Annotated in this window: 56 protein-coding genes, 1 tRNA gene, 2 pseudogenes and 1 riboswitch (1 of these 60 cut by a window edge); of the genes and pseudogenes, 25 read left to right on the top strand and 34 right to left on the bottom strand. The window is 72.1% G+C overall.

Annotated features, from left to right (window positions below):
• A protein-coding gene (locus L1785_RS19940; protein ID WP_308113387.1) for a sigma-70 family RNA polymerase sigma factor crosses the window boundary here: on the top strand, positions 1-2,927 show its 3' portion. The gene continues 853 nt to the left of window position 1, outside the view; the window shows 2,927 of its 3,780 coding nt (coding positions 854-3,780); its start codon lies off the left edge, out of view; it ends in the stop codon at positions 2,925-2,927.
• Positions 2,928-2,946: 19 nt separating this feature from the next.
• On the opposite strand, the gene upp is transcribed toward L1785_RS19940, so the two are convergent.
• On the bottom strand, positions 2,947-3,582 hold the full coding sequence (gene upp / locus L1785_RS19935; protein WP_236091055.1) for a uracil phosphoribosyltransferase: 636 nt from the start codon (positions 3,580-3,582) through the stop codon (positions 2,947-2,949).
• Between the two features lie 166 nt (positions 3,583-3,748).
• Between upp and L1785_RS19930 the strand changes: the two genes are divergently transcribed.
• From L1785_RS19930 to L1785_RS19915, 4 genes are all read left to right on the top strand, one after another.
• Positions 3,749-4,186 (top strand): nucleoside deaminase, encoded by a 438-nt coding sequence (locus tag L1785_RS19930; RefSeq protein ID WP_236091065.1) that lies wholly within the window; start codon positions 3,749-3,751, stop codon positions 4,184-4,186.
• Between the two features lie 56 nt (positions 4,187-4,242).
• Positions 4,243-5,217 (top strand): transglutaminase-like domain-containing protein, encoded by a 975-nt coding sequence (locus L1785_RS19925; RefSeq protein ID WP_236091054.1) that lies wholly within the window; start codon positions 4,243-4,245, stop codon positions 5,215-5,217.
• A 108-nt stretch (positions 5,218-5,325) separates the two neighbouring features.
• Positions 5,326-6,471, top strand: coding sequence for an L-histidine N(alpha)-methyltransferase (locus L1785_RS19920; RefSeq protein WP_236091053.1), 1,146 nt, complete (start codon positions 5,326-5,328; stop codon positions 6,469-6,471).
• Entirely contained in the window at positions 6,471-7,127 is a 657-nt protein-coding gene (locus tag L1785_RS19915; RefSeq protein WP_236091052.1) for a Rossmann-fold NAD(P)-binding domain-containing protein, read from the top strand. Before L1785_RS19920 ends, L1785_RS19915 begins: the two co-directional genes overlap by 1 nt.
• Here L1785_RS19915 and L1785_RS19910 read toward each other — a convergent pair whose 3' ends face one another.
• The gene (locus L1785_RS19910; protein ID WP_236091064.1) at positions 7,128-7,940 is read right to left on the bottom strand and encodes a Sir2 family NAD-dependent protein deacetylase; all 813 of its coding nucleotides are present in this window, start codon (positions 7,938-7,940) and stop codon (positions 7,128-7,130) included.
• Positions 7,941-8,151: 211 nt separating this feature from the next.
• On the opposite strand from L1785_RS19910, the gene L1785_RS19905 reads away from it, so the two are divergent.
• Complete coding sequence (locus L1785_RS19905) at positions 8,152-9,600, top strand: family 43 glycosylhydrolase (protein ID WP_236091051.1); 1,449 nt, start codon at positions 8,152-8,154, stop codon at positions 9,598-9,600.
• A gap of 70 nt (positions 9,601-9,670) precedes the next feature.
• Here L1785_RS19905 and L1785_RS19900 read toward each other — a convergent pair whose 3' ends face one another.
• From L1785_RS19900 to L1785_RS19890, 3 genes are read right to left on the bottom strand one after another with little or no spacing between them, the layout of a single operon-like run.
• Positions 9,671-11,287, bottom strand: a complete 1,617-nt coding sequence (locus L1785_RS19900; protein ID WP_236091050.1) for a carbohydrate-binding domain-containing protein — start codon at positions 11,285-11,287, stop codon at positions 9,671-9,673.
• Entirely contained in the window at positions 11,287-12,078 is a 792-nt protein-coding gene (locus L1785_RS19895; RefSeq protein WP_236091049.1) for a polyphosphate polymerase domain-containing protein, read from the bottom strand. Before L1785_RS19895 ends, L1785_RS19900 begins: the two co-directional genes overlap by 1 nt.
• Complete coding sequence (locus L1785_RS19890) at positions 12,075-12,710, bottom strand: DUF4956 domain-containing protein (protein ID WP_236091048.1); 636 nt, start codon at positions 12,708-12,710, stop codon at positions 12,075-12,077. The genes L1785_RS19895 and L1785_RS19890 overlap by 4 nt, the downstream gene beginning before the upstream one ends.
• Positions 12,711-13,109: 399 nt before the next feature.
• Between L1785_RS19890 and L1785_RS19885 the strand changes: the two genes are divergently transcribed.
• Positions 13,110-14,855: a glycosyl hydrolase family 18 protein gene (locus tag L1785_RS19885; protein WP_236091047.1), complete on the top strand. Its 1,746-nt coding sequence runs from the start codon at positions 13,110-13,112 to the stop codon at positions 14,853-14,855.
• 99 nt (positions 14,856-14,954) lie between these two features.
• Here L1785_RS19885 and L1785_RS19880 read toward each other — a convergent pair whose 3' ends face one another.
• Positions 14,955-16,379 carry a glycoside hydrolase family 43 protein gene (locus L1785_RS19880; RefSeq protein ID WP_236091046.1) on the bottom strand — a complete coding sequence of 475 codons (1,425 nt, stop codon included), beginning with the start codon at positions 16,377-16,379 and terminating at the stop codon, positions 14,955-14,957.
• Positions 16,380-16,578: 199 nt separating this feature from the next.
• Here L1785_RS19880 and L1785_RS19875 point away from each other — a divergent pair.
• A tRNA-Ser gene (locus L1785_RS19875) sits at positions 16,579-16,665 on the top strand.
• A gap of 69 nt (positions 16,666-16,734) precedes the next feature.
• On the opposite strand, the gene L1785_RS19870 is transcribed toward L1785_RS19875, so the two are convergent.
• The 10 genes from L1785_RS19870 to L1785_RS19825 all read right to left on the bottom strand — a co-directional run bounded on the left by L1785_RS19870 (position 16,735) and on the right by L1785_RS19825 (position 23,644).
• Positions 16,735-17,979: a tyrosine-type recombinase/integrase gene (locus tag L1785_RS19870; protein ID WP_236091045.1), complete on the bottom strand. Its 1,245-nt coding sequence runs from the start codon at positions 17,977-17,979 to the stop codon at positions 16,735-16,737.
• A 1-nt stretch (position 17,980) separates the two neighbouring features.
• A complete protein-coding gene (locus L1785_RS19865; RefSeq protein ID WP_236091044.1) occupies positions 17,981-18,187 on the bottom strand; it encodes a helix-turn-helix domain-containing protein in 207 nt (68 codons plus the stop codon).
• A 20-nt stretch (positions 18,188-18,207) separates the two neighbouring features.
• Positions 18,208-19,782 (bottom strand): replication initiator, encoded by a 1,575-nt coding sequence (locus L1785_RS19860; RefSeq protein WP_308113390.1) that lies wholly within the window; start codon positions 19,780-19,782, stop codon positions 18,208-18,210.
• Between the two features lie 2 nt (positions 19,783-19,784).
• Complete coding sequence (locus L1785_RS19855; RefSeq protein WP_236091042.1) at positions 19,785-20,069, bottom strand: WhiB family transcriptional regulator; 285 nt, start codon at positions 20,067-20,069, stop codon at positions 19,785-19,787.
• On the bottom strand, positions 20,066-20,743 hold the full coding sequence (locus L1785_RS19850; RefSeq protein ID WP_236091041.1) for a DUF2637 domain-containing protein: 678 nt from the start codon (positions 20,741-20,743) through the stop codon (positions 20,066-20,068). The genes L1785_RS19855 and L1785_RS19850 overlap by 4 nt, the downstream gene beginning before the upstream one ends.
• Complete coding sequence (locus L1785_RS19845) at positions 20,740-22,383, bottom strand: ATP-binding protein (RefSeq protein ID WP_236091040.1); 1,644 nt, start codon at positions 22,381-22,383, stop codon at positions 20,740-20,742. The genes L1785_RS19850 and L1785_RS19845 overlap by 4 nt, the downstream gene beginning before the upstream one ends.
• On the bottom strand, positions 22,380-22,628 hold the full coding sequence (locus tag L1785_RS19840) for a hypothetical protein (protein WP_236091039.1): 249 nt from the start codon (positions 22,626-22,628) through the stop codon (positions 22,380-22,382). The genes L1785_RS19845 and L1785_RS19840 overlap by 4 nt, the downstream gene beginning before the upstream one ends.
• The gene (locus L1785_RS19835) at positions 22,628-22,888 is read right to left on the bottom strand and encodes a hypothetical protein (protein WP_236091038.1); all 261 of its coding nucleotides are present in this window, start codon (positions 22,886-22,888) and stop codon (positions 22,628-22,630) included. Before L1785_RS19835 ends, L1785_RS19840 begins: the two co-directional genes overlap by 1 nt.
• Position 22,889: 1 nt before the next feature.
• Positions 22,890-23,108, bottom strand: coding sequence for a hypothetical protein (locus tag L1785_RS19830; protein ID WP_236091037.1), 219 nt, complete (start codon positions 23,106-23,108; stop codon positions 22,890-22,892).
• Between the two features lie 158 nt (positions 23,109-23,266).
• Positions 23,267-23,644, bottom strand: a complete 378-nt coding sequence (locus L1785_RS19825; RefSeq protein WP_236091036.1) for a hypothetical protein — start codon at positions 23,642-23,644, stop codon at positions 23,267-23,269.
• Positions 23,645-23,788: 144 nt separating this feature from the next.
• On the opposite strand from L1785_RS19825, the gene L1785_RS19820 reads away from it, so the two are divergent.
• Both L1785_RS19820 and L1785_RS19815 read left to right on the top strand, forming a co-directional pair.
• The gene (locus tag L1785_RS19820; protein ID WP_236091035.1) at positions 23,789-24,526 is read left to right on the top strand and encodes a helix-turn-helix domain-containing protein; all 738 of its coding nucleotides are present in this window, start codon (positions 23,789-23,791) and stop codon (positions 24,524-24,526) included.
• 20 nt (positions 24,527-24,546) lie between these two features.
• The gene (locus L1785_RS19815) at positions 24,547-25,017 is read left to right on the top strand and encodes an NUDIX hydrolase (RefSeq protein ID WP_236091034.1); all 471 of its coding nucleotides are present in this window, start codon (positions 24,547-24,549) and stop codon (positions 25,015-25,017) included.
• Here L1785_RS19815 and L1785_RS19810 read toward each other — a convergent pair.
• Positions 24,976-25,545 carry an HD domain-containing protein gene (locus L1785_RS19810; RefSeq protein WP_236091033.1) on the bottom strand — a complete coding sequence of 190 codons (570 nt, stop codon included), beginning with the start codon at positions 25,543-25,545 and terminating at the stop codon, positions 24,976-24,978. The two genes, L1785_RS19815 and L1785_RS19810, sit on opposite strands and share 42 nt — an antisense overlap.
• A 279-nt stretch (positions 25,546-25,824) precedes the next feature.
• On the opposite strand from L1785_RS19810, the gene L1785_RS19805 reads away from it, so the two are divergent.
• A complete protein-coding gene (locus tag L1785_RS19805; RefSeq protein ID WP_236091032.1) occupies positions 25,825-26,463 on the top strand; it encodes a hypothetical protein in 639 nt (212 codons plus the stop codon).
• A 207-nt stretch (positions 26,464-26,670) separates the two neighbouring features.
• Here the strand turns inward: L1785_RS19805 and L1785_RS19800 are convergent, their stop codons facing one another.
• On the bottom strand, positions 26,671-26,907 hold the full coding sequence (locus L1785_RS19800) for a hypothetical protein (protein ID WP_236091031.1): 237 nt from the start codon (positions 26,905-26,907) through the stop codon (positions 26,671-26,673).
• A gap of 390 nt (positions 26,908-27,297) precedes the next feature.
• Here L1785_RS19800 and L1785_RS19795 point away from each other — a divergent pair, with 390 nt between their 5' ends.
• The 3 genes from L1785_RS19795 to L1785_RS19785 all read left to right on the top strand — a co-directional run bounded on the left by L1785_RS19795 (position 27,298) and on the right by L1785_RS19785 (position 31,331).
• The gene (locus tag L1785_RS19795) at positions 27,298-27,897 is read left to right on the top strand and encodes a hypothetical protein (protein WP_236091030.1); all 600 of its coding nucleotides are present in this window, start codon (positions 27,298-27,300) and stop codon (positions 27,895-27,897) included.
• A 608-nt stretch (positions 27,898-28,505) separates the two neighbouring features.
• Positions 28,506-28,880: a cupin domain-containing protein gene (locus L1785_RS19790; RefSeq protein WP_236091029.1), complete on the top strand. Its 375-nt coding sequence runs from the start codon at positions 28,506-28,508 to the stop codon at positions 28,878-28,880.
• Between the two features lie 435 nt (positions 28,881-29,315).
• The gene (locus L1785_RS19785) at positions 29,316-31,331 is read left to right on the top strand and encodes an HNH endonuclease signature motif containing protein (protein WP_236091028.1); all 2,016 of its coding nucleotides are present in this window, start codon (positions 29,316-29,318) and stop codon (positions 31,329-31,331) included.
• 154 nt (positions 31,332-31,485) lie between these two features.
• Here L1785_RS19785 and L1785_RS19780 read toward each other — a convergent pair whose 3' ends face one another.
• The 16 genes from L1785_RS19780 to L1785_RS19710 all read right to left on the bottom strand — a co-directional run bounded on the left by L1785_RS19780 (position 31,486) and on the right by L1785_RS19710 (position 46,443).
• Positions 31,486-31,926 (bottom strand): VOC family protein, encoded by a 441-nt coding sequence (locus tag L1785_RS19780; protein ID WP_236091027.1) that lies wholly within the window; start codon positions 31,924-31,926, stop codon positions 31,486-31,488.
• Positions 31,927-31,992: 66 nt separating this feature from the next.
• Positions 31,993-32,727 carry a MerR family transcriptional regulator gene (locus L1785_RS19775; RefSeq protein WP_236091026.1) on the bottom strand — a complete coding sequence of 245 codons (735 nt, stop codon included), beginning with the start codon at positions 32,725-32,727 and terminating at the stop codon, positions 31,993-31,995.
• Positions 32,728-32,928: 201 nt separating this feature from the next.
• Positions 32,929-33,351 carry a choice-of-anchor I domain-containing protein gene (locus L1785_RS19770; protein WP_236091025.1) on the bottom strand — a complete coding sequence of 141 codons (423 nt, stop codon included), beginning with the start codon at positions 33,349-33,351 and terminating at the stop codon, positions 32,929-32,931.
• Entirely contained in the window at positions 33,272-33,448 is a 177-nt protein-coding gene (locus L1785_RS23425) for a choice-of-anchor I domain-containing protein (RefSeq protein ID WP_372461891.1), read from the bottom strand. The genes L1785_RS19770 and L1785_RS23425 overlap by 80 nt, the downstream gene beginning before the upstream one ends.
• Positions 33,449-33,698: 250 nt before the next feature.
• Positions 33,699-34,604: an SGNH/GDSL hydrolase family protein gene (locus tag L1785_RS19765; protein ID WP_236091024.1), complete on the bottom strand. Its 906-nt coding sequence runs from the start codon at positions 34,602-34,604 to the stop codon at positions 33,699-33,701.
• Positions 34,601-35,839, bottom strand: a complete 1,239-nt coding sequence (locus L1785_RS19760; RefSeq protein WP_236091023.1) for a glycosyltransferase — start codon at positions 35,837-35,839, stop codon at positions 34,601-34,603. Before L1785_RS19760 ends, L1785_RS19765 begins: the two co-directional genes overlap by 4 nt.
• A gap of 23 nt (positions 35,840-35,862) precedes the next feature.
• Positions 35,863-36,996, bottom strand: coding sequence for a glycosyltransferase family 4 protein (locus L1785_RS19755; protein ID WP_236091022.1), 1,134 nt, complete (start codon positions 36,994-36,996; stop codon positions 35,863-35,865).
• A 121-nt stretch (positions 36,997-37,117) separates the two neighbouring features.
• A complete protein-coding gene (locus L1785_RS19750) occupies positions 37,118-38,623 on the bottom strand; it encodes a hypothetical protein (RefSeq protein WP_236091021.1) in 1,506 nt (501 codons plus the stop codon).
• 70 nt (positions 38,624-38,693) lie between these two features.
• Positions 38,694-39,698, bottom strand: a complete 1,005-nt coding sequence (locus L1785_RS19745) for a DUF4097 family beta strand repeat-containing protein (protein ID WP_236091020.1) — start codon at positions 39,696-39,698, stop codon at positions 38,694-38,696.
• Positions 39,695-40,396, bottom strand: coding sequence for a response regulator transcription factor (locus tag L1785_RS19740; protein ID WP_236091019.1), 702 nt, complete (start codon positions 40,394-40,396; stop codon positions 39,695-39,697). The genes L1785_RS19745 and L1785_RS19740 overlap by 4 nt, the downstream gene beginning before the upstream one ends.
• Positions 40,384-41,745, bottom strand: a complete 1,362-nt coding sequence (locus L1785_RS19735) for a sensor histidine kinase (protein WP_236091018.1) — start codon at positions 41,743-41,745, stop codon at positions 40,384-40,386. Before L1785_RS19735 ends, L1785_RS19740 begins: the two co-directional genes overlap by 13 nt.
• Before the next feature lie 258 nt (positions 41,746-42,003).
• The gene (locus tag L1785_RS19730) at positions 42,004-43,236 is read right to left on the bottom strand and encodes an acyl-CoA dehydrogenase family protein (RefSeq protein ID WP_236091017.1); all 1,233 of its coding nucleotides are present in this window, start codon (positions 43,234-43,236) and stop codon (positions 42,004-42,006) included.
• Positions 43,237-43,285: 49 nt separating this feature from the next.
• The gene (locus L1785_RS19725) at positions 43,286-44,422 is read right to left on the bottom strand and encodes a Gfo/Idh/MocA family oxidoreductase (RefSeq protein ID WP_236091016.1); all 1,137 of its coding nucleotides are present in this window, start codon (positions 44,420-44,422) and stop codon (positions 43,286-43,288) included.
• A 20-nt stretch (positions 44,423-44,442) separates the two neighbouring features.
• Positions 44,443-45,138 (bottom strand): nicotinamide mononucleotide transporter family protein, encoded by a 696-nt coding sequence (locus tag L1785_RS19720; RefSeq protein WP_236091015.1) that lies wholly within the window; start codon positions 45,136-45,138, stop codon positions 44,443-44,445.
• An 85-nt stretch (positions 45,139-45,223) separates the two neighbouring features.
• Positions 45,224-45,349: riboswitch (FMN riboswitch) on the bottom strand.
• 85 nt (positions 45,350-45,434) lie between these two features.
• Entirely contained in the window at positions 45,435-46,184 is a 750-nt protein-coding gene (locus tag L1785_RS19715) for a TetR/AcrR family transcriptional regulator (protein WP_236091014.1), read from the bottom strand.
• A 10-nt stretch (positions 46,185-46,194) separates the two neighbouring features.
• A complete protein-coding gene (locus L1785_RS19710) occupies positions 46,195-46,443 on the bottom strand; it encodes a hypothetical protein (protein WP_236091013.1) in 249 nt (82 codons plus the stop codon).
• 89 nt (positions 46,444-46,532) lie between these two features.
• Between L1785_RS19710 and L1785_RS19705 the strand changes: the two genes are divergently transcribed.
• The 11 genes and pseudogenes from L1785_RS19705 (at position 46,533) to L1785_RS19665 (ending at position 55,611) form a co-directional block, all read left to right on the top strand.
• The gene (locus L1785_RS19705) at positions 46,533-47,168 is read left to right on the top strand and encodes a mycothiol-dependent nitroreductase Rv2466c family protein (protein ID WP_443627195.1); all 636 of its coding nucleotides are present in this window, start codon (positions 46,533-46,535) and stop codon (positions 47,166-47,168) included.
• A 51-nt stretch (positions 47,169-47,219) separates the two neighbouring features.
• Positions 47,220-48,149, top strand: coding sequence for an LLM class F420-dependent oxidoreductase (locus L1785_RS19700; RefSeq protein WP_236091012.1), 930 nt, complete (start codon positions 47,220-47,222; stop codon positions 48,147-48,149).
• 135 nt (positions 48,150-48,284) lie between these two features.
• Positions 48,285-49,577 (top strand): uracil-xanthine permease family protein, encoded by a 1,293-nt coding sequence (locus L1785_RS19695; protein WP_236091011.1) that lies wholly within the window; start codon positions 48,285-48,287, stop codon positions 49,575-49,577.
• A 53-nt stretch (positions 49,578-49,630) separates the two neighbouring features.
• Positions 49,631-50,320: a TetR/AcrR family transcriptional regulator gene (locus L1785_RS19690; protein WP_236091010.1), complete on the top strand. Its 690-nt coding sequence runs from the start codon at positions 49,631-49,633 to the stop codon at positions 50,318-50,320.
• 141 nt (positions 50,321-50,461) lie between these two features.
• A pseudogene (locus L1785_RS23515) lies at positions 50,462-50,806 on the top strand (ATP-binding cassette domain-containing protein); the annotation flags it as partial.
• Positions 50,807-50,830: 24 nt separating this feature from the next.
• Positions 50,831-50,905, top strand: a pseudogene (locus L1785_RS23510) (hypothetical protein); the annotation flags it as partial.
• The gene (locus L1785_RS23505) at positions 50,882-51,364 is read left to right on the top strand and encodes an ATP-binding protein DrrA1-3 family domain-containing protein (RefSeq protein ID WP_443627196.1); all 483 of its coding nucleotides are present in this window, start codon (positions 50,882-50,884) and stop codon (positions 51,362-51,364) included. The pseudogene L1785_RS23510 and the gene L1785_RS23505, both read left to right, overlap by 24 nt.
• A complete protein-coding gene (locus L1785_RS19680; protein WP_236091008.1) occupies positions 51,361-53,019 on the top strand; it encodes an ABC transporter permease in 1,659 nt (552 codons plus the stop codon). Before L1785_RS23505 ends, L1785_RS19680 begins: the two co-directional genes overlap by 4 nt.
• A gap of 96 nt (positions 53,020-53,115) precedes the next feature.
• Positions 53,116-53,412: a type II toxin-antitoxin system VapB family antitoxin gene (locus L1785_RS19675; protein WP_236091007.1), complete on the top strand. Its 297-nt coding sequence runs from the start codon at positions 53,116-53,118 to the stop codon at positions 53,410-53,412.
• A 58-nt stretch (positions 53,413-53,470) separates the two neighbouring features.
• Positions 53,471-54,136, top strand: a complete 666-nt coding sequence (locus tag L1785_RS19670) for a LytR C-terminal domain-containing protein (protein ID WP_236091006.1) — start codon at positions 53,471-53,473, stop codon at positions 54,134-54,136.
• Between the two features lie 155 nt (positions 54,137-54,291).
• Complete coding sequence (locus L1785_RS19665; protein WP_236091005.1) at positions 54,292-55,611, top strand: glycoside hydrolase family 6 protein; 1,320 nt, start codon at positions 54,292-54,294, stop codon at positions 55,609-55,611.
• Positions 55,612-55,696 lie beyond the last annotated feature (85 nt).

Raw genomic sequence — 55,696 nt, 5'->3', positions numbered from 1 at the left:
CGGCGGGCTTCGCGAAGGTCGGCGCGGCCTCGTCCGCGGCCGGCGGCGCGGGCACGACGGCGACGCTCGCGCCCTCGGGCACGCTCTCGGCGGGCGCCACGACCACCGCGGGGAGCACGGCGATCAGCTCGTCGGCGGCGACCTCGACGGCGGCGGGCACGACGGCGGCGGGCACGACGGCGGCGGGCACGACGGCGTCCGCCGGCGCGAGCGCGTCCGTCGCCACAGCCACGACCGGCGCCGCCGCCGCGACCACCGGTGCCGCCGCCGCGACCGGCACGGGCGCGGTCGTTGCCGGTGCCGCGGGCGTGACCGTGATGTCCGGCGGCGCGGCCGCCGCAGGCGTGATCACGGCCGCGACCGTCGGTGTCGCCGCGATCCTCCAGGTCCTCGCCCCCACTGCGGGTGCGGGCGTCTCGGACGCGGCCGGCGCGGCCGTGACGATGTCCACCGAGCGGTGGGCGCAGGGCAACCCGCTGCCCGGCTACCTCGACCCGTCGTCGCCCTCGAACCTGCTCGCTCCGCTCACGACGCTCCTGCCGCCGGAGCCCCCGGAGATCGGTCTCGGGTACGCCGACCCGGCGGTCGTGCTGGAGCCGCGCACACCGCAGGACGTCGTCCTGTCGGTGTCCAACACCGGCGGCGACGCGACCGGGACCTTCGTGCGCCTGACGCTGCCCGACGGCCTCACGGCGTCGTTCGACGAGGCGCCGTTCGGCGCCGGCACGGGCACCGTCGCGGACGGTTCGTCGCTCGCCACGGGCGACACGGAGACCGAGGCCGGGACGGCGTCCGGCACGACGGCGGGCCCCTCGGTGATCCTCGGCCCGCCCACGACGGCGGACCCGCTCGCGTGCACGCCCGCCACGAACGACGGCGGCCGCACGGTGCTCTGCTCCCTCGGCACGGTCGCCGGCGGCACGCAGCAGCATGTCGTCGTGGGCGTGAAGGCGGAAGCCGGCGGCGCGTACGCGATCGGGGCCGAGGTGTGGGCGGAGGGCGTCACGCCCGCGTCGGTGGAGCTCCCGGCGCGCAGCGTCGCCGCGTTCGGGCCGGAGCTGTCTGCCACGGCTGGGTCCCTGCATCTCGCGAACCCGGGCTCCGGCTCCCTGCCCATCGAGGTGGGCAACACCGGGGACGTCGCCGCCGAGCCCGGCTGGTCCGTGATCGTGACGCTGCCCGCCGGCGTCGCACCCGCGTCGGCGCAGTCGATCCTGTCCTGCGCGGCGGTCGATGTCACCGCCGCGAACGACTGGTCGTGCGCACCGGTCGCCGGCTCTGCCGCCGGGTCGACCCCGCTCGCTGCCGGCGCGTGGCGCACCCTGCCGCTGACGGTTCTCGCGGACGGGACGACGCCGACCGCGGAGGCCGGCACCTCCTCGGCCTCCGCGAGCGTGCTGCCGGTGCTGCCGGGGTCCTCGAAGGTGCTGTCGGGCTCGGCCACGCTGTCCGTGGCGTCCGCCTGGGCGGGCGCGGCAGCCGGTGCCGGAGCCGTGGTGACCCAGTGCCTCGCCAGGGGTGGAGTCGGTACGGCGGACGCCGTCGTGCAGGGCACCTACACGAACACGACGGGCCAGACGGTCTCGGTCCGCCTCGAGGCCGCGGGCAGCGGCAACGCGACGGTGCACTATCTCGCGCCCGGCGAGCAGGCGCCGCTGATCCTCCATGACGGCCTGCGACTGCCCGCCGGTGAGGGTACGTACGTGCTCTCGGCGGTGGTGGACGAACGCACCTTCTCGACCCGCGTGCCCGCCGGCTGGTACGGGGCGCAGGACTGCTACGACCCGGCGTGGACGGCGAACGCGAGCGCCCGGACCGTCAACGAGGGCGGCACCGTCGCCGTCGAGGGGACGTTGACCAACACGACCGGCGAGCCGTTGCAGGCCACCATGGAGATCGTGGTCGACGGGACGCGCCTCGAGTCGCAGCCGCTGCGGGTCGAGGCAGGTGCCACGGTCACGACGTCGGTGGCCACCGGGCAGACCCGGCTCCACCCCGGCGACGTGACGTTCCGCCTGTCCCGCTGGACGGTGGACTCCGACGGTGACGCGCCCGCCGCCGCCTCCGTGGCTGCCGGTCCGTCCGCCGCCTACAACGGGGCCGTGATCGCGCCGCAGGTGGGCGACCTGCAGTGGGAGGACGCCTGCCAGTTCGACGACACCGCGGGCACCTCCGAGCGGACCTTCCGCGTTCCGGTCGACAACCGTGACTCGACGCTCCCCGTGGTGTTCGAGGCCGCGGGTGTGTCCGTCCTGGTCCGTGGCGGCCACAAGGACGTCCTCGTGGTCACGGTGCCGTGGGGGACGGGCACGGTGGACGTCCGGGCCGACGGCCGGCCGCTGGCCACCCTCATGGTCGGCTTCGAGTCGTGCGCGCAGGTCTCGTGGCCGCAGGACATGGTCGTGACGGCGGGCGTGCAGTGCGTGGACGGTCACGTCCAGGTCTTCGCGGACCTGCAGAACCCCGGTGGGATCACGTGGTCGGGCTGGCTCGTCCGTGGCTCTGGGATCACCGAGGGTGAGGGGCCCGCGAAGGAGGTGCCGGCCGGCGGCACCGCGCAGCTCGTGCTCGACCGGCCGCTGGCCGCGTCGGCGGGCAGCCACGTGACGGTGCGGCTCAGCCGGGTCCTCGAGGGAACGGCGTGGACGGTCGAGCAGACCCACGACGTGCCCGGGATCTACTGCCCGCCCGCGCCCATCGAGAACGTGGCGGACGAGTCCGGGACCTCCACCGGGACCAGCGACGTCGCCGCCGACTCCGGCGATACCTCCCCGGCGGCGGCCTGGTGGGCCGGCCTGTTCGGGACCTCGCAGCAGTGCGGCGCGGTGTCAGCCGGGGGCCGCGGCGAGACCGCCGCGAGCCGCGGCGGCCCCCGCTCCGGCTGGTCGCCGTTCGAGTGGTTCGCCGAGTGCGAGCCCACGTCCTAGCTCAGACGACGACCATGGCTCAGACGACGCCGTAGAGGCGGTCGCCTGCATCGCCGAGGCCGGGCACGATGTACGCCTTCTCGTTGAGGCGCTCGTCCACGGCGGCGACGACGACCTGCACGTCGACCCGGTCGCCGACCGCGTCGTCGACGACCCTCAGGCCCTCCGGCGCCGCGAGCAGGCACACGGCGGTGACCTCGCGCGCCCCCCGCGCGAAGACGTAGTCGATGGCGGCGACGAGCGTGCCGCCCGTGGCGAGCATCGGGTCGAGCAGGAACACGTGGCGGCCGGTCAGGTCCTCGGGCAGGCGGTTCGCGTACGTGACGGCCTGGAAGGTCTTCTCGTCGCGCTGCAGGCCGAGGAAGCCGACCTCCGCCGTCGGCAGCAGGCGCGTCATACCGTCGAGCATGCCGAGGCCCGCGCGCAGGATCGGCACGACCAGCGGCCGGGGCGACGTCATGCGAACGCCCGTCGTGGTGGTGACCGGGGTGCGCACCTCGTGCGGCTCGACCTGCACGTCCCGCGTCGCCTCGTAGGCAAGGAGCGTGACGAGCTCGTCGACGAGACGACGGAACGTCGGGGAGTCGGTGCGCTCGTCACGCAGGATGGTCAGCTTGTGGGCCACCAGCGGGTGGTCGGCGACGTGCAGGCGCATGGCCTCAACGCTACCGGGTCGGGGGTGCGTCCAGCCGCCGGAACGAGGTGACGTCTATCGTGACGTTGTGCGTCGAACGTTGCCCGACGGCGGAGCTCACCCCTCCCCGGACCCCGCCTTCCCGCCTGCGACGGTGGCGGGCCGTGACGCCGCATGGGACTCGGCGATGGGTCGCGCGCTCGACGAGGCGCGGCTCGCGCTGGGCAGCGGGGACGTCCCCGTGGGCGCCGTGGTCCTCGACGGGTCGGGGCGCGCGATCGCCGTCGGGCACAACGAGCGGGAGGCGACGGGTGATCCGACGGCCCATGCCGAGGTCGTCGCCCTGCGAGCGGCCGCGGCCGCGCGCGGAGAGTGGCGCCTGGAGGGCTGCACGCTCGTGGTGACGCTCGAGCCGTGCGCGATGTGCGCCGGGGCGCTCCTCCTCTCACGGGTGTCGCGCCTCGTGATCGGCGCCTGGGACCCCAAGGCGGGCGCCACCGGTTCGGTCTGGGACCTCGTGCGGGACGCTCGGGCGCTGCACCGCGTCGAGGTGGTCGGCGGCGTGCGCGCCGACGAGTGCGGCGCGCTGCTGCGCGACTTCTTCGAGGCGCGCCGGGGTTCGTAGCCGCTGGTCACAACATTTTGCTAGCGTCCTGGCACCGCCGAGGAAAGGACGCCGTCGTGCCCGCACCGACGCTTGCCGACTACGCCAGCCACAGCCCGTACTCCGACCCGGGTCGCCACCGCGACCTCCTCGCAGCCGTCGAACCCGACCCGGCGACGCTGCGGACCGTGGCGTGCGGTGCCGTGGTGCACTACCGGTCCGGGGTGGACCTCACTCCCGAGCAACGAGCCGACATCGACCGCCGGTGGCTCGCCGCGATCCTGGACGGGGCCGTCGGCCGCGCCGGGAGCCTCGCGGGGCCGCGGTCTCCGGAGCAGACCCTGGCCGGCTGCTGCCGCGACCACACGCTCCTCGCCGTGGGCACCCTGCGCACGCACGGGATCCCCGCGCGGTCCCGGGTGGGCTTCGCGGGCTACCTGGCGACGTCGTTCCACGCGGACCACGTGATCGTCGAGCAGTGGGACGGCACGCGCTGGCGCCGGTCCGACCCGGAGCTGGACCCCGCGGACGGCTGGGGCTTCGACCCGACGGACATCCCCGCAGGGCCTGGTGCGCCGTTCGTGACGGCCGCCGAGGCGTGGCTGGCGATCCGGGGTGGCACCGCCGACCCGGCGGGGTTCGGCGTCGGGCCCGACATGCCGGAGCTCGGCGGGCGGGACTTCGTGCGCGACTACGTGCTGCGCGAGGTCGCCCACCGGCACCGCGACGAGCTGCTGCTGTGGGACTTCTGGGGCCCGATGCTGGGGCTGGGCGGGCTCCCGCCCGCCCTCCAGGAGCAGGCCCGCGCCGCCGGTGGCGAGGGCCTGGGCCTGCCCGGCGCCGACCTGCCCGGCGCCGAGTACGACGCGATCGCCGACGAGTTCGCCTACCTCCTGATCGCGGCCGACTCCGGTGACGAGGTGGCGGCCGAGGAGCTCGCCGAGCTGTACGTCGGGGACCCGCGGCTGCGGCCCGGAGACCACGTGCTGACGCTCTCGCCGCTGAACGGCGTCGCGGTGACGGATCTCGCGGGGCGGAGCGGGATGCCGTGAGACCCGCGGGCGGGCGATCCGTTGCCGATCCGTTGGACATGCGGAAAAGTTCCCGGTTATGACGCCTTCTTGCCGATACTCTGACTCCCCGGCCGAGGGGAGACGCACGTGGGCGAGTCGGTGATCAAGCGGCTGGAGCAGGCGCTCGCAGGGGACGAGTTCGCCTGGTCGCTGCTGCTGGTGGGCGAGGACCAGTCGGACAAGCTGAGCACGCTGTCGAGCGCCCTCCGCGGCGACTTCTCGGCGACGGGAGACGGCAAGGCCATCCCGTCCGGCTTCGCCTACTGGGGTATCGGACCCACGATCGCGTGGATCAACGCCTCCAAGGACCCGTACTACCTGGTGATCAAGGTCGGCACCGAGATGTTCCTGCGGCAGTGGCGGCAGATCCGGGTCGACGGCGGCATAGCCCAGGACTGTGTCCACCTCGTCAGCCTCGGCGTGGGTACCGGCCTGAAGGACCGCGTGATCCTCGAGGACATGTACCGGAACAACCCGTCGATGTACTACGTGCCCGTCGACATGAGCGCCGAGATGCTCCGGATCGGCATGCAGGAGGCGGTCCGCGGTGGCTCGTTCCCGGATGCCCGCGCCCTGTCGATCCAGCTCGACCTGTCGATGCCCAGCAACGTGGAGGAGCTGCGCGACCTGCTCGCGCGCCTCGTGGGTGAGGAGCCGATCCTCTTCTCGCTGACCGGCAACACCGCCGCGAACTTCGAGGCGGACCACGAGTTCCTCGGTGGCCTCACGCGACTGCTGAGGCCGCAGGACCGCCTGCTGCTCGAGGTGGCGAGCACCGAGCGCCTCGACGACCGCGTCGCGCGGGCCGCTGCCGACGAGTACATGCAGACGCGGGCGTTCACGGAGTTCGTCACGAGCGCGCTGCGGTACAACACCGACCTGAAGGTCAACTATGACCACGTCAAGTTCGTGGGCGCGGTGGACGAGGACGCGTTGCTGGTCAAGATGTTCTGGCAGAACGAGACCGAGGCGGCGATCCGGCTGGCGATCCCGGGACAGCTCGGCGTGAACCTGCACCCCAGCGACACGATCCGGCTGCTCACGACGCGCAAGTACACGCCGGAGAGCGTCGAGCGCCTGATCACGGCCGCGGGGCTTGCCACGGTCGCCGTCGTCCGGGAGCAGTTCCGGCACATGCGGGGGGTGAACCCGTTCGGGCTCGACATGCGCCTCCTCAAGCGGAACGGTGACGGCGACGTCGGCCGGCACTCGCCGTTCGAGATCTGGACCTGATGCTGTCGCGCGTCGGCGACGCGCTGCGCCGCCCGTTTCGCCGGGTCGCCGAGACCTGGCTGAGCCGGAGGTGGGCGACGACTCGCCGCCTGGCGGTCGCCGTCGTGACGTACGGCCTGCTCTCCGTGGCGTTCGTACTCGGCATCCTGTGGTTCGTCTGGCCCGACCCGCCACGCTGGGAACCTGCGGTCAACTCCCTGACCCTCGTCGCGGGCGTGACCGGCCTGCTGGTCGAGAGGCTCAACACCGAGGCGGAGCGCAGGGCGGAGCTGTTCGCCTCGGTCCGCTACGAGCTCACGGTGAATCTCCTGGCCATCGACCTGCGGCTGCAGGAGCTGGAACCATCCGCCGGGCAGGACGCCGTGACGCGCGTCAGCCCTCGCATCGTCGTGTCCGCAGTGGACGCCGCGCTGGTCTCCGGCGCTCTCGCACGGCGCACCGACGCCCCGGTCGTAGCGCGCCTGCACCGGTGGCGCGAAGCGGCACACGGATACAACCGGCGCCGGGACCTCGCGGAGACGCTCACGGCCGTGGAGGCTGCGTTGCGCTCCGCGTCCGTCGGTGCGCTGCGGGCCGACCTGGGGCGCGAGAGCGGCTTTCTGGCGGAGGTTCGCTCCCAGCTCTGCGACCTCCTCGACGTCGTCCCGGACCGCTGATCAGAGCAGGTCCGCGAGCTGCGCCAGCACCTCGCTCGTCCCGGCGTCGACCTTGACCGTCGCGTGGACGTCGCCGCGCGTGATGCCGCGGTTGACGATCACGACCGGCTTGCCCGCCCGAGCGGCGTGCCGGACGAAGCGCAGCCCGCTCATGACGGTCAGCGACGAGCCGGCCACGAGGAGCGCGTCGCCGTCATCGACGAGCGCGAACGCGGCCTCGACCCGCGCGCGAGGCACGTTCTCGCCGAAGTACACGATCTCTGGCTTGAGGACGCCGCCGCAGAACTCGCACGGCGCGGGCCGGAAGTGGGAGGTCGCCTCGATGACGGCGTCGGCGTCGGGCGCGATCTCGATGTCCGCGACGTCGTTCGCGACGGACTCGAGGAACCCGGGGTTGAGCGCGGTCAGCCGCTCGGCGAGGTGCTCGCGGGACACGACGCGCCGGCACTGCAGGCACACGACGCGGTCGTAGCGTCCGTGCAGGTCGATCACGTTCCGGGAGCCAGCGTCCTCGTGCAGGAGGTCCACGTTCTGCGTGACGATCCCGGCGAGCAGCCCGCGTTCCTCGAGGCGCACGAGGGCGCGGTGGCCGGCGTTGGGGTGGGTGCGGTGCATGTGCTGCCAGCCCACGTGGTTGCGTGCCCAGTAGTGCCGGCGGAACGCCTCGTCCTGCACGAACTGCTGGTACGTCATCGGGTTGCGCGGGGGCGAGTCGGGGCCGCGGTAGTCGGGGATGCCGGAGTCCGTGGAGACCCCCGCGCCGGTCAGCGCCGTGATGCGCAGGCCTGCGAGCACACGCACGGCGTCGTCCATCGTGGTGAGGGCCACCTCGACGGGTTCCGGATGCCAGGTGGTGGGGCGCGGGGTGGGCTGCACGCGTCGAGCGTACTTCCAGCGGGACGGCGGCCCCGGGCGTGGCCGTCCCGGCGGCGCCCGGGAATCACCCCTTGACGCCCGGCTCTACAACGATGGAAACTTGGCCCGCTCATGTGAGCGCTCACATTCACCTCGACGAGGAGGTTCCATGGAAGCAACGCGTGATTTCCCCTGGCGACGCGGCATCCGGGCAGCACTGACGCTGCTCGCCGTCGTCGCCGTCACCTTCGCTCAGCTGGTGGCCCCGGTGTCGGTCGCCCCGGCTGCGGCCGCCACCATCGACACCAACGCCTGGTACGTGCTGGTGAACCGCAACAGCGGCAAGGCGCTCGACGTCTTCGACCGATCCACGGCGGACGGCGCCGCCATCGACCAGTGGAGCCGCAACAACGGCGCCTGGCAGCAGTGGCGGTTCGTCAGCTCGGGCAGCGGCTATTACCGCCTGCAGTCGCGGAACAGCGGCAAGGTCATCGACATCTCGGGCAAGTCGACGGCCGACGGCGCCAACGTCGTGCAGTGGGCCGACAACAACGGGACCAACCAGCAGTTCAGCGTCCAGGACGTGGCGACCGGCTACGTCCAGCTCCTGAACCGCAACAGCGGCAAGGCGCTCGAGGTGTGGGAGTGGTCCACGGCCGACGGCGGGCGCGTCTCGCAGTTCACCGACACCAACGCCGACAACCAGCAGTGGCAGATGATCCGAGTCGCCACGGTGACCTACCCGAACCCCGGCGTCGTCTCCGGGGTCACCACCGTGCACGACCCCGAGGTGGTGAAGAAGCCGGACGGCACGTACCTCCTGGCGCACACGGGCGACAACATCACGCTCAAGACGTCGACCGACCGCACCGCGTGGAGCAGCGCCGGGGTGGCCTTCCCGAACGGCATGTCCTGGGTCTACGGCTACACGAACAACAGCAACACCGTCTGGGCGCCCGATATCACGTACGCGAACGGGAAGTACTACATGTACTACTCGGCCTCGACGTTCGGGTCGAACAGCTCGGCGATCTTCCTCGCGACGAGCACGACGGGTGCGGCGGGAAGCTGGACCAACCAGGGGCTCGTCATCGCGTCGACCACCTCGGACGACTGGAACGCCATCGACCCGAACCTGGTGATCGACCAGTCGGGCGCCTGGTGGCTGAGCCTCGGCTCCTTCTGGTCGGGCATCAAGATGATCCGCATCGACTCGTCCACAGGCCTGCGCTCCGGCTCGTCGTTCTCGAGCATCGCCGGCCGCGGCGGCGGCGCGATCGAGGCGCCGACGATCCACTACCGCAACGGCTACTACTACCTGTTCGTGTCCTTCGACGCCTGCTGCCAGGGTGCCAGCAGCACGTACCGCACGATGGTCGGCCGCTCCACCTCGGTCAACGGCCCGTACGCGGACCGGAACGGCGTCGCGATGACGTCGGGCGGCGGCACGGAGGTCCTCGCCGGACACGGGTCGTTCCACGGGACCGGCCACCAGGCCGTCCTCGCGGACACTGACGCCGACGTGCTCTTCTACCACTACTACAACGACGCCGGCACGGCCCTGCTCGGCATCAACCTGCTCGCCTACGACTCCGAGGGCTGGCCGTACGTCTACTGACACACGCCGGAGCGCACCTCCCGTACGGAAGGTGCGCTCCGGCGTCGTGCTGCCGGGGTGAGCAGCTCGGTCAGGGGCGCATGCCGCCCATACCGCCGGCCACCGCCTCGCCGGCCGTGGCCGTCGCCACCTCGCTGCCGTCGGCGACGACGGTGTAGGTGGCGCCGTCCTGCACCTCGGCGCCGGAGAGGACCACCGACCGGGTGTCCTTGGTCAGCGTGACCTCGGCGACCACGGTGCCGTCCGCGTCCGTCACCTGGAGCACGGTGCCCGCCGAGAGGGTGTCGAACGTGGCCGCGACCCAGCCCTGAGCGGACGAGGCGCCCGGGCTCTGCGCCATCCCGGCGGAGCCCACGGCGATCACCGTGCCGCCGTCGACCGTGAAGGTGCCCTGGCTGTCGAGGGCGCCGTTCCCGTCGCTGGTCGGGCCGAAGACGGTGATGTCACCGCCCGTGATCGTGAACGTGCCGTTCGAGTCCAGGCCGTCGCCACCGGCGTCGACGGTCAGGGTGCCGCCGGTGATCGCGAGCGAGAAGTCGCCCGCGGCCTCGCCGCCCGTCCCGCCGCCACCGCCGCCGGGGCCGCCGGCCGGCGGCTCGGGGGCGGTCGCCGCGGCGTTCTCCGCCGTCGTGTCGTCGGTCGTGGTGCTCGTCGCGCCCGCGGCGTTGAGGCCGTCGTCGGAAGCGGTGACGTCGACGGTCCCGCCCGCCACAAGGATGTGCGCACCCTCCAGGCCCTCGACGGCCTCCGTCACCGTGAGGGTCCCGTCGCCGATCACGAGGTCCGACTCGGCGTGGACGCCGTCGTCGCCGGAGCTCACCGTGACGTCGCCCCCGAGGAAGGCGATGTAGCCGACGGTGTCGCCGTCGTCGTCCGTGCCGTCCTCGTTGTCGGACTTGAGGCCGTCGCCCTGGGCGGTCACGTCGAGCGTGCCGCCCGTGACCACCAGGTAGTCCTTGCCGCGCACGCCGTCGTCGACGGCGGTCACCGTGATGGTGCCGCCCGCGATCACGAGCTCGTCCTCGGAGGCGATGCCGTCGTTCGAGCTGCCCGTCACGTCGAGCGAGCCGCCGCCGGAGATCACGAGGTCCGCGGCGGAGAACAGGGCTGCGTTCGGCTCGTCCTCGCCGTCCGCGTACTCGTAGGTCGAGGCGTCCTCGAGGCTGTTCTGGGTGCCGTCCGCCAGCACGACGGACACCTTGTCGGCCTCCATGACCGCGATCGCGGAAGTCGTCGAGCTGGTGATGTCGGCGCCGTCCAGGACGAGCCGGACCACGCCTTCGACGGCCGACGACACCACGATCTGCCCGTCGGTGAGCGTGCCGCTGATCCGGTACGTGCCGGGGGCCGTGATCGTCACGGTCGAGCCGTCCACGGTGACGCCGTCGCCGGAGGCGCTCGCGGTGTCGCCCTCCAGGGTGATCGCGACCTCGTCGGAGGCGTCCCACGTCTCGTCCGCCAGGGCGGCGGTCTCCGTGTAGTCCTTGTTGTCGGCCAGGGCTTCGGTGACGTCGAGCGCCACCGCGGTGGTCGTGGTCCCCGTGGACGTGTCCGTCTCGGTGGACTCCGTCGTGGTGGTGGTCGTCGTCTCGGTCGCGGCGACGGCACTGCAGCCCGCGAGGGCGCCGAAGACGAGCGTCCCGGCGAGGGCGGCGCTGAGCAGGGGACGGGGGCGGGTGATACGCATCAGACGGTCCTCTCGGTGGAAACGTTGGGGGTGGCCGCGACGGTGACGAGGCGGTGCCGGATCAGGCGACGCCAGGGGGCGTCGGGGAGGCCGGGGCGCAGGAGCGCGAGCCCGGTCGCGTACTTGGAGATGCGGTCGGGCCGGTGACCCGACCGCCACAGGAGGCGGTCCGCCGACGACGGCCCGGGGCCGCCCGTCTTCGTCTCGACGACGACCAGCTCGCCGAGGCCGGCGCGGGCCGATCCGGCGGGCACGTCCCAGGTCAGCCCGGTGTCGAGCGTGACCCGCGCGTCCGGCAGCAGGAGGGTGGTGCGCCGGTAGGAGGACCGCAGGGTAGGGACGAGCGCGTGGGCCGGCGGGCCCGCCACGCCGGCCTCCGCGAGGCGGGCGTCGACGAAGGTGCCGTCCGCGCCGAGGCGGACCGCGACGTCGTCGTGCACCTGGCGCTCCTTCACGGTGGTGCCGCGGGCCGCCCGGGTCTTCACCTCGACGAAGCACGCCCCGGAGTCGACGTAGGTGCGGGTGCGGACCTTGAAGCGGCGCCGGCGGCGGCCGGCGGCGAGGTGGAAGGCGGCGAGGTCGGGGGTGTCGAAGTACGTCGACTCGTAGGCGAAGTCGCGCGCGCCGTCGATCTCGAGGACCCGCGTCGCGGGGTCGAGGCCGGCGAGGAGAGCCCGGCACTCGTCCTGCGTGAGGACGTACTTGCGGTCGCGACGGGTCTGCAGCGCCGCCGTGGCGTTGAGCTCGTCCAGGTCGACCGGGGCGTGGCCGGCGAGGGCGGTGGCGATCATCGGGACACCCCCTGCAGCGCGGTGTGGTCCGACGTCGGGGCCGTCGCCTGCCCGACGACCGGGGCGCGGTGGGCCGGGCCCCGGCCGCCCTCGGGCAGCGTGTACCGCACGTCGACGAGCGTGGTGTCGTTCACGAGGTCCAGCCGCTGCACCGACGCGGAGTGCACGCGCCCGCCGAGCACCTGCTCGAGGCGTACGACGAGCTCCGCCTGGTCGCTCACCGCTCGATCGAGCATCACGGTCTGGCTCTGGTGCCGCGCGAGCAGGCGGGGGTGGTCGGCGAACGCCATGACGACGAGGATCAGCGCGGTGCCCGCGACCCCGAGCCAGCCGGCGCTGGTGCCGAGGCCGCCGAGGAGGCCGAGCGCGAGGGCGGCGAAGTAGTAGGCCACCTCGTGCTGCGACAGCTCCGAGGAGCGCAGGCGGATGATCGACAGGACGCCGAAGAGCCCGAGCCCCAGGCCCGCTGCCACCGAGCTCGCCGCCAGCGTCGAGGCGACCGCGAGCACGCCGACGTTCACGCCCAGGTACGCGACGACGAGGTCGCGCCGCCGGTGGCGGGGGAAGTAGAGGGCGAACACGAGGATGGCGACGGCGACGAGGTCGACCGCGTAGAGCAGGACTGGCGACATGGGGTGGCTCCGGGGGTGAACAGGAGGTGACTCTCACCTGAACCCTTAGAGAACGCTGTCCGCCCATGCGGACCCTGGTGCCGGCCTGTGCCGTTCCTATGAGGCCTGCGCCACAGGTCGGGCCCGCGACGAATTCGGTAGGACTCTTTCGCTAGGACTCTGGCGTAATCCGGTTCACACCGCTAACGTCGTCCCACCTGGACAGCGAGGTCCGGGTCGCACGTCGTTTTGGTCGCCTGAGCCCTGCGTTCCGCTCCGGGCGAGTGCCTCGTTCCTCGGCCCTCACCCTGCGCTGCACTCCGGTCTCAGGCGAGGACAACCACGTCGAAGCACAGCAGCCCGACCGCGGGCCGGCCGGGACGGACCGGCCCGCACCGCCGACGCACCGCAAGGAGCAGCATGTCCGAGCAGCAATCAGATCGCCGACGACTCCGCGGCATCCTCCAAGGCTCAGCCGCCGCAGGCCTCATCGTGACCCTCACCCTCGGCCCCGCCGCGTTGAGCGCGACCGCAGCCGCGCCCCAGAAGGCGCCCGGGACGTCCTCGGGCACCGTCGCGCCGGACCCCGACGGCATCAACGGTTACAACGCTGTCGGCTACTTCCCGGCCTGGGTGCCGCCGGGCGGCGACTACCAGGTCGCGGACCTCGTCCGCACCGGTGCCGTCTCCGACCTGACGCACCTCAACTACGCCTTCGGCAACATCACCAGCGACCTGGTGTGCGACATCGCCGACACCGTGGGCCCGGAGGGCATCGACGGCGACCCCGACGCCGACTACCTGCACCTCGTGGCCGCGGAGGACTCCGTCGACGGGGTCGGTGACACCGCCGGCCAGGCGCTGGCCGGCAACTTCAACCAGCTCCGCGAGCTCAAGGCCGTCGCGCCGGAGCTGAAGATCCTCATCTCGATCGGCGGCTGGACCTGGTCGGACAACTACTCCGACGCCGTCGCCACGCCCGAGAGCCGGGCCCGCCTCGTCGAGTCGTGCATCGACCTGTACATCCGCGGCAACCTGCCGGTGTACGGCGCGCAGGGCGGCGAGGGCGTCGCGGCCGGGATCTTCGACGGCATCGACATCGACTGGGAGTGGCCGGGGGCCGACGGCGAGCACCCGAGCCCGCGCCCCGAGGAGGACCAGGAGAACTTCCTCGCGTTCATGGAGCTGCTCCGTGCGCGGCTCGACGCCGTGGGCGCCGAGACCGGCGAGGACTACCTGCTCACCGGCTTCGCGCCGGCCGGCTGGTGGCCGCGGACCAACGGCGGCTGGGTCAACCCGCGCCTGTCCGCCGTGATCGACTTCCTCAACGTCCAGGGCTACGACTACCACGGCACCTGGGTCGCGGACCGGACCGGTCACCAGGGCAACCTGCACAAGTACGAGTGGCCCGACACGCCCGGCTCGTGGGCCAACTGGGGTCTTGCCGCGGACGACCTCCTCGGCGCCTACCGGGCCGCCGGCTACCGCGACGACCAGATCAACCTCGGCCTCGCCGCGTACGGGCAAGGCTGGTCCGGCGTGACCGACCCGACGCCGGGCGCCGCCGCGGGCGCCCCGATCGGCACCCGCAATTACAACCTCCTGCGTTCCGTCGGGGAGGAGTACTACGACGAGACCGCCGGCGCCGCGTACCGCTGGGACGGCAACGAGTGGTGGAGCCTCGACACGCCCCGCTCCGTGACGGACAAGGCCGAGTGGGTCGCGACCAGCGGCTACGGTGGCGCGTTCTTCTGGGACATCACCGGGGACCACGAGAACGAGCTCGGCTCGGCGCTCGCCGACACCCTGCGCCTCTCGACGCCGGGCCCGCTCGTCGCTGCCGACGCCTCCGACCCCTGGTACGCCGCCGGCGTGTACACCAAGGGCGACGTCGTGACGCACGACGGCGTCGAGTACGCCGCGAAGTGGTGGACCCGCAACCAGGAGCCCGGTGCCTCGTTCGGCCCGTGGCAGCCGACGGGCACGGTCACGCCGGCGCCCGCACCGGCCGCGTGCGGCCCGGCCTGGTCCGCCGGGACCGCCTACTTCAAGGGCGACGTGGTCTCCCGCGCGGGGGTCAACCACACCGCGCTGTGGTGGACGCTCGGGTCCCGCCCGGGCGCCGACGTCAAGGGCGCGTGGGACGAGGGATCGCCCTGCGTGTGACGTGACCTCGGGTCGCTCGGGGTCCGGTTCGAGAACACCATCAGGTATCGCAGCGCCTGGCGTGGCGGTACCTGATGGTGTTCTCGAACCGGACGTGCGCTACGGGCGGCCTCGGGTCACCGTCAGCGTGGCCGGCTCGCTCGTCTCGTGGCCGTGGGCGTTGCTCGCCGTCGCGCGCACGAGCAGGCCGTCGTGCAGCGGGTTGACGCGGACGAGCGTCAGGGTCGACGTGCCGTCCGGGCTCGTCACCGGCTGCCCGCCCGCGGGGGCGTGCCAGGTGGCGCCGCCGTCGTCGGACACCTCCCAGGTGATGACCGGGAGAGGCGTGCCCTCCGCGACCGCCGTGAACCTCGCGGTGCGGCCGGCGGGGACGCTCGCGGCCTGCGGCGCCGTCGTGAGCGTCGCCGGGTCGACCGTCTGGTCGACGACGGGCCAGCCGTCCTCCCACGCGAGGCGGTGCAGGCCGAGTGTCGGGAAGTACGGGATCTGCTCGTTCAGGGCGTCGTAGTAGTGGAAGGCGAGGACGTCGTCGTACACGGACTGGCCGCCGGTGCCCACCATCCCACCGTGCGACTGGAGGATGACCGTGCCGCCACCACCGAACATGTTGTTGCCGTCCTTGTCGAGGTACGGGCCGGTGATGCTCCGCGAGCGGCCCACCGCGACCTTGTAGGTGCTGTTCGCGCCCTGGCAGCAGAAGTCGAACGAGACGAACAGGTAGTACCAGCCGTCGTGGGAGTAGATGTACGGCGCCTCGACCGGGTTGCCCCACATGAAGCGGTCCACGAGGTGCGTGGCGTTCGCGAGGGCATCGGGGGCGAGCTTGCCGCTCGGCCACTCGAGCTCGACGAGGAAGATGCCGTACCAGAAGGAGCCGATCGCCATGTACGGCGTGCCGTCGGCGTCCTCGACGATGCCGGCGTCGATCGCGTTGAACGTCTTGCCGTTCTCGATCGGGTTCGGCGACGTGACCACCGGACCCTGGTCGACCCACTCGTAGTCGGGGTCGTCCGGGTCCAGCGTCGTGTTGGTCGCCAGGGCGGTCACCGAGTTGTTGGTGCCGAAACGGCTCGCCGAGTAGTACAGGTAGTAGGTGCCGTCGTGCTCGTAGATCTCCGGCGCCCACAGGTTGCCCGGCAGGTCGCCGTCAGCGAAGTGCGCGTCGATCCATGCCGGGATCCGGTCCCAGACCGTGCCCTCGTAGGCCCAGGTGGTGCCCTCGTCGTGCGAGGCCCAGATCTGGACGGTGCCGCCGTTCTCGCGGTTGAGCAGGCCGGTCGAGTAGACGTACCAGGTGCCGTCCTCGTCGTCGACGATCAGGGCCGGGTCGTGGATCGGCGAGGTCTCGCCGGTGACGCTGATGCCGCCAGAGGCGGGTTCGGGGGCGGTGGCGGGTGTGGCGGCGGTGGCGCTGGTGCTGGTTCTGGTGGCTGCGCCCGCGGCGGCCGGGACGGCGGGGGCGAGCAGCGCGAGCCCGGTCAGCGCCGCCACGGCGAAGCGGGTGGCGGGACGGGTACGACTCATGGGGTTTTGTCCTCTCGATCCGTGGCGCCCTGTTCCATGAGGGCGTGTCGTCGTCGACGTGACCGCGGCAGGATCTGTACAACGTTGTAGACCGCGGCGGGCATGAGGTTAGCCAGTGCGCTACCGGCTGGTCAAGGGGACGATTCGGCGTTGGAGGCCCGGACCGGGTATCCTTCAACGGCCCGGTCAGCCGGGCATAGGTAGCGTGTCCGAGCGGCCTAAGGAGCACGCCTCGAAAGCGTGTGTGGGTGAAAGTCCACCGTGAGTTCGAATCTCACCGCTACCGCCGACCGAAGGCCCCCAGCCGCAGAATTCTGCGAGTCTGGGGGCCTTCGTCATGCGTCGTACTCCGTTTTCACTCCGTTTTGGTCTCGGGACCCTCGCGCTCGTCCGCCTGCTGGACGAGTTGATCGATGACCTCGCGCATGTCGGGCGCGACGTGCGTCCGCCTCACATAGTGCCGCACCGTCGTGCCCTCGTCCGCGTGACCGAGGAGCGCGGAGGCGTTCCCGATCGTCGTCTCGTTCGCGACCCGCGTCGCCACCGTGCGGCGGAAGTCGTGCGGCGTCACCTTCACACCGGTTCCCTCGCGCGCCTCTTGCAGCTGCTCACGGACCCGAGCGGGGGAGCGCGGCGTGCCCTTCGTGGACGGGAACACGAGCTTGTCCGGCCCGCCGTCGAGCCCGAGGTCGATGGCTTGCCGTAGTGCCGTGACGACGAACTCGGGGAGTGTGATCGTCCGGCGTGACGCGTCGGACTTCGGCTTGGACTGCCGCACGAGGCGCCCTTGGACCGTGCCGTGGGCCGTCGTCTCTTCGACCCGCACGACTGTGCCTGTCACCGTCAGAGTCGGTACTTCGGCGTCTAGCCGCAGGTCATCCTGCCGCAGCGCCAGGCACTCGCCGATGCGCAGCCCGGTACCGAGCATCGTGTCAACGATCTGTGGCAGCAACGTGATGTTGCGGCGACCTCGGGTCTTGGCGGGACGGTCCTCCCAGGCGCGCACCGCCTTGCGCAGTGTCGCGATGTCTCGCAGCTCGAGCGTCCGCACCTCGGGCCGCTTCGGCTTGCGGACCGTCACCGCGTCCCGAACTGGGTTGAAGGGAGCCGCGCCATACCGGACGCACATGGTCATCACCTGCGTCAGCACGTTGCGAGCCTGCCGCGCCGTGTCGTACTTCCCCAAGGCGACGAGCGCCATGAGCACCCGGTTCACCGCGACCGGAGTCACCTCCCGGACTCGCAGACCGCCGAGCGCCGGCCGAAGAACACGATCGAGCGTCCCGAGGTAGGTGTTCATCGACTGGGATAACACCTGCCCCTCAGCCCGCTTCTCACGAGACCACTGGTCGAACACGTCCGACATGCGGGTACCCGGTTCGATCGCCGTCAACCCGCCGAACGGATCGTCACTGCTGAGTTGGTGAAGCTTGTCCTCCAGCGCGTGCTGAGCAGTTGCACCCGAGCGGCCCCGCGCTTCGAGCTTGTGCAGGTTGCCCGCGAAGTCGCGGTAGAGCACCTGCGCGCGCCAGACGTTCGGACCCAACTCCTTGCGACTGATTCGGCCCCACCGTCCCGGAGCAATCGGAGTCCTCGCCATGTCAGGCCGCCTTCCGATCGTCGGTGACGCTCTCGAGCCACGCTTCGACGTCGTCCGGCCGGTAGCGCAGCCGGGCCCCGACACGGAGCACCTTCGGCCCGCCGCCCCGGCTCGACCACGCGTAGACGCAGTGCAGCGTCACACCCAGGTACTCCGCCAGTTCCTCCGGCGTCATCAGACGACGCCGCATGCTCTCGTTGTTCGTCATCACGTCCCCCTTCGTGGTGGTCAAGCCGCTGCCGGCGTTGGTGTTGCCGATTGACTGTCCACAGGCCCGGGCGGGTGCCCGAGGGCTTGTTTGGCCTGGGCGTACTGGGCGCGCCAGGTGATGGCTTGCCGTAGGGATGCGGCGATCACGGCGGGGTAGGTGAAGGTGCCGGCTTCGGGGGCGCGCCAGATGAATCGGGCGTGTCCGTCGTCGGTTTCTTGGTCGGCGGCGAGTCGGTCTGCGTCTTCGGGTTCGAACCCGGCAGCGGTGAGTGCGGCGCGGACGACGGCGGACCGGTCGGCCTTGTGCTCGGTGAGAGTCTTGCCGGTCCACTGCCGCGAGGCCAGGACGCGCCGACCGCCCAGGCCCAGGTTTTCCCGGTCGTGAGCCGGGGACGGGCACTGCCCGGGGACGAGGCCGGGGCCGGGGTCCTTGGGCTGGACGCCGTAGCGCAGCCAGTTCGCGCAGCTCGGCCCGCAGGGCAGCCACCGCACCTCGGCGTGCAGACGGTCGACGTGCCGCGCGTACGCGGCCGCGTGCGGGGTCGGCTCGTCGTCGTCGTGGTCGGTGTCTGGGTTGTAGGTGGCGGCGATGGACTTCGTGAGGTACTTGCACAGGTAGCGCACGGTGCGCTCTGAGTCTTTCGTGCCGGCCAGCAGCCCCTTGACGTCGACCTGTGTACCGAGCCGGGCGACGTGCAGGGGCCGCTCGAGGCGGGCGGTGGCTTCCTTCCAGGTGGGCAGGACCTCGCCGGTGTCGGGGTCGACGTACGCGCCGCCGGCCGTCTCGGTGTCCCACACCGGGACCCGGGTGCTGTACCGCACGGTGTCGATCGGGGGCCACCAGGCGGCGTAGTAGGTCGCGGCGGCGACGGCCTTGACTGTCTTGCGCGGGATGGAACCGCGGACGGCGGCGTGCAGGTGCGGGGCGAGTCGCTTCTGAGCCTCGACGGTCGCGAAGTACTGCACCTTGTACCCGGCGCAGCGGCGCAGGTTCTGCCAGAACCGGTCCACCAGCTTGGAGAACACCAGCGCGTCCAAAGCTGCCCGCCGGTAGTCGTACGTGCCCGGGTTGCGGGGCAGCCCGCCGTCACGGACCTTCCCGTAGGAGGGCAGCGTGAGGGTGAGGAACATCGAGGGGCGGAACACCCGGCCCGTCTTGGGGTCGGTGAACGTGCGCCCGATCGTGCCCTGGCTCATCTCCTGCTTCGGCAGGGCCGGCACGTCCTGGATCCGGCGCGTGGAACGGATCTGCCGTTCGTCATCGCCGGCGGGGCCGTCCAGGTCATCGGCCGTGTCCTCGTCGTCGGCGTCGTCCGTCGTGGGCTCGTCGGCCGGGGCGGGCATCGGGGGTTCGTCCTCGCGGTGCCAGCCCTCGCGGCACTGGTGCATGCGCAGCCGGCGCGCCTTGTCCGCGCACGAGGGGCAGACCGCCTCCCGGGTGGACCCGCACGGGATAGGCACGATGTGCGTCGTCCCGGTCACCCGGTCGTGGACCGAGCGAACCAGGGGTCGCACGCAGACCCGGGCGGACTCGGCCGCAGCGCGGGCCAGGTCGTCATCCACGACCGGCGACAGCCCACCATCCAGACGCATGCTCACGCCGCCTTCCGTGCCGTAACGACGCCGAGGGTGTCGAGGCCCAGGAAAGCCGGCTGTTCGGGCAGGTCGGGCTCGGTACGGTCGTGACCGGCCCAGAACCCGGCCGTGGTGTCCGTCGTCGCCACCGACACCGCGCACGCCGCGAGGACCGGGCAGGCGGCGCAGACCTTGGCCATGCGGACCCGGTCCCAGGACGAGGCGTCCTCAGCGGTCCACGGCAGGTCGCGCAGCTCGGGGTGGGCGCACAGCGCGCCGAGCATCCACGACGTTCCCGCGCTCATGCTTCGGCCCCCACGACACCGAAGCCGGGAAGCATGCTCTGCCCGGCGGGGCGGACCGCGGGCACCGGGCGGGTCCGGGGTCCCCGCGAGGAGCGGACCGGACCCAGCACCGGCACCGGTTCGGGCTTCGGCTCGGGCGTCACGTCGACGGGCGCGGGCACGGCGACGGTGGCCGGTTCGATGGCAGCCGGCACGGACGCGACGGCGCGCGATGCGGGATCGACCACGGGTGCAGGCTCCAGCGTGACAGCCGGCGCGTCTGCGACGACGAGGGACGCCAGGGCGTGGGTGCTGGTCAGGACGGACAGCGGTGCGAGGGCGACCAGGACGACGCCGACCACGATGCGCACGTATCCGGCGACGTCGTAGGCGTGGGCGGCGTTCGCGCCGATCGAGACCACGGTGAAGCCCAGCATCAGGGTCCAGGCCCACGCGCTGGAGTGGCCCCGGGCGCGCAGCACGAGGGCGACGAGCCCGTAGACGAGTACGGATGCGTCGATCACGACCGGGACGAGGAACGCCAGGGAGGTGGGGACCCTGCCCCACAGGGCGGCGTCGCGCAGCGAGGAGAACGACAGGGCGAAGCTCGCCAGGGCGACGGCCACGGTCAGTGCGACGGTGAACACGAGCACGGGGCGGGAGTCGGCGGCGATCCGGACGGTGGTGCGGGTCATGGCGAGACCTCCTCGGTCACGGTCTGGCGCGGGGCACGAGGCTTACGCGGAGCGCGGGGCTTACGCGGCCGGGGCCCAGGAGCAGCCTCGGTGGGCGTGGTGTCCTCGAGCGCGTCGGTCTCGTCGGCGTCGACGGCGTGGAGGCGCCGGCCGGCTTTGGCCCAGGCGCTGGCCGCGTCGATGCCCGAGCGGGGCACCGGGGCTGTGTGCTCGGCGGGTGCGGCGTAGTGCAGGGCCACGGTGCGGATCAGGTCGTCGGGCCAGTAGTCGAACCGCACCAGGACCGGGGCGCCGTCCTCCCCGACCAGGTACGCGGTGCCCTGATCGGTGGGGCTGATGGTGTGGGCCGGGGCCAGGGGCGCGAGCCCGCCCAGCACCATCTCCGTCTCGGAGTCGGAGTCCAGGCGCAGGGCGACCTTCTGGGTGTAGAGGTTCCGGGTCCCGCCGAGGGCTTCCTGGCGGGGGTTCTGCACGCAGGAGACCACCACGACGCCCAGCGCGCGGCCCTGGGTCAGGATCTTGGACAGCAGCCGCTCGGCCTCACGACGTACCTCGAGCTCGGAGTACGCCATCAGGTCCGCCAGCTCGTCGATCACCAGCACGTGCAGCGGGTCCCCGGGTCGGGGCTGGTGCAGGCGGGACCTGCCGCGCATGGCGTCGCCCCGGTCGTCGGAGACCTGCAGCAGGGTGCGCAGCACGCTCACGGCATCAGCAGCGGTGTAGGCCACGTGCCCGAACAGGGGCCGCCCGGTCTCGATCTCCAGGCCCTTCTTCAGGTCCACACCCCACAGCCGGACCACGCCGGCGTGGATCGCGGGGGCGAGGCCACCGGCGACCGACCAGAGCACGGAGCCCTTGCCGGCGCCGGAGGCACCCACGATCAGGGTGTGCCGGCCACGGACCACCAGGGCGCAGGGGGCACCACCACGCGTGCGGCCCACGGGCACGGCGTCGGTCGTGATCAGGTCGGGGTTCGGCAGCCCGGCCGTGCGGGGCGCGAGGCGGGCGGTGGTGAACAGGACCAGGTCCAGCACGCCGGGCTTGACGGTCCGGGTCTCGTACCCGTGCGCCCGGTAGGCGGTCGCGATCGCGGGCGCGGCCCGGTGCAGGGTGTCCAGGGTCTGCCCGGGCGAGGTCTCGACCCGCAGCACCACGGCGCCGTTCTCGTGGGCGACGCGCCGCAGCCGGGACACCACCGTGGCGCCGTCCGGCCCGCGGGTGCCGAGGCCGCACGAGGCAGCGGTCTGCGCCCAGCTCCGGGCAACGGCGCGGGCGTGGGTGACCCGCACGTAGTGGCGCGGCGCCAGAGCCGCCCACACCCCGAGGAACAGCCCCGGGCACAGGCATGCGACCAGGACCAGCAGCGGCCCCGTCTTGCGATCCCCCGGCCACTCCGCCACGGTCAGGATGCCCCACCACAGCCATGCCAGGGCCAGACCCAGGACCGCGACGGCGGGGTGCTTGACCATCCAGCCGCCCGAGGCCCTGGTGAACAGCCACGCCCGGGCCAGGACGACCCGCAGCACCCAGACCAGGACCCGCCAGGCCATACCGGCCTTGCCCGGCCGGCCGGTCGTCGCGGCGACGATCTGGGATCGTGCCCGGGGGCGGGCATCGCGGAAGGGCCGGCGGGGGCTCATCGGCCCTCTCCGTCCCGCTCGGTGCGCAGGCGCGCGTTCACCTGGTCGCGGAACGTGTCCAGCCGAGATTGCAGCGAGGCGGCGTCGGCCCACAGGTCGTCATGCAGCCGCGTGACCACGCCTACCTCGGCAAGATGTGTCATGAGCGCGAGCCAGGCTTCGGACGAACGCTCACCCGCGATCTGTGCAGCCTCCAGCGCCTCCACCACCTGCCGGTTGACCCGGCGTGTCGTCTCTCGTGCCATCAGCTCTTCTCCGTTCCATCCGTGCGGCCGACCCACCGGCCGGACTCGTCGTAGAACTCGGGCCGCTCGGCCCGGTGCGCGACCGAGGCCGCGAGACTGATCTCCGTGTGCAGGCCCGCGACGCCGTCGTGCAGCTTCTGGGCTTGGCCGGCAGCGCCGAAGACCCCGGCACCGTCCAGCACCTTGGCGGCACCATCCAGACCGTTCACGGCCTCGAACAGGTAGTCCGCCGCAGCGGCGAGTGACTGCGCCCGGGACACCTCAGGCCACCGCTCTCACGTCGCCGGCCGTCCACGCCCACGGGCGGCGGGCGGGCAGGCCACCGAGAGCCAGCGGGGCCGTCACGAGCACTGGCACCCGCCCGGACCAGCCAGACCAGTACGAGCGGCTACGTCCCGCGAAGTGCTCGGCGTCCGTGCGCGGGCGCAGCCCGAGAAGGTGCGCGATCGTCTCGCCGTGCGTCGCGTCCGTGACGTGCATGAACAGCCCCGCTCCGCGGCCTCCCAACCGACCGCTTCCAGCCGGTCCTGCCCGACGAGCCCGACCACGTACGCGCCGAGCTGCAGCGCCTCCCCCGCCGAGGGGGCGGGAACCGAAGCCCCCGCCACCCCCGACGACATCGTGTCGGAGGCCATCGGTCACGCCGCCTTGGCCGAGGCACCGGCCATCGTCGCGATACCGGACGCCTCCCACGACGTGGAGAGCCCGTTGTTGCGCCGGTCGACACGGACCGAGGCCACCAGGTCGTTGAACTGGATCGGCGTGAACAGCGACGGGGCGGGCATCTCCCGCGCCGGCACCGTCACCTTCACCGACTCCGTCGAGACCCGACCCCAGGACTCGGACTGGTACACCACCTCCACCCCCCACAGCGGGGCACCCGTGTCCTCGTGCCGCGCCTGGCTGTCACCCGGCCGGCGCTTGCCGTCCGCCGTCTCGATCCACTCCATGACCGGCTCCACCACACCGGTCGCCACCATCTGCTGTCGGCTGCTGTCCACCGCGAACGTCGCCATCTCTGCATCTCCCTCGGTTCGTGTCGGGCTCTCTGCCCACAACCACGAAACCGCGAGAGCACGGGACGGCCACACCCCCTTGCGGGACGTTTAGGGACGTCTTACCAATCGTTAGAAACGTCCCTGAACGCCCTTGGAGGGCAGATGTCGAACGAGCGACTGCGCGCAGCGATGACCGATAAGGGAATGTCGATCCAGCAGCTCGGTGAAGAGGTCGGCGTCGACCCCAAGACCGTCGAACGCTGGATCACGAAGGACCGCATGCCTCACCAGACCCACCGCATGAAGACGGCGTCGGTTCTCGGGAAGACCGTCGTGTACCTCTGGCCGTCGACGGAGTCAGACCCGCGTTCCCAGTCGGCGGCCCGTGCGGAGTTCGTCGACCTCTACCCGACCCGCGCCACCGTTCCCGTGTCGTCCTGGATCGACTTCATCGAGAACGCCAAGGAGTCGATCGACCTTCTCGCGTTCGGTGGCAGCTTCCTCCACGACAGCATTCCGGAGTTCGGGGCGCGCATCAGCGCTCGCGCCCGTGCTGGCGTGCGGGTCCGCATGCTCTTCGGTGACCCGGACTCTGCCGCCGTCGCCCTTCGTGGCGAGGAGGAAGGCATCGGCGATCTCATGAGCGCCCGATGCCGCCTCACGTGGAACTACCTCAAGCCGATCCTGGGCGAAGAAGGGATCGAGGCGCGCAAGCACGGAAGCACGCTCTACGCGTCCATCTTCCGGTTCGACGACACCCTCTTGGCCAACGTTCACGTCTACGGTGCGCCCGCCGGCCACAATCCGATCCTGCACATGAATCGGATTCCGGGTGGCCGACTCTTCGCCCACTACATGGAGTCGTTCGAGCGCACCTGGCAGGGTGCCGAACCCGTCTGATCGCGCGTACCGTCGGCCGCATGCCACGGATCGACTACATCGACGACCCCAACGCGCCAGCCATCAACAGCGTCGTGCCCTCCGTCGTAGCGGTGGTCCTCGACGACGACGGCCGCGTCCTCATGATCCACAAGACCGACAACGACCGTTGGGCACTTCCCGGCGGTGGACACGAGCCGGGCGAGAGCATCGCGGACACCGTCGTGCGGGAAGTGAAGGAAGAGACCGGGTACGACGTCGAAGTCGAGACGATCACGGGCACCTACACGAACCCGCACCACGTCATGTCGTACGACGACGGCGAAGTGCGCCAGCAGTTCTCCATCGCCTTTCGCGCACGACTGACCGGCGGTGAGCGACGTACGAGCGACGAGAGCGACGAGGTCGAGTGGCTGACACCCGAACAGATCGACGGATTGAAACTGCACCCATCGATGCGCCTCCGACTTTCACATGCGCTCAGCGGGGCCGAGCGGCCATTCATCGGGTAGCCCCAGCGTCGCGCGGGCACGAGCGGAAGACGCGAGGAGTTCCGGCGCGGAGAACTTCACGGCGCGGTGCACAGGATGCGACGAGTCGTAGCGGCTGAGGATTTCCGCGACGCGCTTCTCCGGCGTCGTCGCGACGCCATCAGGGCCATTGACCAGGTCGATCAACGTGACCACATCGAGCCACTTCGCAGACGGCACAGGCATCCTGGCCAGTTTGTCGGACAGTCCGCGCTCGGCGGCTTCCCACACCGCACCCGTGTGCCACGCGACAAGACCGACGACCTCCGTAGGAGCCCCGCACTCGGTCAGGTAGACAGCCCCGTCGAGCGGGTGGAACCCGGTCAGGGACAAGTCAGGGGCATAGCCCACGTCGTGCAGCCACGCGGCCGCCCGGACGTCATCCGGAAGCCCAGCATCGGCGGCGAGCTGATCCGCGAGCCGACCGACGCTCTGCACGTGCAGCCAGCGCCCCCCGAGATCCGCCAGGAAACGTCGCGCGATCTCTGGTGCCCGATCCGATTCCCACATACATGCCATCCTGCCGCACACCCAGATCCGGCCCGCGCGCACGCCTCGAAGCAACGCTGAGGTCGACGCGGCGCCGATCCGTGCGGCTCTCGACGCAGGCGAGCCGGTACGACCGCGCGACGACGTACACCCGCGTGGCACTCATCCAGGTGCAGCGCGACCGGCGCATGCATGGCTCTGGGCCGCAGCTGTGAGCCGGCCCAGCGTGCAATCGGGGCAACCTCCAGGTCGGCGGCGCTCGTCCCGACGCGCGGTGTGCCAGAGTGCTCTCCCGTGGGGATGACGAGTATCTACGGGCTGAACCTTCCCTTAGGGCCGGGTCAGGACGACCTGCCCAGGCTCTTCGAGCATCTGGCCGGCTCGCTGCGCGCGAGCGGCTCTGCCATCGAGGCCGGGAGCATGATGCTGTCCTTCGAGTGCATCGAGCAGACGCAGGACGGGCCGCTACCGTCCTTTCGGTTCTCGGTAAGTGCCGAGGACGACCCGGACCCTGTGGAGGATCCTGCGGCCGGGCAGGCAGAGGCACCTGAAGAGGCACAGTCGGGCCGAACGGGACAATTCGTCATGCCGAGGCCGCACCCACTTCCCGAGGGGCTGCGAGACGGGGCACCGGCCCGCGTGTTCCACGTCGAGCTGCCGTCGGACGCGGCCGGGAATGACGTCCCGGCGCTGCTGGAGACCGGTGCGCAACTCCTGCGAGAGCACGGTCTGGGCTGCGATCGGGTCGTGGCGGTCTCGCTCCAAGACGGCCTGTGGGACGACGCCCGTGAGGACTTCGCGTTCAGCCTGCTCATCGTGGCACTCGACGAGCCGCGCCCCTTCGTTCCCGCGAGAATCATCCGGAAACGAAGGTCGCTCGGGCCCCTTCAAGGGCTCGGCGCTCCCGGGCGCGATCGACTACGTCGGCATCGACGGTGAGAGCCCGGACAGGGCGACGACTGCCGAATTGACCTCTACCAGATCAAGGCGCCCTTCGGGCGCGGCCCGGCCGGGCGCCCCTTTGGCGCCCGGCAAGGACCCCCGACGCGTCGGGCGCTGCGCGCCCTCGCGCACCCCCGCCGATCGCCAAAGGGGCGCCCGGCCCCGCATGCGAAGAAGGGCTCTTCGGATCTGAGCCTGGGTCGTTCACTCTTGGGAGCGCATGACGTCGCGCAGTAGGCGGCTGAGGAGGTCCCGGCAGGCGGCGTCCTCGCTGGCGTGGATCCGCTCGCTGCGCCGGAGACCGCGTTCGCTGTAGTAGACCTGCCACGTCCCATAGGCGCCCGTCAGGCAGTAGGAGTCGTTGCGGTCCTGGCCGATGCTGTAGGCGTCCTCGGGAACGCCGCGTGAACGCAACTCTTCGAGCAGCTCAGAGACGTGCACGCGAGATGGCCTTCCGTCGAGTCATGGTGTGGCGATGCGCGGATACAGGTGTCGGGAACCCCAGTGCCTCCCGCGGGCACCTCGGGAATCAAGAGGATCGAGGGAACCGCGGTGCCCCTGATCCTCCGTCACCCATCGGCTCCACCGGGACCCTGACACCGAACCCGCCAGCAGCGCAACAGGTCCCGCCAGACCGCACACCACCGCACCTGAGCACTACGAGGCGGGACCCATTGCACTGCCGGCAGAACCGACGTCCGAGACGCGCCCCGCGCCGACGGATGACGGAGGATCAGGGACCCCGAGGCACCCACCTGTGGCCGGGCCACCAACCCGCACAGCTAGGGCGTGTCTTCCTTTTGCGTGTGGGCATGAGGCATCGTTCGCCTCGTGAGCGTGAGCGTGAGGGGCGAGTTCGACCGGAAGACGACGGGGCTGGTCGGGGTCCGTATCGACCTCGTCGACTACTGGGACATCCACAACTTCAGTGATGAGCCGCGGGAGTGGGACTACGGCGACTGGCACCACGCCGCCATGGGCGTGGAGTTGAAGACGAGCGCCGGTCCTGTCTCGGTGATCTGGACGGACACGTTCTACCCCTACGGCGTCGAGGTCTTCAGTGAGCCGATCACGAAGTTCCTCGCCATGAGCGACGATGGTCCCGAGCGCTGGACGGTCACGGATCATCCTGAGTGGAGATCGCGTATGGGCCAACAGGTCCTCGCCGTGGACACCCACTGGGAACGGCTTGAACTCGGTCCCGCTCGTTACTCCAACGGGCGCATCGCGGAGGCCGCCCGGACGCTTGAGCTACCGGCTGCCCTTCGGTTCGACTTCGCAGCTGGACCGGTCTGGTTCGTCGCAGGCATCCCCACCGAGGCTGGCGGCGTCTTCATCCCTGGCGACGAGATCATGGTCGTGTTCACATCCGAGGCGATGCTTCGGCTCGGGTTTCCCGCTGGCTCGTTCACCGGAACGCCGACGCCGTAGGACACACAGTTCACGCGCGTAGGCGGGCACCTCATGCCTCGCAGCGAGCGTGAGCCGCTGCCAGACGAGCCCGAGGGCTTTCTGCTTGATGGTCTTACCTGCGTAGCAGGGAGCCGGACGACGCCCCACCCTCGGCCCCGCCGGGGGTACTCCGGATTCACTCCGGTTTGCGGTCCGGGCGCGTCGAACTCGGTACAACCTCGGGCGACCGCGGGGCAGGTGTTTGCGCTGGTCAGCGCGGGTTCTGTCCGGGCCGGTCCAACTGCATCCAAGGCCGCTCTCCAACCTCACCGCTACCGCCGACCGAAGGCCCCCAGCCGCATGATTCTGCGGATCTGGGGGCCTTCGTCATGCGTCGTACTCCGTTTTCACTCCGTCCGGGGTACTGGAGCGTCCCCGGAGCCGGCCGTCTCCACCAGCACGCCTCGGACGTCTGGTGCCACGTGCATTCGCACTGCACGCGCCTCGTGCAGCGGCTCCCGCACCGGGAGGGGGCCGGCGACTGATCGACGGGGATGGGGACTACATCGAGTCGCGAGCGCCGGCGTCGTCGATCTACAATCGGGAGACGCGCATTCTCAAATTTCACCGCTGAAAGGAGAGGAACCATGCCCAAGGCATCGAAGACAAGCGCATCAGAAAACGTCGAGATGGAGGGCTACGAGGGTCACCTGGAGGGCTTCGAAGGGGGCTATACGGTGGCCTTCGAGAAGTACACCGCCGACGCCGACCTCTCAGAGTTCTTCAAGGGCCTGCCGGACGACCGGTGCCAGTCACCCCATTGGGGGTACGTTCTTGCGGGCAAGCTGACGTACAAGACCTCCTCCGGCGAGGAGACGTTCGAGGCGGGCGATGCCTACTACGTCCCCCCGGGTCACACCCCTGTGCTCTATGCCGGCACCGAGGTCGTCGAGTTCAGCCCGACCGAGCAGCTGCAGCAGACCATCGACGTGGTCACGAAGAACATGGAAGCCGCTGGCTGAGGCTACTTGGGCAAGGCCCATCTGTTATGGCGCCGGGTGCACGTTGTCGACCTCGACCATCAACCCCTCGTTTGAAATGTGAACCCACAGATGGGTCCCGAGCGCAATCGTCGTGTTGGGGCCAATTGTCGCCGGAGTGGAAACCTGACAAACCAAATCGGCTCTCACATGCGAGAGTCGTGTCTTTCTTGTGAGGAGTCTTCCTGTCCGGGCCTGTCCGGGCAGTTGCCGTTCTGGCCTGCGGAGTTGCGGAGCCGTTCGGCTCTGCCGGGGGAGTGTGGGTGGCTCGGTCTAGCGTGGTCGTGGTCGTTCAGATGACGCGTCTCCCGGGCGCATCGCGTCCTCAGCCAGGGCGCCCTCTCCCAGATCGGCCGGGTTATCCACAGATTTGCGTTTCGAGTGGCGGGCCGAGACCGAGCGACTAGCATAGAACACGTGTTCGAGTGGTCGAGGGGTGCGTGGGGCGGGCAGGCCGACGCCGGTCTGCCGCTCGCTGACGCCCGCGGCTGGGTCGAGGAGGCCTTCGCCGCGCCGTGGCTCGGCTCGGCTTCCGCGGCCGGCCCTGGCGGCCTGGTTGGCGGTCAGACGACGGCCGCCGCCGTGGGCGCTGGGGCTGCCGGTGCTGGGTTCGGGGCTGCTGCTGTGGTCGACGGCGTGGACATGTCCTGGTCGGATGCCCGTACTGCCGGGCCCAGAGCGTCGACCGGTCGGGCGTTCACGGTCTCTGCGGCGGCATCAGTGCATCCCGTGGCTCCGTCCCTGACGGGCCGCGGTCTTGCGCTGGTCGGGGGCGAAGCGGTCAGCGATGACGCGGCTGCTGCGGTGCGTGACGTGGCGTTGGAGACGGCTCTTGCAGGTGCGGTGCCAGGGCCCGGCCTTGCGGCACTGCTGGGCGATCTGAAGGTCGCGGACGTTGCGGACCACGTGCTGGTGGAGGTCGTGGCGGCGGGCTCCCGTTTGGCGGCGTGGGCTGCCGGGGTGCAGGCCTCGGCTGCGGGGGAGCTCGCGGCGCGGCGGGCGTGGTCGGCCGAGCGGGAGCACCTGGGGGACGAGCTGGCGGCGACGGTCGGGCACACGCCGACCGTGGGTCGGACCCTGGTCGCCCGGGGTGAGGCGCTGGAAGACCTGCCCGAGGTCCGATCTGCCCTGACCGCCGGGGTGGTGGATGTTGCCAAGGTGGACGTGCTGGCGTTCACCGGGGTGTTCGCCGACCCCGTCGACCGGCGGGCCGCGACGATGAAGGTCCTGCCGGACGCGCCGCGGTTGGGCTTGCGGGCCCTGCGCACGCGGATGCTGGCTGAGGCGGTCAAGGCGTCCCCGGAGGCGGTGGAGATCAACCGGAAGGCGGCCGCGGCCGAGCGGTATGTGCGTCTGGAGGCGGTTGAGAACTCGATGGCGTACCTGACCGCGTACCTGCCCGCCGGGGACGCCGCCGCGGTATGGGCGGTTCTGGACGACGCCGGGCACCAGGTCTCCCGCACCCCCGGCGAGGCCCGCACCCTGGCCCAGGCCCGCGCGGACGCGCTGGTCGCCCTCACGACGGGCCGCATCCTGCCCACCGCCGGCGACGGCGAGACACTAACCACCACGGCCGCGCCCGCGAGCCAATCCACCGGGTCCGTGTGCGCGACGACGAGCACGACGACGAGCATTGTCGTCGTCGGTGCTCCGACCGGCGGCACGGTCGGCGGGACGGCAGCGACGACGTCGACCAGCGTGGCCACGGGCCCGGCCGAGAGCGCCCCTGCAGAAGCTGCCGGGACGGTCGTGGGCGGGGTGTCCCGTGGGCTGCTCGTCCGCCCGGCCGCTGGGGGCTGCGCGTCGTGCGGTGCGTCGGTCGGCGAGGCCGGGTACGTGCTGCGCCCGGTGCCGGTGCGTCCGCTGGTGCGAGTCACCGTCGGTGCGGGGACGCTCCTGGGCCTGGACGACGCCCCGGGCGAGCTGTCCGGGTACGGACCCGTACCCGCGCAGGTTGCCCGCACCCTCGCCGAGGACGCGACCTGGCAGCGGCTGGTCACCGACCCCCTCACCGGGATCCTGACCGACCACTCCACCAAGACCTATGTCCCCGGCCGGGTGCTGCGCCGCGCGGTCGAGGCCAGGGACGGCACGTGCACGTTCCCGTTCTGCGACCGGCCCGCCGAACGCTGCGACCTCGACCACATCCACCCCTTCGACCACACGCGCGCCCGAGACCCCGAGACCCACGGCGACGAGCCGGGCCAGACCCGCGCGGCCAACCTTCACCCGCTGTGCCGCCGGCACCACAGGGCCAAGACGACGGGTGGCTGGACCGTGACTCGCGACGAGACCACCGGCACCATCGCGTGGACCTCACCCACCGGGCGCACCTTCACCCGCACCGCCAACACCGTCGACCCCAGCCACGACAACCCGGCCACGCAGGACGATCGCGCCGACGTGCGAAGGCGACGGCTCCACGATCGTTGAGAGCCCCATCGGCTGGGACGCGCTGCCCTTCTAGTGTCCTCCGCCAGGAATCCGATCAAGATTTGCGGCGGCGCGTTCCAGGATCTGACGGCGGTCTTGGTCCAGGTGAACGGGCGGGGGTTGTCGTTCCATGACCTGGTCCAGGCGCGGATGCTCAGCTCAGCTGCTCGGCCAGCGCGAGGATGATTCCGCTCGGCCCGCGGAGATAGCAGAGCAGGTAGCTGTCCTCGAAGCGCGTCACTTCGCCAACGAGTTCGGCGCCGTGCGGGCGGAGGCGGGCGAGGGTGTCCTCGATGTCGTCGACGGCGAACATGACGCGGTGCAGGCCCAGCGTGTTCGCCGGGGTGATCTCCGGCTTGGGGGTGATCGCCTTCGGGGTGTGATACTTCGCCAGTTCGATCCGGCCCGGGGCGTCCGGGATCCGCATCATCGCGATCTCGCTTCGCATGTCGTCGAGCCCGACGACGTCTTCCGCCCAGCGTCCTTCGATCGGCGTCCTGCCTTCCAGCTCCATGCCGAGCTCGGTGAAGAAAGCGATGGCGGCGTCGAGATCGTCGACGACGATGCCGACGTTGTCCATGCGCTGAATGGTCATGTCCCCCAGGTTAGGGGCCCGGTCCGACGCCGTCGGCGCAGTCGGCCGTCTCGCCGGTCACCAGGTTCAGCCCTGGTAGAGCCAGAGCCAGTTGCCGTCGGGGTCGGTGACGGCGGAGTTGCGGGGCATGCCCTGCGGCGAGTTGATCGGAACCGCTTCCGTAGCACCCGCGCCGAGTGCACGCCGGTGCGCCTCGTCGAGGTCCTCGACCGTGAAGCCGATCGTGCTCCGGCCCGGGTGGTCGAACGCTTCCGGCTCCGACAGGACGAGCAGGAAGAAGCCGGGCTGACCGTAGGTGCCGAACTGGTAGCCGGTGAAGTCGGCGTCGTCCGTGCGGCGGATCACACTCTCGGAGAGCCCGAACGCCGACGCGTAGAAGGCACGGGCTCGGTCCCTGTCCGCGACGCCGAGCTTGATCTGCACGGGTGCGGTGCCGGTCACGGTGGTGGGCATGGGAACTCCTTCTGAGGCGTAGCGGGTCGACTGGGCGATCTGACGGTCAAGCTGCATCCGGTCTCGGACAAGATGGTCAGCGTGAGCTGCGAGGACCTGCCGGGCCTCCGGGGAGTCCGGATCGGCCATGACGTCGCGGACCAGGTGGATGGGCAGGTCCAGCCAGCGCAGGTCGTTGATCAATCTCGCGGCAGCCAGCTGGCTTCGGTCGTAACGCCGGTAACCCGTCTCAGGGTCGACGTCGGCAGGAGCGAGCAGCCCGACGGAGTCGTAGTGGCGCAACGCGTGTACGGACATCCCCGCCAGCTTGGCGAACTGGCCGATCGGCAGCAGGGTCTTGTCGCTCATGACACGAGTGTTCAGCCTCGGGTAACCCGAGAGTCAAACCTAGCCTGGCAGCATGCTGGTCCTCGCAACGATCGACACGGCCGCCGCGGTCGCGGGCAAGGCCGAGTCCTCCGCGCGCGTGATCAGCGCGGAGGCTGTCACGTACGACGATGCTGTCGAGGCGCTGTCCAAGATGGTCCCGGAGGGCTGGTTGATCCTCAACTACCGCGTCCCGGACCGTAGGCACCGCCAGCTCAGCGACCGAGCTGCCGCAGCACGTCCACCTCGAACGTACAGCTCCTCGTAGCACGTGCCGTCGTCGGACAGGCCGGACGCGGTGGTGACGTTGAGGCGGCCGAGGTCGGCGTCGCCGCGGAGCGCCGCGGCGGGGGAGTCGGCGCACACCGGGGCGAGGCCCTTCTTCCCGAGGTCCTTCAGCCGGACCGGCTCCACGTAGGAGCCCCACTCGCGGGCGTCGCCCTCGTTGGCGGAGACGAGGTAGGTCTCGCCGCGCACCGTGTAGGCGTTGAGGCGGTCCGGCATGTACAGACCCTGGACCGGCACCTCACGGATCGCGGCGACCCCGTCCTTGTCGGACGGGTCGATGCCCGCGACGGAGAAGTCCTTGGCACCGAGCGGGTTCACGTCCCGTCACGGTGGCGGACGCCAGGTCGACGACGGCGACCGCGTTCGCCTCCTGCAGCGCGACGTACGCAGTGGCCGAGCCACTCGCGACCGCCACGTACTCCGGCTCCAGGTTGCGGGAGACGCGGAACTCGAGCGAGCCGTCCGGCGAGGGGACGTCCGGCGGAGAACAGCCGGTCGCTCTGCGCGTGGAAGGCGACGACCTCCGCCGCGGCGGCGTCGAAGACGCCGGTCGAGTACGCGCCGAGCGGGCGCAGGCTGAGCGCGGCGTCGTCCGCCGTCAGGTGGCCCGTCCCCCTCGCGCGGATGACGCGGCGCTGCCCCCGAGGTGAACGACGCGCACGCGCTCAGCGGCGTCCGAGGCGCTTGCGCGGGTCGAGTCCTGAGTCGGCGAGGCCGGCGAGCGTCGAGCCGGGCGTGAACGCGCGCTCGGCGCGCAGGTCGGCCACGACCGCGCGGACGAGCCCGGGCAGGAAGTCGCTCCCGCGGCTCACGCACCAGGGCAGACCGGCCGTGACCAGCCAGTACGCCCGCTGCGGCAGGGTCGGCGGATGGGGCGCGACGGGCAGCCGCTCCGCGCGTCCGACGTCGGCCCCCAGCGCCCGCGCGTACCGAGGGTCGGCGCGCGCAAGGGTGGTCGCGACCCCGAGCGCGAGCTGCCGGTGCCCGGCGGGCGACGGGTGGACCCGGTCGATGTGCCACGCCTTCGGGCCGCTCGGGGCGTTCGCCCGAGCGGTGTCGATGACCAGCAGCCGGCCCGGAGCGGGTCCGACGTCGGGCGCCGTGCCGGCCCCGGCAGGCGGCTGCGCCGCGATCGCGTCGACCGCCGCGTTCACCGCGGCGACGCGGCGCCGCATGACCGTCCGGACCATCTGCGGCCCGAGCTCGAACAGGCCGATGACGGGCAGCCGCACGAGCACCACGTCCGCGCCGGCGGAGCGGAGCCCGCCGACCGTGGCGCGCAGGTCGTGCTCCACCTCGCGCGGGTCGAAGTCGCTGCGCAGCACGTCGTTGCCGCCGACGACGACCGTCGCGAGGGTCGGCCTCAGGGCGAGGGCCGCGGGGAGCTGCGTGCCGTGCACGTCCCGCGACCTGGCGCCGTTGTTCGCCAGGTTCGTGAAGGCGTCCGCGCGCAGGAGCGCCGCGAGGTGTGCGGACCACCCGGGCCCGTGGACGGCGTCCGCGCCGACGGAGTCCCCCACGCCCACCGTGATCGAGTCGCCCAGCGCGACCATCACGGGTACGGGGCTCACCCCAGGCTCCCCGCCAGCACGGTGCGCGCGCCGGAGTCCGGGAGGACTTCTGGATGCTCGAAGAAGGCCCGGCGGTGGAGGGCGAGCATCGCGTCGCCGGTGGCGCTCCACGGGAAGAGCTCTGCCCGCGCGCGGGCCGCCGCCCTGCGGGCCGTGACCTCCCGGGCGAGGACCTCGTGGATGGCGAGGGCGAGCGCGGCGGGCTCGGGCGCCCCGGCCGCACCGGCGTCGCCCACCACCTCGGGCAGCGCGCTCGTCGACGAGCAGACGACCGGCGTGCCCGACGCCAGCGCCTCCAGCGCCGCGAGGCCGAACGTCTCGATCGGGCCGGGGGCGACGACGACGTCCGCACAGGCCAGCAGGGTCGCGAGGCGCTCTCGGTCGGGCACGAAGGACAGGAAGCGGTGGGGGAGGCCGGCCCGTTCGGCGCGCTCGCGCAGCGCAGGCAGGAGCGGTCCGGCACCTGCGACCACGAGCCGCAGCGGCCGGCCGTCGTGCAGTACCTGGGCGGCCGCGTCGACCGCGAGGTCGACCCGCTTCTCCTTCGACAGCCGGCTCGCGACGACGACGAGCGCCGCGTCGCGCGGGGCGAGCTGCTCCCGAGCCTCGGGCGTGTTCCGGTCGGGCCGGAAGAGGTCGAGGTCCACGCCGAGCGGGACCCGGTGCAGGGGCGGGATCCGGAGGCCCCGGGCGAACGGGCGCTGCCGGAGCCGCTCCACCTCGGCCGCCGCGTATCCCGTGGTGGCGACGAGCCGGTCGAACAGTGGCAGCGCCAGGGCGTTGTACCGGTCGGCGACCATCGGCATGGTCCGCGCGCCCACCTCGCGGATGCGCCCGTCCGGGCCGCCCCCTGGCAGGAAGGCGCGCAGGACGCCGTCGACCCGCTCGTGCAGGAGGAGGACGGAGGGTACGCCGGACTCACGCGCCCAGTCCCCTGTGCTGACGAGCGTGGTGCGGTCGCTGACCTCCAGGCGGTCGGGCCGCAGCGCGTCGAGCAGGCGCCGGGCCTGCCCCGTGCGGACGACGGCGCGGTAGCCGCCGGACAGGGGGACTCGGGGTGCCGCCATCGTCACGACGCGGACGCCGTCCACGACCGAGACCCCCGGCCGCTCGCCCGGGACGACGAGCACGGGGTCATGGCCGTGCTCCAGGTACTGCCCGGCCAGGGCGTGCATCGCGGTCCGGATCCCGCCGGACCGCGGTCCGTAGAAGTTCGCGACGTGGACTATCCGCAAGGCTGTCTCCTTGTGCGTCACGCCTATGTCGAGGCTGCCCGTGCGTGCACCCGGATGGCGTCCTCGTAGTGTCCGACGAGCTCTTCGCAGATGTCATACCACGTGCGGCGCTGGGCCCGTTCGTGGGCGGCGGCGCCGAACGCCTTGCGCTTGCGCTCGTCGCCGACCAGGTCGACGACGTGGCCGCGTAGCGCGGCGTGGTCGCCGGGCGGGTAGAGCCAGCCGTCGTGGGAGTGGCGCACGATGTCGAGCGGGCCGCCGGCGGCGGGGGCGACTACCGGGACGCCGCTCGCGTGCGCCTCCTGGAGCGTCTGGCCGAACGTCTCCAGCTCGCCGGGGTGCACGAACACGTCGAGGCTCGCCATGGCGCGCGACAGCTCGGTGCCCCGCAGCAGCCCGGTGAAGTGGGCGGACGGCATCATGTCCTGGAGGTCGGCCCGCTCGGGGCCGTCGCCGACGACGACGAGCCGGACGCCCGGAAGGTCCTCCAGGACCCCGAGGGCCTCCACCTGCTTCTCGGCGGCGAGGCGCCCGACGTAGCCGACGAGCACGTCCCGGCCGTCGCCGACGCGGATGCGCCAGGCCTGGTCGCGGTACCGCGGGTGGAACGACTCGGTGTCCACGCCACGGCCCCACAGCCGCAGGTTGGGGATGCCCCGCCGGGTGAGGTGCGCCATCGTCGCCGTCGACGGCGCCAGGTTGACGGTCGCCCGCTCGTGGATGTTCTTGACCCGGCGCCACAGCAGTGACTCCAGGTGCGGGAGGCCGTACCGGGCCGCATAGCCCGGCACCTCGGTCTGGTAGACGGCCACGGTCGGCAGCCCCATCTGCTCCGCCGCCAGGATGGCGCGCCAGCCGAGGACGAAGGGAGAGGCCAGGTGGACCACGTCGGGCTCGAACGCCTGGAGCGTCCGCTCGGTACGCCACTTCTTGCCGACGACGAGCCGGACGTCCGGGTACCCGGGCAGCCCGATGGCCCCCAGCTCGACGACGGGGGCGCCGTTGACGAACGGCGGGACGGAGCCGTTCTCGGCGTCGGGGGCCAGGACGATGGCTTCGTCGCCACGCCGCTCGAGGTGCTCCAGGATGCGCAGGACGGAGTTGGTCACCCCGTTGACCTGCGGGAGGAAGGACTCTGCCACGATCGCTACGCGCACAGGAAAGACTTGACCAGCAGCCGATGACGGCCTGGGGTTTCTTGTGCGGCGTCTCGGCTAACGGCTGGCGACGGAACGGTGACGCGATGTCCCGGAGTGCGGTGAGAGGTCCCGGAACGTACTAGTTCGTCGCGGACGTGTCGGCCTCGGCAGACCCCGCCGGCGCGGCCACGGCGGGCTCGGCAGCGGCGGCCTTCGCCGGCTCGGCCTCGCCGTCAGCGTCGGCCTCGCCGTCAGCGTCGGCCTCGCCGGGCTCGTGGGCGTCGTCGGCGTCCGACGTCGTGCCGTCTCCGGCGGCGGGTGCGGTCGCCCGGACCCGCGCGTAGGGCGACGCCCCCACCGCGACCTGCACGAGCCGCACCACGGCTCCCACGAGCAGCAGCACCAGCAGCGTGTTGCGGGCCGCGCCGACCCACACCATGTGCGGCCACGCCCCGAGGAACTCTCCGTACTGCCGGGGGAAGATCTCCTGCGTGAGGCGGGCGGCGACGATCGCGCCGACGGCGGGCGGGAGCCAGGTCCATGCCCAGGTGTGCCGGCGCCCCGCGGACGCGAGTGCGATGCCCGCCGCGACCGGCGGCCCGACCCACGCGAGGAACTGCGGCGAGCCCACCTTGTTGAAGACGATGAGGGCGACGAGCTCGGCGGCGGCGGTGAGCAGGAGGATGTCGCCCGCGAGGTCGGGGCGGCGGCGGCCGGCCCACCACGCGAGCACGGCGATGAGCAGCACGGCGATGGGCAGCGCGTAGTCGAGTGCGCCGGCGACCCGCAGCGCGGCGTCGCCCAGCACCTCGTACGTGAAGATGCGGTCGTTGAACTCGACGGTCACCGCGGCGCCCCACAGCCGGGACACGAGGAACGGCGTGGCCGCCACGGACTCGACCTGGAGCCCGCGGTCGCCCTGTTCGCCGAAGACGTCGAAGACCCGGCTGCCGGCGCCCCCGGCCAGGGCCCAGATCAGCACGACGGCGGTGACGGCGGCGCCGGGCAGCAGCACGTGGCGCACCGGGCGGCGGGCTGCCGCGAACAGCGCGACCGCGACGGCGCCGGGCGCGATCTTGATCCACGCGCCGGCGGTCGCCAGCACCATCGCGACGACCGGATGCCGCACCGCGACCAGCAGGGCCACCAGGATGATCGGGGCGATGACGCCGTCGAGCCGCCCGACGAAGATCGGGCCGAGCGCGAGCAGGAACGCGAGCCAGAACCAGGCGGCGACGCGTCCGCGAGGACGGGCGCTGCCGAGCGCGAGCAGCGCGAGCGCGTCGAGCATGGTGACGAGCGTGGACCACACCACCTCGTAGCCGTACGTCGTGCCCGCCACGAGCGCGGGCAGCGTGATCGGCACGAGCGCGCCGACGGGGTACACCCACTGCGTGTCGAAGACGACCCACCAGCCCGAGTCGAGGCCGTTGCGCGCCCACCACTCGTAGAGCGTGACGTCGCCGTAGATCTCGCCTTCCCACTCCCACGACTGCTTGATGAGGACCACGTGGACCACCGCGAAGGCGATCCACAGCACGGGCCACGACGCCAGGACGCGTCCGGTGAGGCGTGCCGCACCGCGCAGGCGCTCGCGGGTGCTCGGTGTTGAGGGGGTCTGCGGGTCACTGGTCTCGGCGGCCACGCGGACATCCTCCCATCACCGGCTGGGCGCAGAGTGCAGGCTCCTGCTGCTGACGACGGGCGCGTGACCGTCAGCCGGCCGAGCTGTCGAGGTACGACACGTTGCCGTTGCTGGACCTGATCCAGACCTCCCGGTCGGCGTCCGGGTCGGTGGCGCCCTCGACGGTCTGCCGGCCGTTCGACGTGCTGATCGTCAGCGCGACAGGCTCACCGTTGCCGTGCACGGTGACGTCGCCGTTGCTGGTCTCGGCCCGGACGTTGCCGGTGATGCCGTCGACGTCGACCCGGCCGTTGGACGACCGGGCGGACACGTCGCCGTCCACGTCGGCGACGTCGATCCGGCCGTTGCTGGTGCGGGCCTGCACGTCGCTGCCGGCGGCCCGGACCGTGATGTCGCCGTTGCTCGAGTCCGCGACGACGGCGCCGCCGGCCTCCTCGACCTCGACCCGGCCGTTGCTCGTCCGGGCTACCACGTCGCCGCCGGCATCGCGGACGCTGACGTCGCCGTTGCTGGACCTCACGCCGACCCCGCCGCCGATGCCGGACGCCTCGACCTGGCCGTTGCCCGAGGACAGGTCGACGTCCCGGGCGAGGCCCGAGGCCACCACGTCGCCGTTCTCGGTGCGGACCACCACCTCCGTGTCGGCGGGGAGCGTGACCTCGAGCGCGCCGGAGCACTGCCACAGCAGCCACCAGTCGCACTGGTGGCGCACGACGAGCCGGTCCCCGGTCTCCTCGACCGAGTAGGTCGGGCGGGTCAGGCCTCCGCGCGCGATCCGGTCGACCTCCACGTCGCCCTCCTGGGCGACGACGGTGACGTGCCCGTCGGCGACGAGCTCGACGGTGGACGCCGGGTCGTAGGTCTCGTGGGAGGTCTCCGTGCGGGACAGGAGCAGGTCCACCACGAAGAGCGCGGCCCACGCGGCGGCCACGATCCCGAGCACGGTGCCGACCACGAGCAGGACGCGGCGGCCGGACCCGCCGGGCGCGGGCGTGCCGGGATCGGGTGCGGGCGCGGGTGCGGGTGCGTCCGCAGGAACCGCGGCGCCGTTGTCGCTGGGAGTGTTCGTGCTCATGGGCGTGCTCCGTTCGGTGATCCGGGGAGCGCCCCGGGGGTAGGTGCGGGACGGTGCTCGAGCCAGCGCAGGACGGCGAGGACCCGCCGGTGGTCGTCCGAGTCGGGCGGGAGGCCGAGCTTGCCGAGGATCGAGGTGACGTGCTTCTCCACGGCGGGCAGGCCGACGACGAGGCGGTCGGCGATCGCGCTGTTGGAGCGACCCTCGGCCATGAGCGTGAGCACCTCGCGCTCGCGGGGGGTCAGGGTCTCGAGCCCGGTGCGCCGGGTCCGGGCGATGATCTGGGTCACGACCTCCGGGTCCACGACGGTCCCGCCGTCGGCGACCCGCTGGAGGGCGTCGAGGAACTCGTCGACGTCGGCGACGCGGTCCTTGAGCACGTAGCCGAGGCCGCGGGCGCCGCGGGCGAAGAGCTCTGCGGCGTACCGCTGCTCGACGTACTGCGACAGCACGAGGATCGGCAGGTCGGGGTGGAGGCTGCGCAGGTGCACCGCGGCCCGCAGCCCCTCGTCGGTGTGCGTGGGCGGCATGCGGACGTCGGTGACCAGGAGGTCGGGCAGCGTGGCGTCCCGCGCGGACAGTGCCCGGACCAGGTCGTCCGCGGTGCGGTGGCCCGTGACGGCGTGCCCCTCGGTAGTGAGCAGCCGCGTGAGGCCGTCCAGGAGGAGGACGGAGTCCTCGGCGATCACGATGCGCACGGCACCTCCACGGTGAGCCGGGTACCGGCACCGGCCGGGCTGTCCAGGTGGAACGTCCCGTCGAGCGCGGCGACCCGGCCCCGGAGGCCGTGCAGCCCGCTGCCGGCGGTGGGGTCGGCGCCGCCGCGTCCGTCGTCGGACACCACGATGCGCAGCCGCGAGCCGTCCACGACCTCCGCCCGGACCGCCGCGCTCTGCGCGCCGGCGTGCTTGGCGACGTTCGTCAGCGCCTCGGCGACGACGAAGTACGCCGCCGCCTGCGCGGTGGGTCCCGCGCCCGCGAGCGAACCCGGGTCGGGCACCTCGACGCGGACGGGGACGGGGCTGCGCGCGGCGAGCGCGGACAGGGCGGCGTCGAGGCCCCGGTCGGCGAGGACCGCGGGGTGGATGCCGCGGACGAGGTCTCGCAGCTCGGCCAAGGTCTCCTTGACCTCCCGGTGCGCGTGGTCGAGGGCGGCGACGGCGGCCTCCGGGTCCGCGGCGACCCGACGCCGCACGGTGCCCAGCTCGACGCCGAGTGCGACGAGGCGCTGCTGGGCGCCGTCGTGCAGGTCGCGCTCGATGCGCCGGCGCTCCGTGTCGGCCGCGTCGACGGCGAGGGTCCGCGTCTCGGCCAGCACCACGGCCCTGCGCTCGGCGACCAGGGTGGCCTCGCGCGCTGCGTCGATCCCTGACGGGCCGAGCAGCGTGCGTCCCAGGCGGAGCAGCAGGAGCGTGCCGCCCTGCGCGGCGAGGGCCGCGACCCAGGCCAGCACGACCGCGCTGCCCAGTGCGCCCACCACGGCGAGCGGCCACGGGGCGTCCAGCCAGCCGGTCACGACGGCCGAGCGCCCGTAGGCGGGGAAGGCCAGCAGCGCCAGGGCGGCCCCGGCGGAGCAGAGCGCCACGGTGGCGGTCGCCACGGCGAGCCCGAAGCCCGCCAGCGCGTAGAGCACGTGCGCCCAGGAGCGGCCGTCGCCGAGCACGGTCCACCCGGCGGCCCAGACGCCCGCGCGTCCGGGCGACCGGTACCGCGGCGCGCGGACGGCCATGCCGGTCTGGGCGCTGAGCCGGGCCCGCTCGACGGTCGCGAAGCCGCGCGCCACGAGCAGCACCAGCACGAGGAGCGGCAGGCCCAGGCCGAGGGCGGGCACCATCGAGGCGGCGGTCACGACGAGGATCGCGAGGGCCAGCCCCGCGGCCTGCAGCCAGAGCCAGGCGATCGTCACCTGGGCGACGGCCCGCCACGTCGCCGGCGCGAACGGGGCCGCGAAGAACGCGTCACGCGATGCCCACGCCGGCGCCACGCGCGCCAGGTCCTCGGGCAGGCCCGGGGCGGGCGCAGCGGTTGTGCCGCGGGGGATCTCCATGTCACCGACAGTAGGCGGCGGCGGTCTCGGTGAGCACCCGGCGGTCCCACCAGCCCAGGTAGGGATAACCCACGACGCCGGGCCGCCTCGCGAGGAGGTGACCCGGCGTCGGGAGAGGGGGCGCTGCCTCACGCGAACGCCCTGCCTGCCCTCACCCTGCGCTGCACGTCACGCGAACGCCCTGCTTGTTGCCGCGTTCACGCGACGTTCCGCTCCGGGCGAGTGCCTCGCTCCTCGGCCCTCACCCTGCGCTGCACGTCACGCGAACGCGGAGACTCCCGTGATGTCGCGGCCCACGATGAGCGCCTGGACCGACTCGGTGCCCTCGTACGTGTGCAGGGCCTCGATGTCGGCGAAGTGCCGGGCCACGCGGTTCTGCAGGAGGATGCCGTTCCCGCCGAGCATGTCGCGCGCGGTCGCGGCGATCTCGCGGGCGCCCCGCGTGCACGTGTACTTCGCGAGCGACGCCTGCGGGCCGGTGAGGACTCCCGCCTCGTCGAGGCGCGTCATCCGCGCCACGAGGAGCTGCATCTGGGTGAGCGTGGAGAGCATGCGGGTGAGCCGCTCCTGCACCATCTGGCTCGCCGCGAGGGGGCGGCCGAACTGGATGCGCTGCTTGGAGTACGCCACCGCGGTCTCGTAACAGGCCACGGCCTGTCCGACGGCGGACCACGCCACCCCGAGGCGCGTCGCCTGGAGCACGCGGCCGGTGTCCTTGAAGCTGCGGGCGCCGGGCAGGGCGTTCTCCGCGGGGACGAAGACGTCCGTCATGACGATGTGTGCCTGCCAGATGGCGCGAAGCGACGCCTTGCCCTCGATGGTCGTGGCCGCGTAGCCGGGGGCGTCCTGCGGCACGACGAAGCCGTGCACGGCGTTGTCGGCCCCGTCCCCGACCAGTCGTGCCCACACCACGGTGATGTCGCCGCACGAGCCGAAGCCGATCCACTTCTTCTCGCCGTTGATGACGTAGCCGTCGACGCCGTCACGGGTCGCGCGCACGGCCGTGGTCTCGAGGGCGACCGAGTCGGAGCCGTGGGTCGGCTCTGTGAGCGCGAAGGCGCCGAGGATCTCCCCGCGCGCCATGGGCTCGGCCCAGCGCTCGACCTGCTCGGGCGAGCCGAGCATGACGATCGAGCGCAGGGCCAGGCCGCCCTGGACGCCACAGATCGTCGTGACCGACGCGTCGCCGCGGGACATCTCCATCGCGGCGAGGCCCTCGGCCATGAGGCTGACCTTCGGGCGGCCGGGCACGTCCACGCCGTCGCGCAGGAAGTCGAGCTCGGCCATGCGCTTGACCAGCTCGAAGGGGACCTCGGCCCGCTCCCAGTAGCCGTCGATGATGGGCAGGACCTCGTCCTGGACGAAGGTGCGCACCGCGAGCTGGTAGGCCCGCTCGTCCTCGGTGACGTCGGCGAACGCGCCGGCGAAGTCGATGTCGAGCGGTTGTGCCACGTCGTAGGAGGGCGCCGTCACCCCGGGAGTCTGCGTCATGCGTTCATCGTGCGCCGGTACGGCGTATCAGGTCAAGCGATACTCGGTATCAGTTATGGCCGCGGCAGCCCGGGGCGTCTGCCCACGGCTGCCGCATCGTCCGCACCGTGCCCGAGGTGGCCGCGCGGCGGACCTCGAGCTGCAGGTACTGGTCCTGCGCGGCTTCCGCGAGCTCGTACGGTGCGGGCCCGCCGGCGAGGACGTGGTCGCGCATCGCGGTGAGCAGTCGCGCGATCGACAGCTCGTCGTCGGCCAGCCGTGCCGGTCGGAGCGCGTTGCGGTAGGCCCAGCCGCCCTCGAAGGCGTACCCGCGCAGGAACAGGCCCTCGTGGCCGCCCGCCCCGCCGGCCGCCACCCGTTCCAGGACGGACCGCATCGGGGTGCCGTCCGGGCGCACGTACCGGACGGTCTCGTCCCGCAGCTCGCCCAGCTCGCCGCGCACCACGAGGGTCGGCGAGCGCACCCACGAGCGGTACTGCTGGTCGTCGAACTCGTACACCCCGAGCCGGTCGCCGAAGTCCAGCCACGCCGTCGCGTGCACCGTCGCCACCAGCTCCAGGCCGGCCGGGTCGCCCGCGCGGCTCGGGCTCGCGGCGATCAGCCGCTCGTCGCGCCGCGCCGTGATCGTCGCATCCTGGAAGGTCACGCCCAGGGCCCGGCGCAGCACGCTCACGCCGTGGTAGTCGTGCGCCACGCTGACCTGCGCGTCGGTCACCCGGCCGAGGAGCCCCGACGTCGCGACGCCGAGCTGCGCCGACACCAGCGGCTCCAGGTGGTACTGCTCCGCCACGTGCACGCAGGCGCCCGCCGCGACCAGATCCTGCAGGGCCGCCAGCTCCTCGGTCGTGCCCGCCGCCGGGGTCTCCTGGAGCACCGGCACGCCCGCTGCCGTGAGCTCCCTGACCAGCGGCTGGGCCGCACCCGCCGGGAGCGTCAGAACCACGAAGTCCGGTCGTCCGGCAAGGAGCTCGTCGAGCGTCGCGAACGCCGGGGCGGGCTGGCCCGTCAGGCCGGCCGCCGGGAGGCCCAGCGTCGCGAGGGCCTCCCGGTCGGCGGCGTTCCGGGTCGTGACCCCCACCGCGTCGAGCTCGTCCGGAAGGGCGTGGATCACGCGGAGCATGGTGCGGGCTCGAAAGCCGGACCCGACCAGGCCGATCCGCGCCGGGCGGGGTGTCGTCGTCGTCACGCCGCCCGACGCTACCCGGGTCAGGCTGCAGCGGGAGCGGCGGCCGCCTCGGCGAGGCGCTCGCGGCGGTTCACCCGCCACCACACCACGAAGCCGACGATCGTGAAGCCGCCGTAGAACAGGTACATCGCGGCGGTGGCCCAGTAGCCGGCGCTGTACAGCAGCGGCACGCCGACGGCGTCGACGGCCACCCAGATCAGCCAGAACTCGACCCAGCCCTTCGCCATGCCGTAGGTCGCGAGCAGCGAGCCCATGAAGATCCACGCGTCGGACCAGACGGGCTCGTACGAGCCGAGCGCGCGGAAGATCGGCGTGAGGATCAGCGTTCCGGCCACCATCGTGACGACCAGGCCGATGCGGGCGGGCCACGACGCCCAGTGCGGGTGCACGCCGACACCCTCGGAGCCCTCGGCGACCGCGGTGGCGCGGGCCTGCCGCCACCGCACCCAGCCGTAGACCGACACGGCGATGAACATGATCTGGCGGCCCGCCTGGCCGAGCATGTTCACGCGGTCCGCGTCACCGAAGATCGACCCGACGAACACGGTGAAGAGCAGCACGTTCCCGACGATGCCGACGGGCCAGGCCCAGACCTTGCGCCGCATCCCGCCCAGGGCCGACGCGAGCCCGAACGCGTTGCCGATGACCTCGCGCCACAGCAGCTGCTGGTCGCCGATCGCGAACGTGGCCTCGAACAGCCACCGGATGATGTCCATGAATGCGTCTCCCAGGTCGGCCACGCGGGCGCCCGGGGTGATCGGCCTACGCCGACGGCGGCGCACGCCACCGAGGGCGCGCGCCGCACGTGCTTCCTCCCATCCGGACTCTCACCGTCGGTCCTGGAGTTCCACCAGGTCAACCGCGCAGGAGCGCGGGTCGCGGACTGTCACCGCCGGCTCGGAATTTCACCGACCCCGGAGCACGTGTGTGCGTTCGTCATAACGAACGAAACCAAGGATGCCACAGGGCCATTCCCTGGTGGCAAGCCCTGCTGGACAGCCGGAGCCGCTGGTCAGGCGAGGGCCTCGCGGACCGCGCGCGCGACGTCGTCGGGCGCCGGGCTGCCCTCGATGACGGTGACGACGACCCGGCGCCCCGGCGCGATGCCGCCCTCCGCCGGCGCGGCCCCGCCAGAGCCGAGGATGGCGGCACGACGCAGGTCGGCGAACGCCTCCTCGAGGTCCGGGCGCAGGTCGAGGCCGGGGTTGCGCAGCCAGCGACGAAGGATCGCGTTGTGCACGGCCACCACGGACGCCGCGAAGGCGATCGACGCGGTCGAGGTGGAGCGGTCGGGGGAGAGGGTGTCGCGCAGGTAGTGGGTGAAGGCCCGCTCGTAGCGGTGCGTCGTCACGAGCTCGCGGTCGCGCAGCTGGGGGACCTGCTGCAGCAGGGCGTACCGGGCCAGCGACGTCTCCCGCTGACCGACGTGGTGGTCGAACACCATCCGGGCGGCGCGACAGACCTCGAGGTACGGGTCGATGTTCGGGTCCCACCCGCGGCCGACGTCGGCCATCGACTCCTCGCTCTGCCGCGCCTCGGTGCGCGTCGCGGCGAGCATCACGACGACCTCCTCGAGCAGCAGCTCGTGGTCCGCGAAGACGACGTCCTCCTTGGAGCGGAACCGGCGGAAGAACGTCGCCCGGCTCACGCGGGCGGCGTCGGCGATCTCCTCGACGGTCGTCCTCTCATACCCCTGCCGCGTGAAGAGGTCGATCGCGGCGTCGACGGCCTGTGCGTGCGTGTGGGTACGGACCGCGGTCATGCCAGGCAGGCTACCGCGCACGCGGGCCGTTGGGGGAAGAGTCTTTGCGCGCCTTTCGTCCCTGATGTTGCGAATTTCCCAGGATGCGCCCGGCGCGAGCTCGCTGCAGGAACCGGACCTCGCGCACCGCGATCCCCAGGCCCAGTGCCACCGGCAGCCACGACCACGGATGACCCGTCAGCGCGCCGGCCAGCCCCGCCAGCGCCACGGCCCCGCCGCCGAGAACGGTGAGGAGACTCGACCACCGGATCCTGGGCACGGGGCGAGCCTACGACCCTGCGGTGACCCGGAAGGGCCGGCCCGGACGGGCCGACGGCGACGCGGCGCGTCGGCGCTAGGGTGCACCCCGTGACCGAGACCTCCCAGCTCCCCGCCCAGGCCGACGTGCCCGTCGTCGACGTGTACGTCGACCCGATGTGCCCCTTCGCGTGGATCACCTCGCGCTGGGCCCTCGAGGTGGCCGCGCAGCGACCGCTCGACCTCACCTTCCGGCTGATGAGCCTGTACCTGCTCAACAAGGACCGGGACATCCCGGCCGACTACCGGGACCGCATCGAGACGTCGCGCGGCATCGGCCGGATCGCCGCGGCCGTGCAGACCGACCACGGCCCGGAGGCGTTCGCCGCGTTCTACACCGCGGCTGGCAAGCGCATCCACAACGGCGGCGACAAGGACCTCCTCGCCGTCGCGAAGGAGGCCCTGAACGAGGCCGGCCTGCCCGACGAGCTCGTCGACGCGGCGGACACGGACGCGTACGACGCGGCGCTCGCCGCCTCCCACGAGGCCGGGATGAAGCCCGTCGGGGAGGACGTCGGCACCCCGACGATCCACCTCGACGGCGTCGCCTTCTTCGGGCCGGTGCTCACGCGCATCCCGCGCGGGCAGGACGCGGTCCGGATCTTCGAGGGCGCGCGGGCGCTGGCGTCGTACCCGTACTTCTTCGAGCTGAAGCGCACCCGCACGGGCGGCCTGGACTTCAGCTGACCGGCGCAGACCGTGCCGAGGGGCGGCCCCGCCGGGTGGCAAGGTTGAACCATGACGCTTGATCTCCGCATCTTCACCGAGCCTCAGCAGGGCGCCTCCTACGACGACCAGCTCGCCGTCGCGAGGACGGCCGACGAGCTCGGGTACAGCGCGTTCTTCCGGTCCGACCACTTCCTGGCGATGGGCGGCCGCGACGGCCTGCCCGGCCCGACCGACTCCTGGACCACGCTCGCCGGCCTCGCCCGCGAGACGTCGACCATCCGGCTCGGCACGCTCGTGTCGTCGGCCACCTTCCGTCACCCGGGCGTGCTCGCGATCCAGGTGGCGCAGGTCGACCAGATGTCGGGCGGGCGGGTCGAGCTCGGGCTCGGCGCCGGCTGGTTCGAGGCCGAGCACGCGGCCTACGGCATCCCGTTCCCGGCGAAGCGCTTCGGCCTGCTGGAGGAACAGCTCGAGATCCTGACCGGCCTGTGGGGCACCCCCGTCGGCGAGACGTACTCCTTCCAGGGCGCGCACTACACGGTGAAGGATTCGCCCGCCCTGCCCAAGCCGGCGCAGGACAGGATCCCCGTGATCGTGGGCGGCAACGGGCTCAGGCGGACGCCGGCGCTGGCTGCGCGCTTCGCCGACGAGTTCAACATGTCGTTCCCCGACGTCGGCTCCGTCGCCGAGCGCGTCGACGTCGTCCGGGCGGCGTGCCAGGACGCCGGGCGGGACCCGGAGTCCATGGTCTTCTCGGCCGCGCTCGTGCTGGCGGTCGGCAAGGACGACGCCCAGTTCGAGCGCCGCGCCGCGGCGATCGGCCGCGAGCCGGCAGAGCTCCGCGAGCACGGCGTCGCCGGGACGGTCGCGGAGGCGGTCGACACCCTGTCCGCGCTGCGCGAGGCCGGGTTGTCCCGCGTCTACCTGCAGACGCTCGACCTGCAGGACCTCGACCACCTCGAGCTCGTCGCGAGCGACGTGCGGCCGCAGCTCGGCTGAGCCGCCGCCGACCTCACCGCCGCCGGAAGGCAAGCGTGCGGCGTCGCGAGCGTCACACAGGATCCGGCCAGGTCAAGGGATTCCCGGGTCTACCCTGCGTCCAGGTCAATCGCTGGATCTACCCTGGGAGTCGTCATGAAGCTTGGCTGGACCCTGCACGGAGACGGGGCGCACGTCGCTCCCGGAGAGGTCGTCGCCCCCGGCGAACGGCTCACCTGGCCGCGCACCGTCGGCATCGGCCTGCAGCACATCGTCGCGATGTTCGGCGCGACGTTCCTGGTGCCGATCATCACCGGCTTCCCGCCCGCGACCACGCTGTTCTTCTCGGCGATCGGCACGGCGGCCTTCCTGCTCATCACCGGCAACCGGCTGCCCAGCTATCTCGGGTCGAGCTTCGCGTTCCTCGCGCCGATCGGTGCGGCCACGGCCGCCGGCGGTCAGTCCGTCGCGGTCGGCGGCATCCTCGTCACCGGCCTGGCGCTGACGGCCGTTGGCGCGATCGTGCACTTCGCCGGCGCGCGGTGGATCGACGTCGTCATGCCGCCGGTCGTCACGGGTGTGATCGTGGCCCTCATCGGCCTCAGTCTGGCGCCCGCGGCGTGGAACAACTTCCAGGAGTCGCCGGCCACGGCGGTGGTCACGCTGCTGGCGGTCGTGCTGATCTCCGTGCTGTTCAAGGGGATCCTGGGCCGGCTGTCGATCCTGCTCGGAGTCGTCGTGGGCTACGCCTTCGCGGTCGTGCGTGGCGAGGTCGACTTCACGGCTGTCGACCAGGCGGCGTGGTTCGGTCTGCCGCAGTTCACCGCGCCGTCGTTCGACGCGTCGGTGCTGGGCCTGTTCCTCCCCGTGGTGCTCGTGCTGGTCGCGGAGAACGTGGGCCACGTGAAGTCGGTCGCGGCCATGACGGGCAAGAACTTCGACGCGGTGACCGGCCGGGCCCTCCTGGCGGACGGCGTCGCCACGACGCTCGCGGGCGTGGGTGGCGGCTCGGGCACCACCACGTACGCCGAGAACATCGGCGTCATGGCCGCGACGCGCGTCTACTCGACCGCCGCCTACTGGGTCGCGGCCGCCGGCGCGCTGGTGCTGAGCCTGTCGCCCAAGTTCGGCGAGGTCATCAACACCATCCCCGCGGGCGTGCTCGGCGGTGTCACCACGATGCTCTACGGCATGATCGGCGTCCTCGGCGCCCGCATCTGGGTGCAGAACCGGGTCGACTTCTCCGACCCGGTCAACCTGACCACTGCGGCGGTACCGCTGATCATCGGTATCGCGAACTACACGTGGACGGCCGGCGACCTGCGGTTCGAGGGGATCGCCCTCGGCACGGCCGCCGCGCTGGGCATTTACCACCTGATGCGGACGGTCGCCCGCTGGCGGGGCACGGCGACCCCGGCGCAGAAGCGCGGCAGGTCCTCCGCCCGGTAGGTCTCCCCGGGGAACACTGGCACGATGCTGAACGCGCGTATAGCATGTTGAACATGCGTTCAGCCGACGTCGCGAGGGGCGACGCGGACGGAGACCTCACCGCCCGCGCACGCATCCGCGACGCCGCGATCGCCCGCTTCGCGCTGAGCGGCCTCGCCGCCCCGGTCCGCGCGATCGCCGCCGACGCCGGCGTGAGCCCGGGCCTCGTGATGCACCACTTCGGCTCGAAGGAACGGCTCCACGCGGAGTGCGACGAGTACGTGCTCGGCCTGATCAGGGCTGCGAAGCGCGACGTGCTCGCGTCCGGGTCGGGGCCGGGGGCGTTCCTCGTCCACCTGAGCAGGGTCGACGAGTTCGCGCCTCTCGTCGGCTACGTGCTGCGCTCCGTCCAGGCAGGCGGCCCCGTGGGCAGGGCCTTCCTGGACCACATGATCGAGGACGCCGTCCAGTACACCCGGGAGGGTGTCGCGGCGGGCATCATCAAGCCGAGCCTCGACGAGGAGGCGCGCGCCCGGTACCTGACGATGTCCGCGCTCGGCGCCCTGCTCGCGGAGGTCGCGCTCAACCCGATGGACGACCTCGACGGTCTCAACGCGATGGTCGGCACCTACTTCGACCGGATCGCGCTGCCCGCGCTCGAGCTGTACACGCAGGGCTTCCTGACGACCCGGCGCATGCTCGACGACTACCTGATGTACGTCCCCGACCCGCCTCGCGAGCACGAGGTGGCGACCGGGTCCTGACGACAGGGCTCCGGGGCGCCGCCGTGCCCGCACGCCCGCGTCACGACGACGACAGAGAGCGAAACCATGGACGTCCCCGCCATCGAGGTCCGCGACCTCCACAAGTCCTTCGGCACCGTCAAGGCCCTCGACGGCCTCGACCTGACCGTCCGTCCCGGCGAGGTCGCCGGGTTCCTCGGCCCCAACGGGGCCGGAAAGTCCACCACGCTCCGGGTCCTGCTCGGTCTCCTGCGGGCGGACTCGGGCTCCGCGCGCCTCTTCGGCGGCGACGCCTGGCGCGAGGCCGTCGCCCTGCACCGCCGGCTCGCTTACGTGCCCGGCGACGTGAGCCTGTGGCCCAACCTGACCGGCGGCGAGGCGATCGACCTCATCACGCGCCTGCGTGGCCCCGTCGACAAGGCCCGCAGGGCTGAGCTGCTCGAGCGCTTCGAGCTCGACCCCACCAAGAAGGCCCGCACCTACTCCAAGGGCAACCGGCAGAAGGTCGCTCTCGTCGCGGCGTTCGCGTCCGACGTCGAGCTCCTCCTCCTGGACGAGCCGACGGCCGGCCTCGACCCGCTCATGGAGGCGGTCTTCACCGACCACGTGCGCCACGCCAAGGCGGCCGGCCGCTCGGTCCTGCTGAGCAGCCACATCCTCAGCGAGGTCGAGAAGGTGTGCGACACCGTCACGATCATCCGCGCGGGCCGCTCCGTCGAGTCGGGCACCCTGGACCAGCTGCGTCACCTGACCCGCTCGAACGTCGCGGCGGTCGTCACGGGCGACCCGTCCGTCGTCGGCGTCCTGCCGGGCGTGCACGACGTGGTCACCGCGCCCGCCGACGGCGGCACGCGCGTCACGTTCGACGTGGACAACGAGCACGTCGGCGGCGTCCTGTCCGCCCTCGGCGGCCTGGGCGTGCACAGCTTCACGGCGGCCCCGCCGTCGCTCGAGGAGCTCTTCCTGCGCCACTACGGCGACGAGCTGCCCGACGCCGGTCGCGCGCCCTCCACGAACGGCGCGCCCGCCGGCGTGGCCGCCTCGGGCGAGCGGAGCGGGCGGTGAGCGCCGTCGCGGCGGCGACCCTGGCGCCGTCGGGCACCATGCCCCGTGCGTTCGGGTCCACGCTGACCGGAACCTGGCGGCTGGTGCGGTTCATGCTGCGCCGCGACCGGGTGCGGCTGACAGTGTGGGTGCTGGTCGTCACGGCGCTGTACGCCTCGCAGCTCGGCGAGTACGCGGTGCTGGCGGATGACCCCAACGGGCTCGCGACGCGTGCCCTCCTCATGCGAACCCCCGCGATGATCTCGATGGCCGGGCCGGGGTACGGACTGGACAGCTACACGGTCGGCGCTGCAGTCGCGAACGAGCTGGTGCTGTGGATCGTCCTCACGCTCGCCGTCCTGAGCATCCTCCAGGTGGTACGGCACACACGGGCAGAGGAGGAGAGCGGACGTTCCGAGCTCGTCCGGGCCGGCGCCGTCGGCCGCCACGCGCCGTCCGTCGCCGCGCTGATCACCGTGCTCCTCGCGAACGTGGTCATCGCCGCCCTCACGGGCGCCGTGCTCGTCTCCGCCGGGCTCCCCGCCGTCGACTCGTTCGCGATGACGGCCGGGAGCGGGCTCGCCGCACTCGTCTTCGGCGCCGCCGCGCTCGTGGCCTGCCAGGTCACCGAGCACGCACGCGGGGCGTCCGGCCTCGGGTTCGCGGTGCTCGGCGCCGCGTTCGTCCTGCGTGCCATCGGCGACATCCAAGAGGAGCACGGGAGCGTGCTGTCCTGGCTGTCGCCGATCGGCTGGGCGCAGCAGACGCGCTCGTTCGTCGACCTGCGGTGGTGGCCGCTCGCGCTGTGCGTCGTCGCGATCGTGCTGCTCCTCCTCCTCGCGGCGTTCCTCGCGTCGCGGCGGGACTTCGGCAGCGGGCTCGTTGCCACCCGCCGGGGTCGCGCCGATGCGTACGCAGGCCTGGACGGCCCGTTCGCCCTCGCGTGGACGCAGCAGCGCAGCGCCCTGCTGTGGACCTCGCTCGGGCTCGGCGTCATGTGGCTCGCGACGGGCAGCATCCTCTCGGCGTTGCCCGACATGATGGAGACGCTCCGGGACAACCCGATCTACTCGACCGTCCTCGGCGAGGGCGATCTCGTGCGGGCGTTCATCGGCATCATGGGGCTCTACGCCGCGTTCGGCGGGGCAGGCTACGCCGTCGCCATGTCCCTGCGGGTCAAGGCCGAGGAGGAGTCGGGCTTGGCGGAGTACCTCCTCGCGACGCCGGTGTCCCGCGCACGCTGGCTCGGCGCCTACCTCGCGGTGGCCGGGATCGGCACGGCGGTCGTGACGATGAGCGGCGTGGTCGCCCTCTGGGTAGGGGCCGCCGGCGCCGGTGTCACCGATCCGACGTTCGGTGAGTTCGTCGGGCTCGGGGCCGCGTACCTCCCGGCACTCGCGGTGCTCACCGCCCTGGCGGTCGCGCTGTACGCCTGGGTGCCGCGAGCGACGCCGGTGCTGTGGGCGCTGTTCGGCTACATGTTCGTGGTGGGCCTGTTCGGCGAGCTGCTCGGACTGCCCGACTGGGCGCGCGGGATCTCGCCGTTCTGGTGGGTACCCAACACGCTCGTGCAGGACGTGGAGGTCGCCGACGTCGTGGGGCTGTGCGCCGTGGCGGTCGTGCTGTTCGCGGTCGCGTTCGCCGGCTTCCGGCGGCGGGACGTCCCGACGGTCTGACTCTGCGAGCCCTGCTGACCTGCGGTTGCGCTCTCCCGCTGATTCGATAGGGTGCTCAGCCCCGCCCTGTCCGCACCGACACCTAGGATTGCTCCCATGATCTTCAAGGCCGTAGGAGACGGCCGTCCGTATCCGGACCACGGGCGCACGCGGACCCGGGACTGGGTGGACGTACCTCCCCGGCAGGTCCGGCTCGACGAGCTGGTGACGACCAAGCGGACCCTCGACCTCGACAACCTCCTGTCCGAGGACTCCACGTTCTACGGCGACCTGTTCGCGCACGTCGTCGAGTACGAGGGCACCCTCTACCTGGAGGACGGCCTGCACCGGGCCGTGCGCGCGGCGCTGCAGCAGCGGGCGATCCTGCACGCGCGCGTGCTGTCTCTGCGGTGAGCCGTCCGCACGCCGTCGCAGGACGTCTCACGACCTCGTTCTCCGGTAAGTTCGTCGCGTGACCGTCCCGATGTACGACCAGGCGCGAGTCGAGCGCCGCCGCCGCGAGCATGAGCGCCAGGCAGTGATCTTCGGCGTGATCATCGCGTTCCTGGCGGTGTGCGGCATCTTCGCCCTCGCCATCTACACGGGCGCCCTCACCTCGCCGATCAGCCGGCCCTTCGTCACCCCCGGAGCGGCCGGCCAGGAGTCCCTGCCCGCGCCGTGCCTGCCGGCTGTCGACGGGCAGCCCGACGGCGCGCTGCCCGTTCCGTACGACCAGGTCCAGGTGCGGGTCCTCAACGCGTCCGGGGAGCAGGGCGTCGCCGCAGCCTTCGAGGAGGCCCTCATCGCGCGGCAGTTCACGATGGTGGCCGAGCCCGACAACGCCCCGGTGACGATCGAGTACACCGAGCTCCGGTTCGGCACCCCCGGCATCACGGCCGCCTACACGCTGGCGGCGCACTTCTCCGAGATCCGGATGGTGCTGGACCAGCGGCAGGACGCCACGGTGGACCTCCTCGTCGGCACGGAGTTCGAAGCGCCGCTCGACGCCGACCAGGTCACGCTGGCGGCCGACAAGCCGCTGCAGAACGCCGACGACTGCGAGCCGGCCGCAGAGATCGAGCCGCAGCCGGTGCTGACGCCCGAGCCGGAGGAGTCGGCCTCGCCGGCCGCGGGCTGATCCTCCGTTTTGGCCGGATCTGCCAGAAGAGTCTTGACGCCCGATAGAAGCACCTGAGAGGCTTTTGTCCGATCACCGTCGGAGACCTGACCGAAGGTCTCTGGCCCCAAGGCACGAGACAAAGCAGTCGTCGCCGCAAGGTCAAAGGAGATCTGATGCTCCCTCTCACACGCAATCTGGCACGCCGGGCGGCCGCGGGGGTGGCCGTCACCGCCGCTCTCGTGGCCGGCCTCACCCTCGCCGGCCCCGCGCTCGCGGCGCCGCCGCCACCGCCGGCGGGCGGGCCGCCGCCTGGCACCCTGGTCGATCCGTCCGAGCTGTACGTGGACCCGTACAGCTCGACCCTCACGGCCGCTGCCGGCCTCTCGGGCCAGGCGAAGGACGACGCCGAGCTGCTGGGCAGCTATCCCTCTGCGACGTGGCTGACGTCGGGCACGCCCGCGCAGGTCGAAGCCAAGACGGCCGACGTCGTCGGCCGTGCGAACACCGCGGACGCGATCCCGATGCTCGTCGCGTACAACATCCCGTTCCGTGACTGCTCCCAGTACTCCGCGGGCGGCGCAACCAGCGTCGCCGCGTACGAGGCGTGGATCGACGGCGTCGTCGCCGGTATCGGCGACGACACGGCCATCGTGATCATCGAGCCCGACGGGCTCGGGATCATTCCCTGGTACACCACCATCGACGGCACGCTGGAGTGGTGCCGCCCCGCCGAGGCCAACCCGGTCACGGCGGCGCAGGATCGCTTCGACATGCTGAACTACGCCGTCGACGAGCTCGGTGCGCTGCCCGGCACCACCGTCTACCTCGACGCCGGCCACAGCGGCTGGCTCACGGTGGGCGACAACGTCTCGCGCCTGCTCCGCGCGGGCGTGCAGGATGCGGACGGCTTCTTCGTCAACACGTCGAACTTCCAGTACACGGCGAACGTCACGGCGTACGGCACCTGGGTCTCGTCCTGCATCGCCTACGTGACGCAGGTGGTCCCCTTGAACTACTGGGGCTGCCCGAACCAGTACTGGAACGGCGGTCCGGCCACCGGCTGGTCCGGTGTGGCGATGAACAACTACGGCGTGTGGTCGGCGGGCAACCCGGATCCGGCCCTGAACACGTCGGGCATCGACTCCCGCTACGACCTGATCCTCGGGTCGGTGGAGCCGTCGACGCACTTCGTCATCGACACGTCGCGCAACGGCCGAGGTCCGTGGGACCCGCCCGACGGCGTGTACAGCGACCCCGAGGACTGGTGCAACCCGCCGGGACGCGGCCTGGGCCCGCGGCCCACGCTGGACACGGGCCAGGCGCTGGTGGACGCCCACCTGTGGATCAAGATTCCCGGTGAGTCCGACGGCAAGTGCTACCGCGGCACGAGCGGCCCGCTCGACCCCGCGCGCGGCATCGAGGACCCCGCGGCCGGCGGGTGGTTCGTGCAGCAGGCTCGCGAGCTGATCGAGCTCGCGGTGCCGGCGGTGTAGCAGGTCGCGGGGCGCGGACGGGGGGGGGGGGGGGGGGGGGGGCGGGGGGGGGCCCCCCCCCCCCCCGCCGGGCCGGGCGCCCCCC

The organism is Antribacter soli, assembly GCF_021568775.1.
Classification (GTDB): domain Bacteria; phylum Actinomycetota; class Actinomycetes; order Actinomycetales; family Cellulomonadaceae; genus Antribacter; species Antribacter soli.
This window is presented reverse-complemented; position numbering and strand designations above follow the sequence as displayed.

Bases quoted from the DNA above. Each gene is read 5' to 3' on its own strand.
- upp (WP_236091055.1), bottom strand. From the start codon at position 3,582: ATGCGCCTGCACGTCGCCGACCACCCGCTGGTGGCCCACAAGCTGACC.
- L1785_RS19930 (WP_236091065.1), top strand. From the start codon at position 3,749: ATGGGTCGCGCGCTCGACGAGGCGCGGCTCGCGCTGGGCAGCGGGGAC.
- L1785_RS19915 (WP_236091052.1), top strand. From the start codon at position 6,471: ATGCTGTCGCGCGTCGGCGACGCGCTGCGCCGCCCGTTTCGCCGGGTC.
- L1785_RS19910 (WP_236091064.1), bottom strand. From the start codon at position 7,940: ATGGACGACGCCGTGCGTGTGCTCGCAGGCCTGCGCATCACGGCGCTG.
- L1785_RS19905 (WP_236091051.1), top strand. From the start codon at position 8,152: ATGGAAGCAACGCGTGATTTCCCCTGGCGACGCGGCATCCGGGCAGCA.
- L1785_RS19900 (WP_236091050.1), bottom strand. From the start codon at position 11,287: ATGCGTATCACCCGCCCCCGTCCCCTGCTCAGCGCCGCCCTCGCCGGG.
- L1785_RS19895 (WP_236091049.1), bottom strand. From the start codon at position 12,078: ATGATCGCCACCGCCCTCGCCGGCCACGCCCCGGTCGACCTGGACGAG.
- L1785_RS19890 (WP_236091048.1), bottom strand. From the start codon at position 12,710: ATGTCGCCAGTCCTGCTCTACGCGGTCGACCTCGTCGCCGTCGCCATC.
- L1785_RS19885 (WP_236091047.1), top strand. From the start codon at position 13,110: ATGTCCGAGCAGCAATCAGATCGCCGACGACTCCGCGGCATCCTCCAA.
- L1785_RS19880 (WP_236091046.1), bottom strand. From the start codon at position 16,379: ATGAGTCGTACCCGTCCCGCCACCCGCTTCGCCGTGGCGGCGCTGACC.
- L1785_RS19870 (WP_236091045.1), bottom strand. From the start codon at position 17,979: ATGGCGAGGACTCCGATTGCTCCGGGACGGTGGGGCCGAATCAGTCGC.
- L1785_RS19865 (WP_236091044.1), bottom strand. From the start codon at position 18,187: ATGACGAACAACGAGAGCATGCGGCGTCGTCTGATGACGCCGGAGGAA.
- L1785_RS19860 (WP_308113390.1), bottom strand. From the start codon at position 19,782: ATGCGTCTGGATGGTGGGCTGTCGCCGGTCGTGGATGACGACCTGGCC.
- L1785_RS19855 (WP_236091042.1), bottom strand. From the start codon at position 20,069: ATGAGCGCGGGAACGTCGTGGATGCTCGGCGCGCTGTGCGCCCACCCC.
- L1785_RS19850 (WP_236091041.1), bottom strand. From the start codon at position 20,743: ATGACCCGCACCACCGTCCGGATCGCCGCCGACTCCCGCCCCGTGCTC.
- L1785_RS19845 (WP_236091040.1), bottom strand. From the start codon at position 22,383: ATGAGCCCCCGCCGGCCCTTCCGCGATGCCCGCCCCCGGGCACGATCC.
- L1785_RS19840 (WP_236091039.1), bottom strand. From the start codon at position 22,628: ATGGCACGAGAGACGACACGCCGGGTCAACCGGCAGGTGGTGGAGGCG.
- L1785_RS19830 (WP_236091037.1), bottom strand. From the start codon at position 23,108: ATGCACGTCACGGACGCGACGCACGGCGAGACGATCGCGCACCTTCTC.
- L1785_RS19825 (WP_236091036.1), bottom strand. From the start codon at position 23,644: ATGGCGACGTTCGCGGTGGACAGCAGCCGACAGCAGATGGTGGCGACC.
- L1785_RS19820 (WP_236091035.1), top strand. From the start codon at position 23,789: ATGTCGAACGAGCGACTGCGCGCAGCGATGACCGATAAGGGAATGTCG.
- L1785_RS19815 (WP_236091034.1), top strand. From the start codon at position 24,547: ATGCCACGGATCGACTACATCGACGACCCCAACGCGCCAGCCATCAAC.
- L1785_RS19810 (WP_236091033.1), bottom strand. From the start codon at position 25,545: ATGTGGGAATCGGATCGGGCACCAGAGATCGCGCGACGTTTCCTGGCG.
- L1785_RS19805 (WP_236091032.1), top strand. From the start codon at position 25,825: ATGACGAGTATCTACGGGCTGAACCTTCCCTTAGGGCCGGGTCAGGAC.
- L1785_RS19790 (WP_236091029.1), top strand. From the start codon at position 28,506: ATGCCCAAGGCATCGAAGACAAGCGCATCAGAAAACGTCGAGATGGAG.
- L1785_RS19780 (WP_236091027.1), bottom strand. From the start codon at position 31,926: ATGACCATTCAGCGCATGGACAACGTCGGCATCGTCGTCGACGATCTC.
- L1785_RS19775 (WP_236091026.1), bottom strand. From the start codon at position 32,727: ATGAGCGACAAGACCCTGCTGCCGATCGGCCAGTTCGCCAAGCTGGCG.
- L1785_RS19745 (WP_236091020.1), bottom strand. From the start codon at position 39,698: ATGAGCACGAACACTCCCAGCGACAACGGCGCCGCGGTTCCTGCGGAC.
- L1785_RS19735 (WP_236091018.1), bottom strand. From the start codon at position 41,745: ATGGAGATCCCCCGCGGCACAACCGCTGCGCCCGCCCCGGGCCTGCCC.
- L1785_RS19730 (WP_236091017.1), bottom strand. From the start codon at position 43,236: ATGACGCAGACTCCCGGGGTGACGGCGCCCTCCTACGACGTGGCACAA.
- L1785_RS19720 (WP_236091015.1), bottom strand. From the start codon at position 45,138: ATGGACATCATCCGGTGGCTGTTCGAGGCCACGTTCGCGATCGGCGAC.
- L1785_RS19715 (WP_236091014.1), bottom strand. From the start codon at position 46,184: ATGACCGCGGTCCGTACCCACACGCACGCACAGGCCGTCGACGCCGCG.
- L1785_RS19700 (WP_236091012.1), top strand. From the start codon at position 47,220: ATGACGCTTGATCTCCGCATCTTCACCGAGCCTCAGCAGGGCGCCTCC.
- L1785_RS19695 (WP_236091011.1), top strand. From the start codon at position 48,285: ATGAAGCTTGGCTGGACCCTGCACGGAGACGGGGCGCACGTCGCTCCC.
- L1785_RS19690 (WP_236091010.1), top strand. From the start codon at position 49,631: ATGCGTTCAGCCGACGTCGCGAGGGGCGACGCGGACGGAGACCTCACC.
- L1785_RS23505 (WP_443627196.1), top strand. From the start codon at position 50,882: ATGGAGGCGGTCTTCACCGACCACGTGCGCCACGCCAAGGCGGCCGGC.
- L1785_RS19675 (WP_236091007.1), top strand. From the start codon at position 53,116: ATGATCTTCAAGGCCGTAGGAGACGGCCGTCCGTATCCGGACCACGGG.
- L1785_RS19665 (WP_236091005.1), top strand. From the start codon at position 54,292: ATGCTCCCTCTCACACGCAATCTGGCACGCCGGGCGGCCGCGGGGGTG.